At 60.3% G+C, this 56,004-nt stretch carries 51 protein-coding genes and 1 pseudogene; 24 read left to right on the forward strand and 28 right to left on the reverse strand.

Going from position 1 to position 56,004, the window contains the following annotated elements; all coding sequences use genetic code 11:
* Window positions 1–160: 160 nt before the first annotated feature.
* The 3 genes from hda to C4J89_RS18715 form a co-directional block, all read right to left on the reverse strand.
* Window positions 161–865, reverse strand: coding sequence for a DnaA regulatory inactivator Hda (hda, locus tag C4J89_RS18705; protein WP_124363828.1), 705 nt, complete (start codon window positions 863–865; stop codon window positions 161–163).
* 205 nt (window positions 866–1,070) lie between these two features.
* Window positions 1,071–2,144: an AI-2E family transporter gene (locus C4J89_RS18710; RefSeq protein WP_124363829.1), complete on the reverse strand. Its 1,074-nt coding sequence runs from the start codon at window positions 2,142–2,144 to the stop codon at window positions 1,071–1,073.
* Between the two features lie 52 nt (window positions 2,145–2,196).
* Window positions 2,197–3,237 carry a DUF2066 domain-containing protein gene (locus C4J89_RS18715; protein WP_124415264.1) on the reverse strand — a complete coding sequence of 347 codons (1,041 nt, stop codon included), beginning with the start codon at window positions 3,235–3,237 and terminating at the stop codon, window positions 2,197–2,199.
* A 340-nt stretch (window positions 3,238–3,577) separates the two neighbouring features.
* Here C4J89_RS18715 and purM point away from each other — a divergent pair, with 340 nt between their 5' ends.
* The 7 genes from purM to C4J89_RS18750 all read left to right on the forward strand — a co-directional run bounded on the left by purM (window position 3,578) and on the right by C4J89_RS18750 (window position 12,006).
* Window positions 3,578–4,636, forward strand: coding sequence for a phosphoribosylformylglycinamidine cyclo-ligase (purM, locus tag C4J89_RS18720; protein WP_124363831.1), 1,059 nt, complete (start codon window positions 3,578–3,580; stop codon window positions 4,634–4,636).
* Window positions 4,636–5,286: a phosphoribosylglycinamide formyltransferase gene (purN, locus tag C4J89_RS18725; protein ID WP_124363832.1), complete on the forward strand. Its 651-nt coding sequence runs from the start codon at window positions 4,636–4,638 to the stop codon at window positions 5,284–5,286. Before purM ends, purN begins: the two co-directional genes overlap by 1 nt.
* Window positions 5,287–5,294: 8 nt before the next feature.
* Window positions 5,295–6,008, forward strand: coding sequence for a DUF3108 domain-containing protein (locus tag C4J89_RS18730; protein WP_124363833.1), 714 nt, complete (start codon window positions 5,295–5,297; stop codon window positions 6,006–6,008).
* Between the two features lie 358 nt (window positions 6,009–6,366).
* The gene (locus tag C4J89_RS18735; RefSeq protein ID WP_124363834.1) at window positions 6,367–6,555 is read left to right on the forward strand and encodes a hypothetical protein; all 189 of its coding nucleotides are present in this window, start codon (window positions 6,367–6,369) and stop codon (window positions 6,553–6,555) included.
* Between the two features lie 198 nt (window positions 6,556–6,753).
* The gene (locus C4J89_RS18740; RefSeq protein WP_124415265.1) at window positions 6,754–8,679 is read left to right on the forward strand and encodes an IucA/IucC family siderophore biosynthesis protein; all 1,926 of its coding nucleotides are present in this window, start codon (window positions 6,754–6,756) and stop codon (window positions 8,677–8,679) included.
* Complete coding sequence (locus C4J89_RS18745) at window positions 8,669–9,895, forward strand: MFS transporter (protein WP_124415266.1); 1,227 nt, start codon at window positions 8,669–8,671, stop codon at window positions 9,893–9,895. Before C4J89_RS18740 ends, C4J89_RS18745 begins: the two co-directional genes overlap by 11 nt.
* Window positions 9,892–12,006: a TonB-dependent receptor gene (locus tag C4J89_RS18750; protein WP_124415267.1), complete on the forward strand. Its 2,115-nt coding sequence runs from the start codon at window positions 9,892–9,894 to the stop codon at window positions 12,004–12,006. Before C4J89_RS18745 ends, C4J89_RS18750 begins: the two co-directional genes overlap by 4 nt.
* Before the next feature lie 66 nt (window positions 12,007–12,072).
* Here C4J89_RS18750 and C4J89_RS18755 read toward each other — a convergent pair whose 3' ends face one another.
* The 7 genes from C4J89_RS18755 to C4J89_RS18785 all read right to left on the reverse strand — a co-directional run bounded on the left by C4J89_RS18755 (window position 12,073) and on the right by C4J89_RS18785 (window position 19,984).
* The gene (locus tag C4J89_RS18755; protein WP_014719402.1) at window positions 12,073–12,618 is read right to left on the reverse strand and encodes a DUF2058 domain-containing protein; all 546 of its coding nucleotides are present in this window, start codon (window positions 12,616–12,618) and stop codon (window positions 12,073–12,075) included.
* Window positions 12,619–12,643: 25 nt separating this feature from the next.
* Window positions 12,644–13,477 carry a nucleoside triphosphate pyrophosphohydrolase gene (gene mazG / locus C4J89_RS18760; RefSeq protein ID WP_124365193.1) on the reverse strand — a complete coding sequence of 278 codons (834 nt, stop codon included), beginning with the start codon at window positions 13,475–13,477 and terminating at the stop codon, window positions 12,644–12,646.
* 154 nt (window positions 13,478–13,631) lie between these two features.
* A complete protein-coding gene (gene relA, locus C4J89_RS18765; protein WP_124363838.1) occupies window positions 13,632–15,875 on the reverse strand; it encodes a GTP diphosphokinase in 2,244 nt (747 codons plus the stop codon).
* Between the two features lie 119 nt (window positions 15,876–15,994).
* Window positions 15,995–17,347 carry a 23S rRNA (uracil(1939)-C(5))-methyltransferase RlmD gene (rlmD, locus tag C4J89_RS18770; RefSeq protein WP_124415268.1) on the reverse strand — a complete coding sequence of 451 codons (1,353 nt, stop codon included), beginning with the start codon at window positions 17,345–17,347 and terminating at the stop codon, window positions 15,995–15,997.
* The gene (gene cysM / locus C4J89_RS18775; RefSeq protein WP_124371454.1) at window positions 17,347–18,249 is read right to left on the reverse strand and encodes a cysteine synthase CysM; all 903 of its coding nucleotides are present in this window, start codon (window positions 18,247–18,249) and stop codon (window positions 17,347–17,349) included. Before cysM ends, rlmD begins: the two co-directional genes overlap by 1 nt.
* A 236-nt stretch (window positions 18,250–18,485) precedes the next feature.
* Window positions 18,486–19,085, reverse strand: a complete 600-nt coding sequence (locus C4J89_RS18780; RefSeq protein WP_124415269.1) for a tRNA-uridine aminocarboxypropyltransferase — start codon at window positions 19,083–19,085, stop codon at window positions 18,486–18,488.
* Between the two features lie 5 nt (window positions 19,086–19,090).
* Window positions 19,091–19,984: a LysR family transcriptional regulator gene (locus C4J89_RS18785; RefSeq protein WP_124371456.1), complete on the reverse strand. Its 894-nt coding sequence runs from the start codon at window positions 19,982–19,984 to the stop codon at window positions 19,091–19,093.
* A gap of 152 nt (window positions 19,985–20,136) precedes the next feature.
* Here C4J89_RS18785 and speB point away from each other — a divergent pair, with 152 nt between their 5' ends.
* Genes speB through C4J89_RS18805 form a run of 4 tightly spaced genes read left to right on the forward strand, consistent with a single transcriptional unit; the run spans window position 20,137 to window position 24,508 of the window.
* Window positions 20,137–21,087, forward strand: a complete 951-nt coding sequence (gene speB / locus C4J89_RS18790) for an agmatinase (protein WP_124363842.1) — start codon at window positions 20,137–20,139, stop codon at window positions 21,085–21,087.
* Window positions 21,087–21,509, forward strand: a complete 423-nt coding sequence (locus tag C4J89_RS18795; protein ID WP_124415270.1) for a nuclear transport factor 2 family protein — start codon at window positions 21,087–21,089, stop codon at window positions 21,507–21,509. Before speB ends, C4J89_RS18795 begins: the two co-directional genes overlap by 1 nt.
* A gap of 21 nt (window positions 21,510–21,530) precedes the next feature.
* The gene (locus C4J89_RS18800; RefSeq protein ID WP_124415271.1) at window positions 21,531–23,102 is read left to right on the forward strand and encodes a cytosine permease; all 1,572 of its coding nucleotides are present in this window, start codon (window positions 21,531–21,533) and stop codon (window positions 23,100–23,102) included.
* Window positions 23,103–23,125: 23 nt separating this feature from the next.
* Complete coding sequence (locus C4J89_RS18805) at window positions 23,126–24,508, forward strand: sodium:solute symporter (RefSeq protein WP_124415272.1); 1,383 nt, start codon at window positions 23,126–23,128, stop codon at window positions 24,506–24,508.
* Between the two features lie 53 nt (window positions 24,509–24,561).
* Here C4J89_RS18805 and C4J89_RS18810 read toward each other — a convergent pair whose 3' ends face one another.
* The 3 genes from C4J89_RS18810 to C4J89_RS18815 form a co-directional block, all read right to left on the reverse strand.
* Window positions 24,562–26,640, reverse strand: a complete 2,079-nt coding sequence (locus tag C4J89_RS18810) for an FAD-dependent oxidoreductase (protein WP_124415273.1) — start codon at window positions 26,638–26,640, stop codon at window positions 24,562–24,564.
* A gap of 397 nt (window positions 26,641–27,037) precedes the next feature.
* On the reverse strand, window positions 27,038–27,160 hold the full coding sequence (locus C4J89_RS27225; RefSeq protein WP_017737772.1) for a PA1414 family protein: 123 nt from the start codon (window positions 27,158–27,160) through the stop codon (window positions 27,038–27,040).
* A 143-nt stretch (window positions 27,161–27,303) separates the two neighbouring features.
* Window positions 27,304–28,197 carry a LysR family transcriptional regulator gene (locus tag C4J89_RS18815; RefSeq protein ID WP_124415274.1) on the reverse strand — a complete coding sequence of 298 codons (894 nt, stop codon included), beginning with the start codon at window positions 28,195–28,197 and terminating at the stop codon, window positions 27,304–27,306.
* A 103-nt stretch (window positions 28,198–28,300) separates the two neighbouring features.
* On the opposite strand from C4J89_RS18815, the gene C4J89_RS18820 reads away from it, so the two are divergent.
* Window positions 28,301–29,500, forward strand: a complete 1,200-nt coding sequence (locus C4J89_RS18820) for an MFS transporter (RefSeq protein ID WP_124415275.1) — start codon at window positions 28,301–28,303, stop codon at window positions 29,498–29,500.
* Here C4J89_RS18820 and C4J89_RS18825 read toward each other — a convergent pair.
* The 3 genes from C4J89_RS18825 to C4J89_RS18835 form a co-directional block, all read right to left on the reverse strand.
* Window positions 29,412–30,854 carry an NCS1 family nucleobase:cation symporter-1 gene (locus C4J89_RS18825; RefSeq protein ID WP_124415276.1) on the reverse strand — a complete coding sequence of 481 codons (1,443 nt, stop codon included), beginning with the start codon at window positions 30,852–30,854 and terminating at the stop codon, window positions 29,412–29,414. The two genes, C4J89_RS18820 and C4J89_RS18825, sit on opposite strands and share 89 nt — an antisense overlap.
* A 197-nt stretch (window positions 30,855–31,051) precedes the next feature.
* Window positions 31,052–31,450: a DUF2177 family protein gene (locus C4J89_RS18830; RefSeq protein WP_124363849.1), complete on the reverse strand. Its 399-nt coding sequence runs from the start codon at window positions 31,448–31,450 to the stop codon at window positions 31,052–31,054.
* A gap of 53 nt (window positions 31,451–31,503) precedes the next feature.
* Window positions 31,504–32,340 carry a S1 RNA-binding domain-containing protein gene (locus C4J89_RS18835; RefSeq protein ID WP_057721276.1) on the reverse strand — a complete coding sequence of 279 codons (837 nt, stop codon included), beginning with the start codon at window positions 32,338–32,340 and terminating at the stop codon, window positions 31,504–31,506.
* A 324-nt stretch (window positions 32,341–32,664) separates the two neighbouring features.
* Here C4J89_RS18835 and C4J89_RS18840 point away from each other — a divergent pair, with 324 nt between their 5' ends.
* The 3 genes from C4J89_RS18840 to C4J89_RS18850 all read left to right on the forward strand — a co-directional run bounded on the left by C4J89_RS18840 (window position 32,665) and on the right by C4J89_RS18850 (window position 34,709).
* Window positions 32,665–32,844, forward strand: a complete 180-nt coding sequence (locus C4J89_RS18840) for a hypothetical protein (protein WP_003193095.1) — start codon at window positions 32,665–32,667, stop codon at window positions 32,842–32,844.
* Window positions 32,845–33,049: 205 nt separating this feature from the next.
* Window positions 33,050–33,772: a TorF family putative porin gene (locus C4J89_RS18845; protein ID WP_124363851.1), complete on the forward strand. Its 723-nt coding sequence runs from the start codon at window positions 33,050–33,052 to the stop codon at window positions 33,770–33,772.
* Between the two features lie 67 nt (window positions 33,773–33,839).
* Window positions 33,840–34,709 (forward strand): DUF6279 family lipoprotein, encoded by an 870-nt coding sequence (locus C4J89_RS18850; protein ID WP_124415277.1) that lies wholly within the window; start codon window positions 33,840–33,842, stop codon window positions 34,707–34,709.
* A 41-nt stretch (window positions 34,710–34,750) separates the two neighbouring features.
* On the opposite strand, the gene C4J89_RS18855 is transcribed toward C4J89_RS18850, so the two are convergent.
* Entirely contained in the window at window positions 34,751–35,152 is a 402-nt protein-coding gene (locus C4J89_RS18855; protein WP_124363853.1) for a transcriptional regulator, read from the reverse strand.
* A 156-nt stretch (window positions 35,153–35,308) separates the two neighbouring features.
* Between C4J89_RS18855 and C4J89_RS18860 the strand changes: the two genes are divergently transcribed.
* Window positions 35,309–35,581 (forward strand): hypothetical protein, encoded by a 273-nt coding sequence (locus C4J89_RS18860; RefSeq protein ID WP_124371465.1) that lies wholly within the window; start codon window positions 35,309–35,311, stop codon window positions 35,579–35,581.
* A gap of 114 nt (window positions 35,582–35,695) precedes the next feature.
* Here C4J89_RS18860 and C4J89_RS18865 read toward each other — a convergent pair whose 3' ends face one another.
* Window positions 35,696–37,042: a DEAD/DEAH box helicase gene (locus C4J89_RS18865; RefSeq protein WP_124363855.1), complete on the reverse strand. Its 1,347-nt coding sequence runs from the start codon at window positions 37,040–37,042 to the stop codon at window positions 35,696–35,698.
* 140 nt (window positions 37,043–37,182) lie between these two features.
* Window positions 37,183–37,944 carry a methyltransferase domain-containing protein gene (locus C4J89_RS18870; protein ID WP_124415278.1) on the reverse strand — a complete coding sequence of 254 codons (762 nt, stop codon included), beginning with the start codon at window positions 37,942–37,944 and terminating at the stop codon, window positions 37,183–37,185.
* Window positions 37,945–38,051: 107 nt separating this feature from the next.
* Here C4J89_RS18870 and C4J89_RS18875 point away from each other — a divergent pair, with 107 nt between their 5' ends.
* The gene (locus C4J89_RS18875) at window positions 38,052–38,864 is read left to right on the forward strand and encodes a DUF1206 domain-containing protein (RefSeq protein ID WP_124415279.1); all 813 of its coding nucleotides are present in this window, start codon (window positions 38,052–38,054) and stop codon (window positions 38,862–38,864) included.
* A gap of 138 nt (window positions 38,865–39,002) precedes the next feature.
* Window positions 39,003–40,064: an SDR family oxidoreductase gene (locus tag C4J89_RS18880; protein ID WP_124415280.1), complete on the forward strand. Its 1,062-nt coding sequence runs from the start codon at window positions 39,003–39,005 to the stop codon at window positions 40,062–40,064.
* A gap of 4 nt (window positions 40,065–40,068) precedes the next feature.
* Here C4J89_RS18880 and C4J89_RS18885 read toward each other — a convergent pair whose 3' ends face one another.
* Entirely contained in the window at window positions 40,069–40,434 is a 366-nt protein-coding gene (locus tag C4J89_RS18885) for a histone-like nucleoid-structuring protein, MvaT/MvaU family (protein ID WP_124363859.1), read from the reverse strand.
* A gap of 148 nt (window positions 40,435–40,582) precedes the next feature.
* Here C4J89_RS18885 and C4J89_RS18890 point away from each other — a divergent pair, with 148 nt between their 5' ends.
* Window positions 40,583–40,900: a hypothetical protein gene (locus tag C4J89_RS18890; protein ID WP_124415281.1), complete on the forward strand. Its 318-nt coding sequence runs from the start codon at window positions 40,583–40,585 to the stop codon at window positions 40,898–40,900.
* Here C4J89_RS18890 and C4J89_RS18895 read toward each other — a convergent pair.
* The 3 genes from C4J89_RS18895 to C4J89_RS18905 all read right to left on the reverse strand — a co-directional run bounded on the left by C4J89_RS18895 (window position 40,893) and on the right by C4J89_RS18905 (window position 43,023).
* Complete coding sequence (locus C4J89_RS18895) at window positions 40,893–41,756, reverse strand: carboxylate/amino acid/amine transporter (RefSeq protein WP_124415282.1); 864 nt, start codon at window positions 41,754–41,756, stop codon at window positions 40,893–40,895. The genes C4J89_RS18890 and C4J89_RS18895 overlap by 8 nt on opposite strands.
* A gap of 201 nt (window positions 41,757–41,957) precedes the next feature.
* Entirely contained in the window at window positions 41,958–42,557 is a 600-nt protein-coding gene (locus C4J89_RS18900) for an FMN-dependent NADH-azoreductase (RefSeq protein WP_124415283.1), read from the reverse strand.
* 151 nt (window positions 42,558–42,708) lie between these two features.
* The gene (locus C4J89_RS18905) at window positions 42,709–43,023 is read right to left on the reverse strand and encodes a 3-phosphoglycerate kinase (RefSeq protein ID WP_124363863.1); all 315 of its coding nucleotides are present in this window, start codon (window positions 43,021–43,023) and stop codon (window positions 42,709–42,711) included.
* A gap of 49 nt (window positions 43,024–43,072) precedes the next feature.
* On the opposite strand from C4J89_RS18905, the gene C4J89_RS18910 reads away from it, so the two are divergent.
* From C4J89_RS18910 to C4J89_RS18925, 4 genes and pseudogenes are all read left to right on the forward strand, one after another.
* Window positions 43,073–43,996 (forward strand): LysR family transcriptional regulator, encoded by a 924-nt coding sequence (locus C4J89_RS18910; RefSeq protein WP_124363864.1) that lies wholly within the window; start codon window positions 43,073–43,075, stop codon window positions 43,994–43,996.
* 29 nt (window positions 43,997–44,025) lie between these two features.
* Window positions 44,026–44,285: pseudogene (locus C4J89_RS18915) on the forward strand (alpha/beta fold hydrolase); the annotation flags it as partial.
* Window positions 44,286–44,288: 3 nt separating this feature from the next.
* A complete protein-coding gene (locus C4J89_RS18920) occupies window positions 44,289–44,852 on the forward strand; it encodes a peptidylprolyl isomerase (RefSeq protein WP_124415284.1) in 564 nt (187 codons plus the stop codon).
* Between the two features lie 94 nt (window positions 44,853–44,946).
* Complete coding sequence (locus C4J89_RS18925) at window positions 44,947–46,779, forward strand: ABC transporter ATP-binding protein (RefSeq protein WP_124415285.1); 1,833 nt, start codon at window positions 44,947–44,949, stop codon at window positions 46,777–46,779.
* Between the two features lie 205 nt (window positions 46,780–46,984).
* On the opposite strand, the gene C4J89_RS18930 is transcribed toward C4J89_RS18925, so the two are convergent.
* Entirely contained in the window at window positions 46,985–48,109 is a 1,125-nt protein-coding gene (locus C4J89_RS18930; RefSeq protein ID WP_124415286.1) for a GNAT family N-acetyltransferase, read from the reverse strand.
* A gap of 282 nt (window positions 48,110–48,391) precedes the next feature.
* On the opposite strand from C4J89_RS18930, the gene C4J89_RS18935 reads away from it, so the two are divergent.
* Window positions 48,392–49,714 (forward strand): putative porin, encoded by a 1,323-nt coding sequence (locus C4J89_RS18935; protein ID WP_124363868.1) that lies wholly within the window; start codon window positions 48,392–48,394, stop codon window positions 49,712–49,714.
* A gap of 31 nt (window positions 49,715–49,745) precedes the next feature.
* On the opposite strand, the gene C4J89_RS18940 is transcribed toward C4J89_RS18935, so the two are convergent.
* The 4 genes from C4J89_RS18940 to hrpA all read right to left on the reverse strand — a co-directional run bounded on the left by C4J89_RS18940 (window position 49,746) and on the right by hrpA (window position 55,942).
* Window positions 49,746–49,979, reverse strand: a complete 234-nt coding sequence (locus C4J89_RS18940) for an anti-sigma factor (RefSeq protein WP_124363869.1) — start codon at window positions 49,977–49,979, stop codon at window positions 49,746–49,748.
* Window positions 49,973–50,587, reverse strand: a complete 615-nt coding sequence (locus tag C4J89_RS18945; protein WP_124363870.1) for an RNA polymerase sigma factor — start codon at window positions 50,585–50,587, stop codon at window positions 49,973–49,975. The genes C4J89_RS18940 and C4J89_RS18945 overlap by 7 nt, the downstream gene beginning before the upstream one ends.
* A 24-nt stretch (window positions 50,588–50,611) precedes the next feature.
* Window positions 50,612–51,733: a beta-ketoacyl-ACP synthase III gene (locus C4J89_RS18950; protein ID WP_124363871.1), complete on the reverse strand. Its 1,122-nt coding sequence runs from the start codon at window positions 51,731–51,733 to the stop codon at window positions 50,612–50,614.
* A gap of 297 nt (window positions 51,734–52,030) precedes the next feature.
* Window positions 52,031–55,942, reverse strand: coding sequence for an ATP-dependent RNA helicase HrpA (gene hrpA / locus C4J89_RS18955; protein WP_124415287.1), 3,912 nt, complete (start codon window positions 55,940–55,942; stop codon window positions 52,031–52,033).
* Between the last annotated feature and the right edge of the window lie 62 nt (window positions 55,943–56,004).

Genomic DNA, 56,004 nt, shown 5'->3' on the forward strand with positions numbered 1-56,004 from the left:
TCGATTTGCAAATTCAATCGAACTCTTTGTGACTTCCTGTTTGGACCACGCCATCTAAGCCGTTAATCCCAGAGACCTGCCCTGTGCGTGGCCAAACCGGCCAAAACGCAGGTTTTCTGGCGCCTGGAATTTGCCGAAGGCCTGAAAACACAAGGCTTGGCTACCAGCCTAGGGTTTCCTTGAGGAAGGGAATGGTGAGCTTGCGCTGGGCCTGCAGCGAGGCCTGATCGAGCTGTTCGAGCAACTCGAACAACGCGCTCATGCTGCGCGTGCCACGGGTGAGGATGAAGTGCCCGACCTCGTCGGTCAGGTGCAGGCCGCGACGCGAGGCGCGCAGTTGCAGGGCACGGAGTTTGTCTTCGTCGGACAAGGGCCGCATCTGGAAGATCAACGCCAGCGTCAGCCGCGACTTGAGGTCGGCCAGCTTCACCGGCAGTTCACGCGGCGACGTGGACGCGGCGATCAACAGGCGGCGGCCACTGTCGCGCAAGCGGTTGAACAGATGAAACAGCGCCTCTTCCCAGTCCGCCTTGCCCGCAATCGCCTGCAAATCGTCCAGACACACCAGTTCGTACTGTTCGAGGTTGTCGAAGATCCCCACACCATGGTCCATCAGCTCAGCCAACGGCAGGTAAACCGCCGGCTCGCCCATCTGCTCGAAACGCAGGCACGCGGCCTGCAGCAAGTGGGTACGCCCGACGCCATGCTTGCCCCACAGATAGATCAGGCTTTCAGTCCACCCGGCGTCGGCTTCGCAGAGGCGCTCGACATAGCCGAGTGCAGCGGCATTGGCGCCTGGGTAGTAGTTGATAAAGGTAGCGTCGTCACGCAGACGCACACCTAGGGGCAGCTGAATCGGTTTCATGCTGACTGAACGGCTCCCATCGAACCGTGAGTGGCCTCTGTGTAAAGTTTGCAAAGTTTATACGCGTGGCGCCGGGCGCACAATGCAGCAGACCACAAGCAAAATCAAAGGTTTGCGTTAACCTGTTGGTTTTGCGCGAATTGTTTGACGCACCCGCCACATTAAACAACAAACCCGGCCATGAGCCGGGTTCGTGATAGCGCGATTACAGATCGGGATCTTCAACGCCCGTGTACACATCCGAATCCTTGTACACATCGTGAACATGCCGCACCAGCACCATGATCACCGCCGCCACCGGCAGCGCCAGCAGGATGCCGGTAAAGCCGAATAGCTCACCGCCCGCCAGGATCGCAAAGATCACCGCCACGGGATGCAGGCCGATGCGGTCCCCCACCAGCAGCGGGGTCAATACCATGCCTTCCAGCGCCTGGCCGACCATGAACACCGCGACGATGCCCAGCATCGGATACAGGTCGCCGCCAAACTGGAACAGCCCCGCCACCAGCGCCGCGCCGATCCCGATCACGAAGCCCATGTAGGGCACGATCGCGGCCAGGCCGGCGATCAGGCCGATCAACAGGCCCAGCTCAAGGCCGATCGCCATCAAGCCGGCGGCATAAATGATGCCCAGCGCCAGCATCACCAGCAGTTGCCCGCGCACGAACGCCCCCAGTACCTCATGGCACTCGCCCGCCAGGGACACGATGCGCTCCTCGCGGTCGCGCGGCAGCAGGCTGCGGATCTTGGCCATCATGATGTCCCAGTCCCGCAGCAGGTAAAACGCCACCACCGGGATCAGCACCAGGTTGGTCAGCCAGCCGATCAGCGCAAGGCTGGAAGCGGTTGCCTGGCTGAGCACCATACTGACGATATCGGTGGTCTTGTCCATGTGTTCACTGATTGCCGCCTTGACCTTGTCGAACTTCCAGAACCCGTCCGACAGCCCAAGCTTGGCCTGGGCCCATGGCATCGCCGTGTGCTGCAACCAGTCGAGCATCTGCGGCGCCAGTTCGTAAAGTCGATACAGTTGCTTGGCCAGCATCGGCACCAGCACCAGCACCAGTGCGGTGATGATCAGGGTAAACAAGGCAAACACCGCGATCACACCCCAGGTTCGCGACAGGCCGGCCTTCTCCAGGCGATCCACCACCGGATCGAACAGATAGGCGAGCAGCAACGCCACCAGAAATGGCGTCAGGATCGAATGCAGCAAGAACACAAAAACGCACAGCAGGACAATCCCGCCAAGCCACACCCAACGACGCGTATCCGCCATGAACCACTTCCTCTGTTATTTGCTTGCCGCTTCTATATAGAAGCCAGGCCACTTACCAACGAAAACGTAACTGCGCCTGGGGCTCAGGCGCGGCAGCCGGTTGTGCGCCATCGGCCGGCGGTTGCGGGGCGGGGGCTTCACCTGCCGGCACTTCCTGCAACTTGGCCAGGCTCAACTGGGTGCGCAACTGATCGGCGCTGCCATTGACGCGATACACAATACGAGTGCCGTCTACCCGCTGCGGCTGGCCACCAAAGGGCTCAAGCAAACGACCCAGGACGGCATAGCGCTCCAGGTTCATGCCCTGCACCTCCAGCAACTGTTCGGCGCTGACTCCCGGCTTGACCGCAAAACGCGGCGCGAGCTTCTGGCTGACTGCGAGCAACACGGCATCAGCCACCGCGCCAGTGTCAGCGCCCTGGACGCTGCCCTGTTCGGTCTTGTCGCCCAGCCATAGGCGCCATTTAGCCTGCCACTGGTTGCCTTCCTGGCGCGCATGCACCGCCAATAACGCATCGGCGCCATAGCGCTCGGAGGCGGCGCGCAGCGGCGTGGCGTCGGCACTTTCCAGGTTCGGCGCGGTGGCGACCACTTGTTCGTCCAGGTCACCCAGCGGCAGGCGCAACGGCAAGCCTCGGTGCTGGGCCGCCCGGCGCAGCGCTTGAGCCACCGCCTGGCCGTCGCCGACCAGGCTGCTGCCTTCGGTAGAGTCGTTCAGCCACCAGCCGAGGATCGAGGGCCGATTGCTGCCCCAGATCGCCAGGCCAGCATCACGCAGGGCGCGATCGGTGCTGACCGGGTCGAAATCCACCTGCAGGCTTTCCGGCGGGCCGGCGTCGTAGCCGTATTGGCTGATGATTTGTTGCGGATCTTTGCGGACCGCCGCCAGGCCCGGGCCCTCGGCGGCCTTGGCATCGCCGGTCAGGCGGATGACCAGGGTCTGCACGGCGCGCTGGGTGGCCTGGTCACGCTCCTGGGGTGACTGGCTGCTGACCGGTTCGAGGACTTGATAGAGGCCATTGAGGGTTTCGGCATGACTCGCCAGGCTGACCAACGAGAAACAGCCTACAAAAAAGAATTTACACAGACGCATGGAAGATTCCCGAACGACAAATTTAGCGGCTGGAACAGACCGCGTGATCTCGGTTTGGCAAGGCTGTGACACAGCGACCGGTAAAACATTCACGGGTCTCGGTAAGTTTTCATACTGTCATAACGATAGCGGATTCAAGGCTATACCTTAATACGGTGCATTACCGGGCCGATTCGGTTTTTTTTAGACTCATATGCCCTGCCCGTCGGCCCGAGGATGGCCGCTGCCCCTCAAGCCTGATAAAATCGCGCGCCTTCGCAGACCGTCAACGGCTGGGCCTTCGCCAAAAGTGCCTGCCCGCTCGGTCGTTACCCAGAAATCCCCCTTAAAGGCCTGGATCATGAGCAAGCAACCCTCCCTGAGCTACAAGGACGCCGGTGTAGACATCGACGCCGGTGAAGCATTGGTCGAACGCATCAAGAGCGTCGCCAAGCGCACTGCGCGCCCCGAAGTCATGGGTGGCCTGGGCGGTTTTGGCGCCCTCTGCGAAATCCCGGCCGGCTACAAGCAGCCTGTACTGGTTTCCGGCACCGACGGCGTGGGCACCAAGCTGCGCCTGGCGCTGAACCTGAACAAGCACGACAGCATCGGCATCGACCTGGTTGCCATGTGCGTCAACGACCTGGTGGTGTGCGGCGCCGAGCCGTTGTTCTTCCTCGACTACTACGCCACCGGCAAACTCAATGTCGAGACCGCGACCCAAGTGGTCACCGGCATCGGCGCCGGCTGCGAACTGTCGGGTTGCTCCCTGGTCGGCGGCGAAACCGCTGAAATGCCAGGCATGTACGAAGGCGAAGACTACGACCTGGCCGGTTTCTGCGTCGGCGTGGTGGAAAAATCCGAAATCATCGACGGCTCCAAAGTCGCTGCCGGCGATGCCTTGCTCGCTCTGCCATCGTCCGGCCCGCACTCCAACGGCTACTCGCTGATCCGCAAGATCATCGAAGTGTCCGGCGCCGATATCGAGAACATCCAGCTCGACGGCAAGCCACTGACCGACCTGCTGATGGCTCCGACGCGCATCTACGTCAAGCCACTGCTCAAGCTGATCAAGGACACCGGCGCCGTCAAGGCCATGGCCCACATCACCGGCGGCGGCCTGCTGGACAACATCCCGCGCGTGCTGCCAAAAGGCGCCCAGGCGATTGTCGACGTGGCCAGCTGGCAGCGCCCTGCGGTCTTCGACTGGCTGCAAGAGAAAGGCAACGTCAACGAAACCGAAATGCACCGCGTGCTGAACTGCGGCGTGGGCATGGTGATCTGCGTGGCGCAAGAGCACGTTGAAACCGCGCTGAATGTACTGCGTGAAGCCGGCGAGCAGCCTTGGGTCATCGGCCAGATCGCCAGCGCTGCCGAAGGCGCGGCCCAGGTTGAACTGAAGAACCTTAAGGCGCATTGATGCCTGTCACCTGTGATGTCGTGGTGCTGCTTTCCGGCACCGGCAGTAATTTGCAGGCCCTGATCGACAGCACGCACACCGGCGACAGCCCGGTGCGCATCGCTGCGGTGATTTCCAACCGCAGCGATGCCTACGGCCTGCAACGCGCCAGGGACGCGGGTATCGAGACCCGCTCGCTGGATCACAAGGCGTTCGACGGTCGCGAGGCCTTCGACCGCGCCTTGATCGAACTGATCGACACCTTCAACCCCAAGCTCGTCGTACTTGCCGGCTTCATGCGCATCCTCAGCGCTGATTTCGTGCGGCATTACGAAGGGCGCCTGCTCAATATCCACCCTTCCCTGCTGCCCAAGTACAAAGGCCTGCACACCCATCAACGCGCCCTCGATGCCGGCGACCGCGAGCATGGCTGCAGCGTGCACTTTGTCACCGAGGAACTCGATGGCGGGCCTCTGGTCGTACAGGCAGTGGTTCCGGTAGAGTCGGATGACTCGGCGCAGACGCTTGCGCAACGGGTTCATACCCAGGAACACAGGATTTACCCGTTGGCTGTTCGCTGGTTTGCCGAGGGTCGGTTGATTCTTGGTGAACAGGGTGCATTATTGGATGGTCAGTTACTCGCGGCCAGCGGCCACTTGATTCGAACCTAGGAGATTTTATGCGTCGCGCCCTGCTCTTCGCTTTTGCGCTGTTCGCTCTGCCTGCCGTGCAAGCGGCGGACCTTCACCCCTTCTCCGTCAGCTACACCGCCGACTGGAAACAACTGCCCATGAGTGGCTCGGCTGAACGCAGCCTGACCAAGAACGGCGACGGCACCTGGACCTTGAACTTCAAGGCCTCGATGATGATTGCCAGCCTGACCGAAACCAGCGTGATCCTGTTCGACAAGGACACCCTGCAACCCAAGAGCTACAGCTTCGAGCGCGGCGGTTTGGGCAAGGCGAAGAAGATCAACCTGGATTTCGATCAGGCGACCAAGAAGATCACCGGCTTTGAAAACAAGGACCCGGTTAACGTCACCCTCGAAAGCGGCATGCTCGACAAGTCCACCTATCAACTCGCCCTTCAGCGCGATGTGGCTGCCGGCAAGAAAAGCATGAGCTACCGAGTGGCCGAAGGTACGGATGTGGATACCTATGACTTCCGCGTCATGGGCCCGGAAAAAGTCCAGACCAAGGTAGGCTCCATCGACGCGATCAAGGTTGAACGCGTGCGTGATCCATCCCAGAGCAAGCGCATCACGCAGATGTGGTTTGCCAAGGACCAGGGCGGCATTCTGGTTGCCTTGCGCCAGGTTGAAACGGATGGCAAGGAATACAACATCATGCTGCAGGATGGCACCGTTGACGGTAAGGCTGTCAAAGGGAGCTGATTGCCCTGATGAGTTAAAAAGAGCCTTGCTGAATGCGGGGCTTTTTTTCGCCCGGATTTTTTGCGTTGAAAGCTCTACCGCTATCGGGAGCAAGCCCCCTCCCACACTTGGAATGCATTCCAAATGTGGGAGGGGGCTTGCTCCCGATGGCGTCAGTAGGTTGCCCCCAACATGAAACTTTTGTCATTTAAGTCATGCCACCAGCACCAAACGCCACGGTTTACGCGGCCTGCGGGAATGTTGCGTTTCCTGCAATGAATTGTTGCGCGCAAAATCGGTTTACTTAGCAAGCTAACAAACCATATAACAAAGGCCTGCGACGACTTGCCGCAGATCAACCAGAGATTGGAGCAAGCAGATGACTGTAAAAGTAACTGAACGCGACGATGAACATATGTCCCATGAAGCGGTAGGCCACGGGATTCACATCTGGGACGTACATCAACAAGATTTGCTGGTCGGCATGTTTCACAACGAGAGCGATGCCCACAATTATAAAAACGAACTTGAATCGCTTGAAATGAGACGCCAGGCAGAAGGCTCCTGAAACCCTGAAATCGCGTAGACGCCCCGGCCCACGCAGCCAGGGCCGCCTACAAACAGAAACCCCGCCTTTTGAGCGGGGTTTTTCGTTTTCTAAAGTGGCCGTTTTCCTAAAACGTAACAACAAATAGACAATTGGTAATGATTCTCGATAGTATCGCTCCGCTTTTCACTCGGCCCCACGAAAACGGAGTTTGACCTCATGCATGGACACCTCACCACACCGGAACAATCGCTGCTTGGCCGCTGGGGTGAAGCGCTGGCTACGCGTCAATTCCAGGCCAGGCACATCACCCTTCAGACACTGGTCGCCACCTTGGCGCCCGCCTGCGAACGTAGTTTTCAACGCCTGATCCAGGCCCTGTTTCGTGAAGGCCTGCTCGATCCCAACACCCTCAGTTATGACGAACACGACCACTGTTGGCTGGTGCTGCCCGACCAGAGCCGCCTGCGCTTTGAGCACCTGCGCCCCGGCCGCATGGCCAACTGGGATTTGCGAGGCAAGGTCAGCGTCCTGCGGGCTGGGCAGCCCGAACAGACCATCCAGTTCCCGTCGCAGTTGCTGACCTTACTGAACACCCGCCTCGAGTCGCCTGCCGCCCCAGAGGTCCTGGACCGCCTCAACACAGAGATCGACGACAGCTTCATCAACGACACCCTGTGCCTGGCCTTCCACGAGCAATGGACGCTCGAGCTGCACGCCTCGATGGACCCCGTACATCAGCACAACCTGCTCAGCTACCTCAAGCACGATCCAGAGGCTGGCAACCCGACGTCAGTGCTTGAGCAATGGGGCACGCTCGGCCATCCCTGGCACCCCAACTACAAGACCAAGCTGGGTTTGGCGACAGATCAGGTGATCGAATTCTCGCCTGAGTTCGAAGCGCGTTTCCCGGTATTGCTGTGTGCGCTGCACCGCCAGTACGCCCATGTCGAAAGCCTGGCCGGCACGGCAGATTACTGGCAGTGGTGGCAAGGGCAATTCCCGCAAGCTGCTCGCCAGTTGACGGCGCACCTGACCGCACAGGGCCTTGAGGCCCGCGATTATCTGCCGCTGCCTGCCCACCCTTGGCAAGCTCGCCAGGAGCTACCGCAGCTGTTCGCCAATGAAATCGGCGACCAGCTGTTGGTGCTCACCGATATCGTTGCATTCACGGCCCACCCAACCATGTCGTTCCGCACCGTTTTGCCTGAAGGCCGCAGCGACGCGCCCATGGTCAAGCTTCCGGTTTCGCTGCGCCTGACCAGCGTGCAGCGCACGGTGTCGCCACGCTCGGCGCGCATGGGGCCGCGGATCAGCCATCTGTTGCAGACCATCCTGGCGCGTGAGCCCGGGCTGCAGAACATCCTAAGCATCGTCCCCGAGCGCCTGGGCATGCATTTCAAGCCACAGCCGGTGAATGACGAGCACTCCCGCCACCTGGCGGTGCTTTATCGCGACAACCCGCAGAGCCTGCTCCAAACCGGCGAAATGGCCGTCCCGGTGGGCAGCCTGTTTGCCACCGACCAGCATGGGCAACCCTTGCTGAGGCAGTGGGTCCGCCTGAGCCAAGGCGCTGACGATGCGCAGGCCCTCTGTGCGTTTTTCAAGGACTACGCATCCATTGCCGTGCCGGCCCTGCTGGGCATGTACCTGCGCTATGGCGTGGCCTTCGAGGCTCATCAACAGAATTCCTTTATGGTCATGGGTGCGGACGGGCAAGTCAGCCGCCTGCTGTTGCGCGATTTCGGCGATATCCGGATCGACCGCAAAACCTTGCACGCCCAGGGTCTGGATATCGAACTGCATGATCCGAAAATGACCTTGTACGACGATGCAGGTTTCGTACGCGACAAGCTGCTGCACACGGTGTTCATGTGCCACTTGGGCGAGCTGGTATTGCTCGGCGCGCGCCACTTCGAGGTTCCCCAGGCGCTGTTGTGGGATGAACTGTCAGCGCAGGTCAGCCAGTGCTTCGATGATGTGCGCAGCGAGGTCGACCCTCAGCGCTGGCTGACCGAACGTGCCGCGCTGCTGGAACAGGACTGGCCGGCCAAGTCGTTCATGCGCATGCGACTGATGGAAAGCCATGCCGATATCGTCGGGCGCTTGCCCAACCCGCTGAGTAGCGCCGCCAATGTCGGCTAACAGCACGGCGCTGCGCTTGCTGGTGGTGATTCAGCTGGTGTCGATGGGCGCCATGGAAATGAGCGGTCCTTTCTGGCCATTGCAAATCCAGAAGCTGCTTGGCGCCGCCAACGCCCAGTACACCGGCCTGCTGTCTGCGCTGGTGTATGCCGGGCCGATGATGGCGGCGATGGTGCTCACGCCCATGTGGGGGCGCCTGGGTGATCGTACCGGGCACAAGCCGATGATTATCCGCGCGCTGCTGGCGCTGGCGGTATGCCAGGCGCTGGCCGCCATCACCTACGATCCCTGGCTGCTGGTGGCGATCCGGGTAGCGCAGGGTGCGCTGGCCGGCTTTATTGCGGCCGCGCAGGCCTATGCGCTGGCCTACTGCGGCGATGGCGGTCGCGGGCATATCCTGGCGCGGCTGCAATCCGCCACCGCCGTGGGCTCCCTGGCCGGGCCGGTGTTGGGCGGCTGGCTGATGGACATATCCGGTTTCGCATTGCTGTGCTACAGCGCCACCGCAGTCTGCCTGTTGTGCGCAATAATCAGCGCCTTCTTACCCAACGACTCACCACGATCGAGACCCGCGCGTACCTCGACGCCCGCCGCACTCCCCAAAGGCTGGCTCGGCGCGATGCTGGGGATCATCGTCTTGATCCAAGCAGCCAAGATGATGCCGCAACCGTTCTATGCCTTATATGTTGCCGATGTTTTGCATGCGCCCGCGTGGCTGATCGGCGCCAGCTATGCCGCCAGCGCATTAACCCTGGCGCTGTCCGCGCCGTTGTGGGGCCGCCTGTTTGATCGACATCAACCTGCACACACGCTACGCATCATTGAGTGGGTCACCTGGGCCTGCGCCTTCACGCTGGCCTTCACGGCATTGGCGAATGAATGGTTTGGCTTCCTCACCAGCCGGCTGCTGTGGGGGGTGTGGCAAGGCGCTTTGCTGCCGGTGGCCTACACGCTGATCGCCAACACCGTTGCACCCAGCCAGCAGGGGTTCGCCCTGGGCCTGGGCAACAGCGCCGCCAAGGCCGGCGCGTTGTGCGGCGCGCTGCTGGGTGGCATCGGCATGGCCATGGTGGGCCTGGCGCACAGCTTCTGGCTGGTCGCGCTGACATATGCCCTGGCTGCACTGGGCATCCGCGCCATTCGTTCGCTCACTCGCACACCTGAGACGTCCGTTTTTTCTGTCACTACTTCTAATAACTCAAAGGCAAGGTCATGAACACATCACAATGGGCCGTTCTGCTGCCCCTGCTCGGGTCGATCAGTGCGCCCGTCTGGGCCGATCAAACTGAAGAAACGCCGGCGACCAGCCTGCAACTACAGGCCACGGTGGTCTCGGCCACGCGCAGTGAAACCAGCATTGCGGCGATCCCGGGCTCGGTGCAGGTCATCAATGAAGAACAACTGCGCCAGCAGACCTCGGCAGGACGCCGGGTTGCCGATATTCTCGGGCAACTGGTCCCAGGCATCGCGCCCTCCAGCGGCGGCATGAGCAACTTCGGCCAGACGCTTCGCGGGCGCAATACGCTGATCCTGATCGACGGGGTTTCCCAGAACGCCACGCGTGACAACTTTCGGCAGCTCAACAGCGTGGCACCGGAAAGCATCGAGCGCATCGAAGTGATTTCCGGCGCCAGCAGCGTCTACGGCGCCGGCGCATCGGGCGGCATCATCAACATCATCACCAAGCGCAACAAAGGTGAAGACCTGGCTTTCAGCAGCAAGATCGGCATGACCGCCGGTGACAACCTCAGTCACAAAGGCTTTTCCTACCAGGCATTCCAGAGCGCAACAGGCCGCCAGGGCCCGCTGGACTGGTATGTGTCGGGCAACGCCGTGCAACGCAACGACCAGTTCGACGGTAACGGCAAGCGCATTCCCCAGGACACGTCCCAGGGCAGCAACATGGACACCGACACCTACGACCTGCAGGGTCGCTTCGGCTACGAGCTGGATGACGACAAAAAGCTCAGCCTGTCGCTGCAAGACTACAAAGACGAACAAGACACCCGCTACACCAAGAACCCACGCATCACCAGCGAGGCAGTCGCGGTGAAAGGCCTGGACCTGGACGACCAGCCGTCCACCCACAACCAGGCGGTCAACCTCAATTACGCAGACAAGGACTTCTACGGCCAGGGCTTGCAGGTCGAAAGTTACTGGCGCCGCGCCGATGCGCTGTTCTTCCCGGACCTGTCCCGGGGCCGAGCCGGGGTGTCGGACAACAACAGCGTGCAAGATGTGTATGGCCTGCGCGCCGCCATCGACACGCAAATGCCGGACATCGGCCCGGCGACCGGCAACCTGGTCTGGGGGGCCGACTATGATCATGAAACTTCGCGCCAACGCGGCGACCAGTACCGCGTCAACGGCCTGACGTACACCAAGACGGGTACCACCTTCGAGCTGGGCCCGGACATCCAGACCACCACCAAGGCGATCTTTGGCCAGCTGTCCTATGACATCGGCGATTGGACGTTGCGCGGTGGCGTGCGCCGTGAATGGATCGAGAGCAAGGTCGACGACAGCATCGCCTATGGCGAAATCGTTCAGACCGGCAACCGCGCGACACTGCCGGGCGGCACCCTCAAGTATGACGACACCCTCTACAACCTCGGCGCGGTGTACCACCTGAGTGAAAACCAGGATGTGTTCGCCAACTTCAGCCAGGGCTTTTCCCTGCCGGATATCCAGCGCTTCCTGCGTGACGTCAACAGCACGTACAACATTCAAGACCTCAACGCCCAGGCGTTGAAGGTCAACAGCTATGAACTGGGCTGGCGTGGCAACTGGGACAAGTGGCTGGCCAATGTCACGGCGTATGAAAACACTTCGGATGTGACGCAGTTCTATGATGCCAATGACCGCGTGCTACGCCTGATCAACCAGAAAGAGCGCGTGCGCGGTATCGAAACCAGCCTGACGTACAACGTCACCGACCAGTGGTCGGTCGGCGGCACGTACGCCTATTCCAAAGGCGAGACCCAGCAGAACGGCAAGTGGATCGACCTGCCCGCCACCCGCATCTCCCCGGCCAAGACCACCGCGTTCGTCGGCTATGACCGTGGCGACTACAGCCTGCGCTTGCAGGGCATGCGCCTGGCCAACTATGACGCCGCGTTCAAGGACAACAACGGGCGCGATATCCAGGGCTACACGCTGGTAGACCTGCTGGGCTCGGTAAGGCTGCCGGTAGGTCGCCTCGAAGGTGCGGTGTACAACCTCACCAACCGCAACTACCAGAACATGTTCGCCCAGGCCAACGCCCGTGCGCCGTACCCGAATGCCGAAGGTCGTACCTTCAGCCTGAGCTACGCGGTGGATTGGTAACAGGCTGGCGCGGCACGGTAAAAACACAAACCCCGCCTTTTGGCGGGGTTTGTTGTTTTCAGCGGTTTACCACATCAGGTCATCCGGGATCTGGTAGGCGGCGTACGGATCATCCTCATCCGGCACCTGGCTTTCCGTCAGGATATTGAGCTGCACGATACGCTCCGGCGCGCGCTCCTGGATCTTCAGCGCGGCTTCGCGCGGGATCACCTCGTAGCCGCCGCCGTGATGCACGATGGCCAGCGAGCCGTTGCTCAGCTTGTTACGCATCAGCGTGTTGACCGACAGGCGCTTGACCTTCTTGTCATCCACGAAGTTGTAGTAGTCCTCGGTGGTCAACTTGGGCAGGCGCGAGGTTTCGATCAATTGCTTGACCTGGGCCGTGCGGGCCTTGGCCTCGGCTTTTTCCTGCTGCTGACGGTTCAGCTCCTGGTCGCGCTTGACCTTCTCGGCGTGCGCCTCGGCTGCCAGGCGCGCCTGGGTGTCATCGACCTCGGCCTGACCCTTGTGGACCAGCCGCTGCTGTTTCTGCTTCTCTTTGCCGACCTGCTTGGCCTGCTTTTGGTTGACCAGACCTGCTTTGAGCAACTGGTCGCGAAGGGAAAGGCTCATGGTGCTTACTCACTTAGGCAACTGCTCAACCGCAGCTGGAAACATTCTTTTCCTGGCGTTTGGCTTCGCCCCACAGGGCGTCCAACGTTTCGAGGGTGCAATCTTCTATGGGTTGATGCGTCTCGCGCAATGCCTGTTCGATAAATCGGAAGCGTCGCTCGAACTTGGCATTGGCGCCACGCAACGCGGTTTCCGGGTCGACCTTGAGGTGACGGGCCAGATTGACCGCCGCAAACAGCAGGTCACCGACTTCATCGGCAATGGCTGCCGAATCGTTATCGGCCATGGCTTCGAGCACTTCATCCAGCTCTTCGCGCACGTTATCCACCACCGGCAACGCCGACGGCCAGTCGAAACCCACCTGGCTGGCGCGCTTCTGCAACTTGGCGGCACGGGACAGCGATGGCAAGGCAGTGGGCACGTCATCGAGCAGGGACAGTTGCTCGGGTGCGTCGGATTTTTCCGCGCGCTCCTCGGCCTTGATCTGCTCCCAACGCTGCTTGACCTGCTCTTCGCTCAGTTGAGGAATATCCAGCGGTGCATACAGGTCGCCGGTCGGGAACACATGGGGATGACGGCGGATCAGCTTGCGGGTGATGCTGTCGATCACCCCGGCAAATTCGAAGCGCCCTTCTTCCCGCGCCAGCTGGCTGTAATACACCACCTGGAACAACAGGTCGCCCAACTCGCCTTGCAGATGATCGAAGTCGCCACGCTCGATGGCGTCGGCCACTTCATAGGCCTCTTCCAGGGTATGCGGCACGATGGTGGCGTAGGTTTGCTTGATGTCCCATGGGCAGCCGTATTGCGGGTCGCGCAGGCGGCTCATGAGGTGCAGCAGGTCTTCAAGTGAATACATCATCGTATTTCCAATCAGGTATGAACACTGCCGATCCAATGTGGGAGGGGGCTTGCCCCCGATTGCAATGGGTCAGTCAATAAAGGTGCCAGCTGACCCTCCCTCATCGGGGGCAAGCCCCCTCCCACATTTTAATCCGCGTTCATCCAGCTGTTCATGGGGTGCGATTACGCCGCGTCTCAATGATGTTCGGCAACTGCGATATCCGTCCCAGCAACCGCCCCAGCGCGTCCAGCCCCGGAATCTCGATGGTCAGGGACATCAATGCGGTGTTGTCCTCTTTATTCGAGCGGGTGTTGACCGCCAGCACGTTGATCCGCTCATTGAGCAGCACCTGCGAGACGTCGCGCAGCAGACCGGAGCGGTCGTAGGCACGGATGATGATGTCCACCGGGTACGTGAGCACCGGCACCGGGCCCCAGCTGACCTGGATGATCCGCTCCGGTTCGCGCCCGCCCAACTGCAGCACCGAGGCGCAGTCCTGGCGGTGAATGCTCACCCCGCGTCCCTGGGTGATGTAGCCGACGATGGCGTCGCCCGGCAACGGCTGGCAGCAGCCGGCCATTTGCGTCATCAGGTTGCCCACGCCCTGGATCTGGATATCGCCACGTTTGCCGGGCTTGTAGCCGGTGGCCTTGCGCGGGATCAGTTCCAGCTGTTCGTTGCCGCGCTCCGGCTCCACCAGTTGCTGGGCCAGGTTGACCAGTTGGGCCAGACGCAGATCACCGGCACCGAGGGCGGCGAACATGTCTTCGGCGATCTTCATGTTGGCCTTTTCGGCCAGCTTGTCGAAGTCCACCTGGGGCAGGCCCAGGCGCGCCAGTTCGCGTTCGAGCAGGGTCTTGCCGGCGGCGACGTTCTGGTCGCGGGCCTGCAGTTTGAACCAGTGCACGATCTTCGCCCGCGCCCGCGAGGTGGTGATGTAACCCAGGTTCGGGTTCAGCCAGTCGCGGCTCGGCGTGCCGTGCTTGCTGGTGATGATCTCGACCTGCTCACCGGTTTGCAGGCTATAGTTGAGCGGCACGATGCGCCCATTGATCTTGGCGCCGCGGCAGTTGTGGCCGATTTCGGTGTGCACGCGGTAAGCGAAGTCCAGTGGCGTGGCGCCCTTGGGCAAATCGATGGCGTGGCCGTCGGGGGTGAAGATGTAGACCCGGTCCGGTTCGATATCCACGCGCAACTGTTCGGCCAGACCGCCGATGTCGCCGAGTTCTTCGTGCCATTCCAGCACCTGGCGCAACCAGGAGATTTTCTCTTCGTACTGGTTGGAACCGGCCTTGACGTCGGTGCCCTTGTAACGCCAGTGCGCGCAAACGCCCAACTCCGCCTCTTCGTGCATGGCGTGGGTGCGGATCTGCACTTCCAACACCTTGCCTTCAGGGCCGATCACCGCCGTGTGCAGCGAGCGGTAGCCGTTTTCCTTGGGGTTGGCGATGTAGTCGTCGAACTCTTTGGGAATATGCCGCCACAGGGTATGCACGATCCCCAGCGCGGTGTAGCAATCGCGCATTTCCGGCACCAGCACACGCACGGCGCGTACGTCGTAGATCTGGCTGAACGCCAGGCCCTTGCGCTGCATTTTGCGCCAGATCGAATAGATGTGCTTGGCGCGGCCGCTGATGTCGGCATCGACGCCGGTGGCCTGCAACTCGGCGCGCAACTGGCCCATCACGTCGCTGATAAAGCGCTCGCGGTCGAGCCGCCGCTCGTGCAGCAGCGTGGCGATCTGTTTGTATTGATCGGGTTCGAGGTAGCGGAAGGACAGGTCCTCCAGCTCCCATTTGATATGACCGATACCCAGGCGGTGCGCCAGCGGCGCGTAGATGTCGAAGACCTCGCGGGCGACGCGGTTGCGCTTCTCGTCATCGGCGGTTTTCACCGCACGGATCGCGCAGGTACGTTCGGCCAGCTTGATCAGCGCGACGCGCACGTCGTCGACCATCGCTACCAGCATCTTGCGCAGGTTTTCCACCTGGCCCTGGGTACCCAGCACCATCGATTGGCGCGGGCTGAGGCTGGCACTGATGGCCGCCATGCGCAGCACGCCGTCGATCAGCTTGGCTACCACGGCGCCGAAACGCTGGCCGACGGTCGGCAACGGGATATGCCCTTCACGCACACCGCGATAGAGCACGGCGGCGATCAGCGAATCCTGGTCCAGCTTGAGATCGGCAAGGATCTCGGCGATTTCCAACCCGGTACGAAAGCTCGACGTGCCTTCCGCCCACAGGTTCTTGGCCGCATTGTCCTGTTGTTCAGACTCACGAGCGAACTCGCAGGCTGCTTTCAAGGCTTCACGGTCCAGTGCCGGGTCGACACTGACGGCATGATCCAGCCATGCCTCGAGATTGATACTGCCGTCGGTGTTGATCGGCTGGTGTGCTCTCACCTGTACCATCTTGCTTACCTTCCCTACGACGCACCTTGGATGCGCCAAAAATCATCGCCGACCTTGCTGCAGGCTCCCTGGCATTCACGGCCCTGGAGACTGCAGGCCAGTCGGATTAAACGGGCATCCTAGCCCGCTTCAAATAACGCCATGGCCTCGACATGCGCTGTCTGCGGAAACATGTCGAGGATCCCGGCACGCTTTAGCCGGTAACCTTGCTTGACCAACTCAACCGTGTCCCGCGCCAGCGTAGCGGGGTTGCAGGACACATACACCAGGCGCCTGGCTCCCAGGGCGGCCAGTTTGCGCACAACCTCCTGGGCACCATCGCGGGGTGGGTCCAAGAGTACCGCAGAAAAGCCCTGTTTGGCCCATTCCGCGTCAGTCAGAGGCTGGGACAAATCGGCCTGAAAAAACTGCGCATTATGCAAATTGTTGCTGACGGCATTCTCTGCAGCGCGCTCCACCATAGCCTGAACGCCTTCCACCGCAACGACTTCGCGTACCTGCCTGGCCAGTGGCAGGGCAAAATTGCCCAGCCCGCAAAACAGGTCCAGCACTCGCTCATCGGGTTGCGGCGCCAACCATTGCAGGGCCTGGGCGACCATCGCCTCGTTGACCCCGGCGTTGACCTGCACAAAATCTCCCGGCCGGTAAGCCAACTCCAGATCCCACGCCTCAAGGCGGAAACCAAGCGCCCTGCCCGGCTCGACCGGTTGCGGCAACCCCTCGCCCTGCAGCCACAACTGGGCGTCATGGAAGCTGCAAAATTCCTGCAGTACCTGCATGTCCGCGTCAGACAGCGGTGCCATATGCCTAAGCAACACGGCGATGGACGAGCCGCTGAACAGCTCCACATGCCCCAACGCCTGAGGTTTGCTCAAGCGGCGCAGCATGTTCGGCAGACGCTGCATGATCGGTTGCAAGGCCTGTACCAGTACCGGGCAATCGTCGATGGCGACGATGTCCTGGCTGGCCACGGCACGGAAACCCACCTCGAGTTTTTTCGCCTTGGCATCCCAGCGCACGGCCACGCGGGCGCGGCGGCGGTAGCCGAATTCCGGCCCGCTCAAGGGCGCGGCCCACTCTTGCGGTTCGACACCGGCCACGCGCGACAATTGCTCGGCGAGCATGCGCTGTTTCAGGGCAAGCTGTTCGTCGTGAGGCAAGTGCTGCACGCTGCAGCCGCCACAGCGGCCAAAGTGGACGCAGGGAGCCGGGCGGCGCAGTTCGCTGGCCTTGAACACCCGCTCGGTGCGCGCCTCGACCACCTTGCCGTGGGCGCCGAGCACCCGCGCTTCCACCTCTTCGCCGGCCAGCGCGCCGTTGACGAACCAGGTGCGGCCTTCGAAGAACACGATGCCGCGACCGTCGTTGGCCAGGCGTTCGATGGTCAGGCGCTGCTTCTTGCCCACTGGAATCTGCGGAGCCCGGCTGCCGCCCGTCGGTTGGAAGCGCAGGCCTTTCTCGTGCTTGGCCATCAGTTGGGTTCGTCGAAGATGCCGGTCGACAGGTAGCGGTCGCCTCGGTCACAGATGATCGCGACGATCACCGCGTTTTCGACTTCCCTGGACAAGCGCAACATACCGGCCACGGCGCCGCCGGACGACACGCCGCAGAAGATGCCCTCTTCACGCGCCAGGCGACGGGTGGTGTCTTCGGCTTCGCGCTGGGCCATGTCGATGATGCGGTCCACGCGCGCGGCGTTGTAGATCTTCGGCAAGTACTCTTCGGGCCAGCGCCGGATACCGGGAATGGCCGCACCTTCCATCGGTTGCAGGCCGACGATCTGAATCGCCGGGTTCTGCTCCTTGAGGTAGCGCGAATTGCCCATGATGGTGCCGGTGGTGCCCATGGAGCTGACGAAATGGGTGATGGTGCCCTGGGTCTGGCGCCAGATTTCCGGGCCGGTGCTGGTGTAGTGCGCTTCGGGGTTATCCCCGTTGGCAAACTGGTCCAGCACCACGCCACGGCCTTCGGCGGCCATGCGTTCAGCGAGGTCGCGGGCGCCTTCCATGCCTTCTTCCTGGGTGACCAGCACCAGTTCGGCGCCATAGGCGGTCATCGCCGCCTTGCGCTCGGCGCTGCCGTTGTCGGGCATGATCAGCACCATCTTGTAACCCTTGATCGCAGCGGCCATGGCCAGGGCGATCCCGGTGTTACCCGAGGTGGCTTCGATCAGCGTGTCGCCCGGCTTGATCTGCCCGCGCAGTTCGGCGCGGGTGATCATCGACAACGCCGGGCGGTCCTTGACGGAACCGGCTGGGTTGTTGCCTTCAAGCTTGAGCAACAAGGTATTGCTGGTTTCACCCGCCATGCGTTGCAAGCGGACCAGGGGGGTATTGCCGACGCAATCGGCGATTGTAGGGTACTGCAAGGTCATGGCGTATTCGCAATCCAGACTGCGGGGCGCATATCATACCGGGAAAGGTCGGCGGGCCATATCACGCAAAGTGCGGTGCTTATGGCTTATAGGAATAAGGCAGAGGTGTGGTGCCTATGAGGGCGCAATCGGGGGCAAGCCCCCTCCCACAGTTGATCGCGTTCCAACATGAGAATGCGGTCGAATGTGGGAGGGGGCTTGCCCCCGATGGCTGCACCTCGATAACCGGCCGGGCTCTAATCCCTACCGCCATGATTTCTCTGAAAAACCTCTTCCCCCATCGCCACAATCTGCCCCTCGATCAATGCTTCAAAGGGTTTCAACAGCGGCTCAAAGGATGTCGGCGCTTCCAGTACCTGCAACGCTTGCACGATCGCTTCGACCGTCGACAAGGCTCCAGGCCCCGGTGCCTTGCGCAAGCGATACCGGGAGACGCCGCCGTTGGCCAGCGTCACCCGAGGCAACGCTGCCAGCAACGGGTTGAGGTGCAGCAACTTGCGCGCCTTGCGCCAGGTGCCATCGGGCACCACCAGCAGCAGCGGCTGATCACCAAGCGTATAGGCTTGCAAAGGCTGCGCATCATCGGCCGGGAACAGCAGACGCGCCTGATAACCGGGCGGGTTCAATAACGTCTCCAGATCATCGAACACCTCCCCCACCACCAATTGCGCATTGATGAGCCCCAACGCCGCCAGTCGCGCGGTATTGAGCGCATGGTTGACCTCGCTCGGGTGCTGCAACAGCAGCACGCGGGTGCGACTGTCGAGGCTGGGGATCAGCGAGCACAAACAGTGGCTGAGAGGTCTCAGGCAACGGGAACACTGGGGTCTGGACATGGTTTTCAGGCCTGGTTGAGCTGGGCTTTGAGTAAATCGCGGAAGGTCTGGATCAGCGGCTCGCGGCTGCGCCCCCGACGCATGATCATCGAAAACGGCGCCTGGTAGCCAAAGGTCGCCGGCAGCAGCACGCGCAGGTCGCCCTTGTCGGCCCAGGCTTGCGCGTAGTGCTCGGGTAAATAGCCGATGTAGGCGCCCGACAGCACCAGGATCAGTTGCGCCTCCATGCTTTCCACCGTCGCGGCGCTGTGCTTGAAGCCATGGCGCGCCAGTTCGGCCTGGCTCCAGTAGCCGCGCCCGACCATGCGTTGCTGGGTAATGACCTGCTCGGGGATGCGCCGCTCGTTGAACAACGGATGCCGGGTGCTGCAATACAGCCAGTGCTGCTCGCGGTACAACGGCATATAGATCAGCCCGCTCATGCGGTTGGAGAACGCGCCGATGGCCAGGTCCAGGCGATTGTCCTGCACCCCCAGTTGCAGTTCATAAGGGCTTAACACCGACAGATGCAAATGTACCGCCGGATGTTCGAGGCTGTATGCGCCAATCACCTCGGCGAACGGCAGGGCTTTATCGCTGACGGTGGAGTCGAGCACACCGAGCTTGAGGGTGCCGCGCAACTCGCCCTTCAACGCGGCGGCATATTGCTCGAAGCCTTCCAGCTCGGCCAATAAACGCAAGGTTTCCTGATGAAACAGCTCGCCCTTGCTGGTCAGGCTGAAGCCGCCCCGCCCGCGGTGGCACAGCACCAGGCCCAGCGCCGATTCCAGCTGGCTCATGTAGGTGCTGATGGCTGACGTCGACAGGTTGAGTTCGTGCTGGGCATTGGCGAACCCCTGGTGGCGCACGACGCTGACGAAGATGCGCAGGAGTTTCAGGTCGGGCAAGGCGTTGGCCATGGGTTCTCCGGATTCAGCTCAAGCGGCGCAGTCTACCCCAGGCTTTAGTTTAGAAAAATCTGAACTAAGTATTTGCCCGTGGCGATTCTTTCGTTTCCATGTATTTCGCAGAATCGGCCCCCAGATAACCACAACAACGATGAGGCAATCCCGTGGACAAGATTTTCCACCAACCACTGGGCGGCAACGAAATGCCGCGCTTCGCCGGCATCGCCACCATGATGCGCCTGCCCCACCTGCAAACGGCCAAGGGCTTGGACGCCGCGTTTGTCGGCGTGCCCCTGGACATTGGCACCTCGCTGCGCGCCGGTACCCGCTTCGGCCCGCGTGAAATCCGCGCCGAATCGGTGATGATCCGCCCGTACAACATGGCCACCGGTGCGGCGCCGTTCGATTCGCTGTCGGTTGCAGACATCGGCGATGTGGCGATCAACACCTTCAACCTGCTGGACGCGGTGCGCATCATCGAAGAGGCCTACGATGAAATCCTCGAGCACGACGTCATTCCCCTGACCCTGGGCGGCGACCACACCATCACCCTGCCGATCCTGCGGGCCATCCACAAGAAACACGGCAAGGTCGGGCTGGTGCACATCGACGCCCACGCCGACGTCAACGACCATATGTTCGGCGAGAAAATCGCCCACGGCACCACCTTCCGCCGTGCCGTGGAAGAGGGTTTGCTCGATTGCGACCGCGTGGTGCAGATCGGCCTGCGCGCCCAGGGCTACACCGCCGAAGACTTCAACTGGAGCCGCAAACAGGGCTTTCGTGTGGTTCAGGCCGAAGAATGCTGGCATCACTCCCTCGCGCCCTTGATGGCCGAAGTGCGCGAAAAAGTCGGCGACGGCCCGGTGTACCTGAGCTTTGACATCGACGGCATCGACCCGGCCTGGGCGCCCGGCACCGGCACCCCGGAAATCGGCGGGCTGACCACCATTCAGGCGATCGAGATTATCCGTGGCTGCCAGGGCCTGGACTTGATTGGTTGTGATTTGGTGGAAGTTTCACCGCCCTACGACACCACCGGCAATACCTCACTGCTCGGCGCCAACCTGCTGTACGAGATGCTCTGCGTACTGCCTGGCGTGGCACATCGCTGATGAGCGTGCCAGCGGTGTTAGAGGCGGCGGCCGCGCTGGTCTCGGCCTTCGCTCGCAACGACCGAGCCGCTTACTTCGGCGCGTTCACGGCCGATGCGAGTTTTGTGTTCCATACCCTCCCCCAGCCACTGCTCAGCCGCGATGCCTACCAGGCGTTGTGGGACTGCTGGCGCCGGGACGAGGGGTTCGAGGTGCTGTCGTGCACCTCAAGCAATGCCGTTGTCAGCCTGCACGGTGACGTGGCGATTTTCATGCATGACGTGGCCACCGAGCTGCGCATGAACGGGGAGCATCACTTCAGCCAGGAACGCGAGACCATCGTCTTCACACGGCAAGGGTCGCGCACAGAACAACAACAAGGCCTGTGGCTGGCCTGTCACGAACATTTGTCCGCTATGCCGGAAGGGCTGCCGCCCCCTTAGCCAATGTGATCGGAGCTGATCATGAATAATAAAAACAACCAAAACAGTATTCGCACCATAGAAACCAACGGGGTCGAACAGATCCCCGACCACGAACGCACCGCCGCCCCTAAGGATCTGTTCCGGCTGATCTTCGGCGGTGCAAATACCTTTGCCACCGCCGTGCTGGGCGCGTTCCCGGTGCTGTTCGGCCTGTCGTTCCAGGCCGGGGTCTGGGCGATTGTGCTGGGCGTGCTGGTGGGCGCAGTGATCCTGGCGCCCATGGGCCTGTTCGGGCCGATCAACGGTACCAACAACGCCGTGTCTTCCGGCGCGCATTTCGGCGTGCATGGGCGGATTGTCGGCTCGTTTCTGTCGTTGCTGACGGCGATTGCCTTCTTCTCACTGTCGGTGTGGAGTTCAGGCGATGCGCTGGTGGGTGGTGCGAAACGTCTGATCGGCCTGCCGGAATCCGACCTGACCCTGGGCCTGGCCTACGGCGTCTTCGCCCTTCTGGTGCTGACGGTGTGCATCTACGGGTTTCGCTTCATGCTGTGGGTCAACCGGATTGCGGTGTGGGCCGCGAGCCTCTTGTTCCTGCTGGGGATCTTCGCCTTTGCGCCGGCCTTCGACAGCCACTTCGCCGGCGGCGTCGCCCTCGGCCAGAGCGGCTTCTGGGCGGCATTTATCGGCGCCGCGCTGGTGGCGATGAGCAACCCGATTTCCTTCGGCGCGTTCCTCGGCGACTGGTCGCGCTACATCCCGCGCCACACCCCGAAGCGCCGGATCATGCTGGCGGTGGTCCTGGCCCAAGTTGCCACGTTGATTCCGTTCCTGTTCGGCCTGGCTACCGCGACCATCGTGGCCGTCAAGGCACCGGACTACATCGCCAGCAACAACTATGTGGGCGGCTTGCTCGCGGTGGCACCGAGCTGGTTCTTCCTGCCGGTGTGCCTGATTGCGGTAATCGGCGGCATGTCCACCGGCACCACCTCGCTGTATGGCACCGGGCTGGACATGTCCAGCGTGTTTCCACGCCTGCTGTCACGGGTCAAGGCCACGCTGCTGATCGGGGTAATGTCGATTGCCTTCATCTTTATCGGACGTTTCGCCGCCAACCTGGTGCAGAGCGTGTCGACCTTCGCCGTGCTGATCATCACCTGCACCACCCCATGGATGGTGATGATGATCATCGGCCTGATCGTACGCCGAGGCTTTTATTGCCCGGATGACCTGCAGGTGTTCACCCGTGGCGAAACCGGCGGCCGCTACTGGTTCAGCCATGGCTGGAACTGGCGCGGGCTGGGGGCCTGGATCCCGAGCGCGCTGGTGGGCCTGTGCTTCGTCAACCTGCCGGGGCAGTTCGTCGGGCCGCTGGGCAACCTGGCCGAGGGCATCGACATCAGCTTGCCGGTAACGCTGGGCCTGGCCTCGGTGGTGTACCTGAGCCTGCTGCGGCTGTTTCCGGAACCGGCTGCCGTCTATGGGCCGACGTTTGTGGCGAGGGAGCTTGCTCCCGCTGGACTGCGAAGCGGTCCTGAAAAAGCCGGCTCCAGCTTCGCTGTCGAACGGGAGCAAGCTCCCTCGCCACAGCAAGCGCCTTCTGCACAATAAAAAATAATCGGAGACTCGCCGTCATGGCTTTGGATTTATTCGTCGTACTCATCTACGCCGCCGGCATGCTCGTGCTCGGCTACTACGGCATGCGCCGCGCCAAGACCCACGAAGACTACCTGGTCGCCGGGCGCAACCTCGGCCCGTCGCTGTACATGGGCACCATGGCCGCCACGGTGCTGGGTGGTGCCTCCACCGTTGGCACCGTGCGCCTGGGATATGTGCACGGCATTTCCGGTTTTTGGCTGTGCGCCGCGCTGGGCACGGGGATCATTGCGCTGAACCTGTTCCTGGCCAAGCCGCTGTTGAAACTGAAAATCTTCACCGTCACCCAGGTCCTGGAAAAACGCTACAACCCCATGGCTCGCCAGGCTAGCGCGGTGATCATGCTGGCCTACGCGCTGATGGTCGTGGTGACCTCGATCCTGGCCATCGGCACCGTCCTGCAGGTGCTGTTCGACCTGCCGTTCTGGATCTCGGTGCTGCTGGGCGGTGGCGTGGTCGTGGTGTATTCGACGATTGGCGGCATGTGGTCGCTGACCCTGACCGATATCGTGCAGTTCGTGATCAAAACCGTCGGACTGATGTTCATCCTGCTGCCGATCTGCCTGTACCGTGTCGGCGGCTGGGACGAACTGGTGGCCAAGCTGCCGGCGTCGAGTTTCAGCTTCACTACGATCGGCTGGGACACGATCATCACCTACTTCATGATCTACTTTTTCGGCATCCTGATCGGCCAGGACATCTGGCAGCGCGTATTCACTGCCCGTGACGAAAAAGTCGCCCAGTACGCAGGCACGTTCGCCGGCTTCTATTGCATTCTTTACGGCCTGGCGTGCGCTTTGATCGGCATGGCCGCGCACGTGCTGATCCCGGACCTGGAGAACGTCAATAACGCGTTCGCCGCCATCGTCAAAGCCTCACTGCCGGACGGCATTCGTGGCTTGGTGATTGCCGCTGCCCTGGCGGCAATGATGTCAACCGCCAGCGCCGGGCTGCTCGCCGCCTCCACCGTACTAACCGAGGACTTACTGCCACGCTTGCGCGGTGGCAAACAGTCGAGCCTGGGCGTCAACCGCCTGTTCACCCTGCTGACCGGCATGGCCGTGCTGGGTATCGCGCTGGTGGTGAACGATGTGATCAGCGCCCTGACCCTGGCCTACAACCTGTTGGTAGGCGGCATGCTGATCCCGCTGATCGGCGCGATTTTCTGGAAGCGTGCAACCACCTGCGGGGCGATCACCTCGATGACGCTGGGTTTCGTGACCGCGTTGGTATTCATGTTCAAGGATGGGCTGGACGCAAACACCCCGATTTACTACAGCCTCGCGGTGGCGTTGGTGAGTTTTGTGCTGGTGAGTGTGGTGTCGCGTAAACCGGGGGCGGTGGTGGCGGGGGCGGTTTGAGAGCGGTTCCCTCAGCGGGTGCGACAGCGGATGTCGCACCGGTTTTTTATCATTCACCGTTCATGCGCTCTGGCCTGAATCGTTTCCTGAACCAAAGAGGCCCACACCAACCCCTGTGTGGTGCCCCCTGCATAGGTTCCCCCGGCCGCGATTTGATGGTGGGCGGACCAATGCACTATCGACAGTCCATCTGAGGTGCCCGGCCTGGCACATTCGATTATTTGCAGGTCGCCCTTTTCGACCGCATTGCGGTAGGACCGTGGAAAGTGCCGAGATACCGCGGCAAGGCACGCCTCGAGTACGTGTTCCTTGTGCTCCGACGTCGATCCAGGTGCAACCTGCCCGCCGGAGATCAGAATGTAATCCCCGTCCAGGCGGCAATTCATGACCCCGATAGGTAAATCGTACTGCAGCTTGAGTCCGCACATTTCAGCCCCTTCATTATCTTTGGCGCACAGTTTGAAAAACCAGCCAATGACCGGGATTACAGTGGGTTCCTCTACCCCCATGGCAGTGACAACGAAGTGATCTTTACTCAGCTCGCCAATTTGTACCGGGTTCAGATGATACGGCCGAAATTGAACCCCCGAACGCTGCAACAGACGCTCTAACTCCCGCGTCAGATCATTAAACGCTACCTCATAACCCGATACTTCCACGGCCCGACCGACGCCAGGGACGCCATAACTTGCCTGGAATTGCCGTTGGCTGATCTCTGCGACTTCACTTCCCGGTTTGCCGCTCGGCCAAGTCCTTCTTTGGATATCGCGTTGCTCGCGGATCGCGTCCTCTACGTCAGTGGCATCGTCCCTATAGGCTCTTACAATCCGCGCGCGTGCACAGGGGGCCAGCGACGGGTTGTCGGCCAAAAGCTTTTCAAACAGTTCAATGCCTGCCCGATTGCACTCAACGGCCAAAGGCTGGTTTCCTGACAGCAGGAACGGGTTATGCAGCGGTTTTGCCGTTGTCTCCGTCGCTGACAGATGACGCATGTTCACCTGCTTGTGACTGGCGCCGTCGCTCTGCCGGTTGCCGCCGTATACGTCGACCTGATAATTCGCCAGGCGAAACATCACGGCTTGGAACAGGCCGTTAATCCCTCTACCGATGATCGATACGCGTGGCGCCTGGGGGTCTATCTGTTGAGAGGGGATCGTCAATGGCTGCGCAAGTCTGCGCCTGACGAGGCCGTGCAAAGCCGTCAAGCTCAGTTGAATGGAGACCGCATAATCCAGATCGCACTGGCAGCCTTCGGTAGTTGCCGCCTGCGCAGTCAGCGTCGCCGGGTTGCGCCATGTAGAGACACTGCAACCGAGCTTTTGCGTGCGCACTCGAAACGCGTCCAGTGTTATCGGCCCATAGTCCAATACAAGCTGGATGCCCTCGGCTTGCGCCAGGGTCTGCAAAGCGTCATCGCTGAAGACGTCCGGTTTGGCGACGCAAACCAGGCGGGCCTGCGGGTGCATACAGCGAATAAGAGCGCGGTCAATGCGATGAGTAGAGTCATTCGTCAACGATAAGCAGAGGGCGACTGCACTGGCCCCTCCCACCGCATCCAACCAATCCACCACAAATGACACTCGACTGCCTTGTACTACGTTCCTGTCAGGCGCCAGACGGTATCGGCTCAATACCTTGATTTGAACTTCGGGATCTCGCTCAAGCAGTAACTTGACGAGTTCCTGACCGACATTGCCATATCCCAGTACGCAGATGTCACGGGGTAACGAGCCATCGGCAAGTGTCAGCCAGCGCACCATATAAGCCGCGACGTGCGGCGCGTTGACCCCAGGCGTGTTGACCACTTGAATGCCGCTGAATGCGCACAGATCCAGTTGCACCTTATCCAGACTCGTGCCTCTGCGTATCAGATGGAGGTTTCCGAATGGGTGGGCTGTACGCCACAGGTCTATAACGTCTGCATCCATGGCCTGGTCCCCAACAACGATCGTTGATGGACGCAAAAGCCCGATCTGTGTGAGCAATGCCTGTTTGTTTATTGTCGGGGGGAGAAACACGATGTTGTTGGGAGCGTTAGCCTTCCAGGCTCTGGACACCGGGGCGATATGTAAAATGCTTTCGAGTGTGGCGATCAGGGATGCGGCGACTGGCGGAACGGAAGAGCGCGTCATAGCGTTGTCTCCAATAACTCTGACTTAGTTACGCCTCGCAGAGAGGCTTTCTAAAGTTTGGAGTTACGGAAGCAGCCGCTTTTCTATTCCGATCGCTTTATGGGCCGTTCCATAAACGTTGCAACAGCCCATGAACCATGAGCATGGCTCCGTAACGGAATTCAACCTACGCTCATCCTAAAAAATGAGTAAGCCAGCCAATTCTGACGAACGAGTGGTCCAATTCCGACAGTTGAAAGTGAAGGAGCCAGGTGGCGTAACCGCTTTTCATACCTGCCACAAACAAATGTGGGAGCGGACTTGCTCGCGAATGCGGTAAACCAGTCAACTATCTATCGACTGACTCACCGCATCGCGAGCAAGCCCGCTCCCACACGAATCCTGGGTTGGCTTGGGATCAGCGCCGACGAGGGCGGCGTTGCTCATCATCGGTACGAATCGGTACCGGCTGAAGCGGCGGCTCGATCAAACCCAGCGCAACGCCAAGGTCATGGAGCCAGGTTTGAATTTTCTCTTTCATGATTTGCCCCCTTTGAGGGTAATGCGAGTAGGCGCCTGTTCTGTCGCCGTTTCCTACATTGATAGTAGCGCTAAGTCTTACGTATTGCTTGTGCGAAAGCACAACGAACTATTACTGAATGGATCTGAATCCTGTCGGATCGTTCAAGCAATTTCACGCCTGTCTTGCAAGCACTCTGCCCGGCCCGCCTGCTGCAGCTCGATCCATGCATTGAGGTTAGCGCCGAGCATACCCTTTCGCCACATCAACCAGGTGGTGGCAGTGGCAAAAGGCCCAGTCAGCGGATGAACGGACACGCTGTCCTTGCCTGGCAGGCTGTCGAGCATCGATTCAGACATCAACGCCACGCCGGAACCGGCGATGACACACGCGAGCATGCCTTGGTAAGACTCAATCTCGATGGCCCGGCCCATGGCCACGCGGTCGTGGGAAAACCAGGTTTCCAGGCGGGCACGATAGGCGCAGCTGCGGCGGAACGTGAATACCGAGCGGCCGGCGACGTCTTGGGGCCCGCGTACTGGCGGGTGGTCGGCTTCGCAAATGATCACCAGGCGCTCTTCGCACAGCGGCACGCCGTCCAGCGTGGCCAGGGCCAGCGGGCCATCCACCAGCGCCGCATCCAGCCGTCCGGTGATCAAGCCTTCGAGCAGCTCGCCGCTCGGCGCAGATTGCACCTGCAGGTTCACCCTCGGGTAGGCCTTGTGATAACGCGCCAACAGTTTCGGCAAGTGAATCGCTGCCGTGCTGTACATGCTGCCGAGTACAAAATCACCGGCCGGTTGCCCGCCCTGCACGGCGCCGTGGGCTTCGTCGTGCAGCGCCAGTAGACGGCTGCTGTAGTCCAACAGCACTTTACCCGCAGGAGACAGCTGCAAACGCTGGCGTTCACGCACAAACAGTTCAACGCCGAGCTGTTCTTCCATCTGCTTGAGCCGGGTCGACAGGTTCGACGGCACGCGGTGCAGGCGCTCAGCGGCGCGGGTAATGGAGCCCTCCTCCGCCACCGCCTGGAAGATGCGCAGTTGACTGAACTCCATACCTTTCTCCAAAACTGAACAAGTTCATCACTATTATTCATTTTTACAGAAAGTCAATCCGCTTTAGCCTGACGGTCTTCGCTTTATTGCAGGACACCTGAACATGTCACCTCTGATTCGCTTAACCGCCAGCTTTGTCGCCCTGATGATGGCCATGGGCATCGGCCGCTTTGCCCTCACCCCTCAGATGCCGCATCTGCTCAGCGAAGGCCAGATCGACCTGACCGGCGCCGGACTGATCGCGGCCGCCAATTACCTGGGGTATTTCGTGGGTGCTGTGGACTCGATATTCGCTCGCAGTCATCATCATATTAAGGGCCGCTTGTACGGTGGCCTGTGGCTCTGCGTGCTGCTGACCCTGGCGTCATACTGGGCCCACGGGTTCTGGCCGCACCTGTTGCTGCGTTTCGGCACCGGTGTCGCCAGCGCCTGGACCCTGGTGATGATCACCAGCCTGAGCCAGCCACTGGCGATTGCCGCTGGCAGGCCGCGCCTGGGAGCGCTGGTATTTGCGGGGCCGGGGGTGGGAATTTTGCTGACGGGTTTGCTGGCGTTGGGCTCCAACCTGCTGGGGCAAAGCTCCGCGACGCTGTGGTTGGTGTATGGCGCAGTGGCACTGGTGATGCTACTGGCCATCCTGCCCTTCTTGCCGAAACCGAGCGCGTCGGTTGCACCCGCCCCCAGCACCGGCAATAACAGCAGCATTGCGCACTTAGGCTGGATCTACTTCCTGTACGGCCTGGGCTACATCATTCCGGCCACCTTCCTGTCGCAGATGGCCAGCGCGCAGTTCAAAGGCGCCTGGCAGGCCGACTTGTTCTGGCCTTGTTTCGGCCTGGCCGCCGCAACGGGCGTGGTGATTGCCAGCCTGCGCCGCAAGGACCCGAACACCACCCGGCGCTGGCTGATGACCACGCTATGGCTGCAAGCCGCTGGCGTGTTCACTTGCCTGCTGGGCAATGGCTGGGGGCTGGCGCTGGGGGTGTTACTGTGCGGTGCGCCGTTTCTGGCCTGTATGCAATTGGTCATGGCACGCTTGCGCGAGGTAGCGCCCAATGGCTATCAACGCAACACCGGACTCTTGACCGCCAGCTTTGCGATCGGCCAATTGAGCGGCCCGCTGCTGGCTTCCGTGAGCAGCCACTGGAGCGGCAGCCTGCAACCGGCGTTGGTGATTGCCGGTTGCGGCCTGTTGGTGGCGGGCAGCGTATTGATCAGCCGGCGACCACAGGGGTCGGTACGCGAACCTTCTCGCGCCGCGTCAGCACCAGAAAAAACAGCCCGCCCAGCAAGCATCCGGTAAACCAGGCGAAATTGGCCATGCCCTGCAACGCCGGCGTGAAGGTGATCGCCACGCCCATCAACGTCGCCGGCACCAAAGCCTTGACCGCCGTCCAGTTCACACCGCCATCGAAGTAATAGCGCCCGCTCGGGCTGTCATCGAACAGCGCATCCACGTCGATGCGCTGCTTTTTGACCAGGTAGAAATCCACCAGCAGGATGCCAAACAGTGGTCCGATAAATGCGGCGAGGATATCCAGGGTGTAATGGATCATCAGCGGGTTATTGAACAGGTTCCATGGCGTGATAAAGATCGATGCCACCGCCGCGATCATCCCCCCTGCGCGCCAACTGATTTTGCTTGGCGCAATGTTGGCGAAGTCGAACGCGGGCGAGACAAAGTTGGCGACGATATTGATACCGATGGTGGCGGTGACAAACGCAAAGGCACCCAACAGGACGGCCATGCTGTTGTCGATACGCGACACGGTGGCAATCGGGTCATGCAGCATTTCGCCAAACACCGGCAGGGTGCCCGAGACGATCACCACGGTAACCAGGGAGAACGCCAGGAAATTCACCGGCAGCCCCCAGAAATTGCCACGGCGCACGTCCTGCATGCTGCGGCAGTAGCGGCTGAAATCACCAAAATTCAAGGTCGGCCCGGAGAAGTACGACACCACCAGCGCCGTCGCCACGATCACCTGGCCGAACGCCTGCCAGCCCGACAGTGATTTTTCCGCCAGGGTAAAGCTGATATTCGCCCAGCCGGCCTTCCAGACAATCCAGCCGGCCAGGGCAAACATCACCGCGTACACCACCGGGCCGGCCCAGTCGATAAAGCGGCGGATGGACTCCATGCCCGCCCAGAACACAGCGGCCTGCAATACCCACAGGCTGAGAAAGCCGAACCAGCCCAAGTAGGACAAACCCGCAAAATGCGGCTCGGCATATATGGCCATCGACGGGAAGAAGCGCAGCACCACGATGATCAAGGCACTCGACGCCAGGTACGTCTGAATCCCGTACCACGCTACCGCGATCAGGCCTCGGATCACCGCAGGAATATTCGCGCCAAACACGCCAAATGCCAGCCGGCAGATCACGGGGTAAGGCACCGCCGCTTGCTGACTCGGTTTGGCCACTAGGTTGGCGATCAGTTGCACAATGCAGATACCCGCAAGCAAGGCGATCAACACCTGCCAACTCGCCAGCCCCAGGGCGAACAGGCTGGCGGCGAAGACGTAGCCGCCGACGATGTGCACATCGCTCATCCAGAAGGCGAAGATGTTGTACCAGGTCCACTTTTGCGGCAGTGGGCCCAGATCCTGGTTGTACAGCCGTGGGCTGTAGCCTTTGGGCAATTGTTCAGTCATCGCTGGACTCCTCGAAATATCGCCCTGCGCTGACGTAGCGGTATGCATACGGTCGGCTACATGGGTTGTATACGAGGCATTCAGCAGGATGCGTGCCAATGGCACACAATCCACGTTGAACGGCGCTCCAAAGGGATTATCAAGGTTTAGCTATCAGGGATATGCGCAGCAACGGTGCACGACAATCCTGTACACAATCACTGGCGCACCCGTTGTGCACACAGGTAGCCGACGGTGCAACAGATCGCTGTCAGAACCGTGCCCCACGCCATGTCCATCACCGCCAGGCCCGCAGACCAGCCTTGCAGCGTGGCCCAATTGCTCAGGTCGTAAGTGCCATAGGCGACCAACCCGAGCAAGGCGCCCAAACGCGCAGCGCGTTGCCAGCTGGCGCTGGGCAAGACCACGAACACCACGCAACCGAGGACGTACAGCAGATAAAACACGACCGCAGGTAACAGGCGCGGCTGGTCGAGCATCAGCGAGCCGAGCAGGCTTTTATAGGTGGGCCCCATGAGGACGCCGAGCCAAAGGCCGTCGAGCACCAGGAAGGCGAACAGGGTGCCAAGATAGGCAAACAGCGTTTTTTTCGACATTGGACCGGTCCACTGCAGGAGCGAGTTTGCTCCTACAGAAGAGCAAACCGCACTCAGCTTAGTTCAATGCGGTCCGCATGAATCACAATCTGCCCCTGCTTGTAGAGCGCACCAATGGCCTTTTTAAAGTTGCCTTTGCTCACGCCAAACAAGTTGCTGATGACAGCAGGATCGCTTTTATCACTGACCGGCAAAGTGCCGTTGTTGTCACGCAACTTGGCAAGAATCTTCGAGTTGAGGCTGGACGCCGCTTCCTGGCCAACCGGCTGCAGGCTCAGGCTGATGTTGCCATCGGCGCGGATCTCCTTGATAAAGCCTTTCTCTTCCTTGCCTGGGCGCAGGAACTTGAACACCTCGTTCTTGTGGATCAGGCCCCAGTGCTTGTTGTTGATGATCGCCTTGAAGCCCATGTCCGTGGCTTCGGCCACCAGCAGGTCGACTTCCTGGCCCACCTGGTAATTGGCCGGCGTTTTGTCGAGGTAGCGGTCAAGCCGCGCGGTGGCGGTGATGCGTTTGGTGTGCTTGTCGAGGTAGACATGCACCACGCAATACTCACCGGCGCTCAACTGACGTTTTTCTTCTGAGTAGGGCAGCAACAGGTCTTTTGGCAGCCCCCAATCGAGGAAAACGCCGATACTGTTGACTTCCACCACTTTTAAACTGGCAAACTCGCCCACTTGAACTTTGGGTTTTTCAGTGGTGGCGATAAGTTTGTCATCGCTGTCCAGATAAATGAAAACGTTAAGCCAGTCTTCATCTTCACTGGGAATATCTTTGGGGATATACCGATTAGGCAAGAGGATTTCACCGTCCTGCGCACCATCCAGGTACAAACCAAAGTTAGTGTGTTTAACCACTTGCAAGCTGTTGTAGCGCCCGACTAAAGCCATTTCCAGATACCCTCATTGCGTGGGCGGTATTCTACCCGGTTTGTGTCAGGCACGCCCGCGCGCCTGAAAAATCCGCAGGCTGACGTGGCGCTACAGTGGCACCGCCCCGCTCGTCTGATCATTCCTACAAATTTTACCGGTCGCCAACGCCCCGTCATCACAAGCTTTCGAGTTAAAACAGTAAGTTAGCTGATTAAATCATCGATCAAGTTCGGCGCGTATCCAGACGCTACGTTAATGTTTGAGGGATATTTGCCAAGCAATTGTCAAGTATTTCCTGTACGATGCCTGGCCAAGTTAATTTTCTACAGGTTAGTGGCCGCCATGCGTGTAAAAGCATCCAACAGCAAAGCAAAGCCAGCTCCCGCCGTTGAAACCAGCGAATCGATCAACAGCCAGATTGCTGCGTTTCTCAAGTCCGGTGGCGAAATACAGCAAATTGCCAAGGGCGTAAGCGGCCAGACTTTCGGCCCGTCCAAGCAGATCAGCCTGGGCAAGAAGTAACACCTGCGCAACGCACCTGGTCCCTAAGCGTCTTGCCTTCAAGGCGCTAGGACTAGAGCTCGAAACACCCTCTGCTTCACCCTTTATTGCGCAAAAACGACGAACGGGCCTCACCTGCGCGCATTCGCCGGTATCCTTGCACACGTCTAGCACGGGCATCCGCCTGATTTTTCGTTACTGCTCCTCGCTTTTCATGGAGTGAAGCATGTTCAAACCCTGCACGTTTCTGATCGTCGCGCTAATCGCCAGTCCGCTTGCCCAAGCACAGATATTCCAGCGCGAATTGGGCGACTTCGACCTTAAATTGGGCACCACGCCCAGCCGCAGCATGGCCCAGGGTCTGGTCAAGCCCACCGCGCCCGGCAGCGACTCGTTCCACGGCGGCCTGGACTTGAGCCACGACAGCGGCGTGTATTTCGGGCAGTTCTCGCCGAATATGGACCTGTCCTCCAAGAGCACGCTCGAAATCGATTCCTACATGGGTTTCAAACACCCTTTCGACCAGACCCTGGGCTACGAAGTCGGCCTGATCCACTACAGCTATCCCAAGCTCAGCCCCCTGGACAGCCAGGAGTTCTACGGTGGCCTGAACCTGCTGGGCAACCGCTTTGGCGCCTCCTTCAGCAACGACCCCGACCGCCAGGACAGCACGCTGTTTGCCGACCTCGGCGGTACCCAGCCATTCGGCATCGGGGTCAGCATGAAGTACACCACCCATCAGTTGGGCACCCCGGTTTCGGTGGAAAACGGCTCCATCCGCACGTTCAGCGACTGGTCGGTACAGTTCTCCCGGGAATGGAAAGGCATTGACCTGGACTTGATCTACAGCGACTCCAGCCTCAGTGGTGGGGACTGTTCGGCCTACTCCGGACACAATTCGCAATGTGATGGGCTGTTGACCTTGAAGGCCGTGCGATCGTTTTATTGATGGGCTGAACTGTCGCCCCCGCCGCAGGTTCACATGCATTAACCTCCATCCGTGCAAGGATCCGCCCATGTTGCGTCGGCTCAAATTTCTGGCGTTATTGCTGACCCTGAGCCTGGCGCTCGCCGGCTGCAACCGCGTAGGCCTGGCCTACCGCAATCTCGATGTGATCATCCCCTGGACCCTCAACGACTACCTGGACATGAACGCCGGGCAAAAGAGCTGGCTCAACGACAGCCTCAAGCAGCACCTGGCATGGCACTGCACCACGCAATTGCCGGGTTACCTGGATTGGCTGGACCGCTTGCAAACGATGGTCGACAGCAATCAGGTCACGGACGCGGCCTTACAAACCCGTACCGTCGAAGCCAAGCAGGCCATCGGCGAGATTGCGCGTGAAATCACCCCGACTGCGGTGCAATTGCTGCAAGGTCTGGATGACCAACAGGTCAAGGAGATGAACGACGCCCTGGCCAAAGACCTGCGCAAACGCCAGGACGAATACCTCAAGCCGCCACTGCCCCAGCAGATCAAGGAACGCGCCGAACGCATGAGCAAGCGCCTGGACGCCTGGATCGGCCCGCTCAGTCCCCGCCAGCAGAATCGAGTGATGGCATGGTCCGCCGCGTTGGGCGACCAGAACACCAAGTGGATCGGCAACCGCGCGCGCTGGCAGGCTCAATTCATCGACGCCGTGCAGCAACGCCAAAGCGCCGATTTCCCGCGCAAGATGCAGCAACTGCTGGTCGACCGTGAAAGCCTGTGGACCCCGGAGTACCGCAGCGCCTACGCACAGACGGAGGCCGCCGCGCGCAGCCTGATCGTCGACCTGATGGCTGAAAGCACCGCGCAGCAACGCCTGAAGCTGACTCAGAAAATCGACGCTGTGCGCAATGACTTCAAGGCGCTGAAGTGCCTGAAGGCCACACCTTCCCAATAAACGTGCGAGCGAGCACACCCGCTACCACTCGCGCGTGAACGCTAAATCGCACCACCAGCGATAGCCGCCTCGGACGCGACACGATCAAAGGTTTGTTCATCCAGCGCGTCGTCCTGCTGGTCCAGCACATGACGCGGGTGATTCTCCCCCGGGATTGAGCTATCAATCAGCGAGAGCAGGCTTGCACCTCGCGGGGTCAGAATGAAATTCTCACCATTGCCACCCTCTTCCTCGGGGCGCGACTCGATAAACCCGCGCTTGAACAACAGCGCTTCATAATCGGCGGCGGTCTTCTTCAACGCATCCAGATTTCCGGTGGGCTCACCCGCCGTGGCCTTCTCGGCGGCTTCCTGCTCAGCGTATTTGCGGGGAGCAAAGCTGCCCTCGCCGTTTTGCACTTCATGCAACAGCCGCTCGATCAGATCCCAGTTGTAAGTCGTCATCCTGATTCCTCCTGCAGGCGTAGAAAAATTAGCCCGTCAGAACTAGTGACCCGCCCGCGCGCTGGCCGTTCAGCTGGATGGACGGGGCGTCATTTCCCTGAACTTTCCAGACGTTTGCCCCCTCAACCGAACATCATCGCCAAGGAGGTCCGAACCATGAAAACCCTGATGAACCTGGCCATTGCCGCCACGCTGCTGGGCGCCCTGCCCGCCTGGGCTTGCACGCCCGAAGAGGCCACGGCCAAGCGTGAGGCGCTGGCCAAGGAAGTGAGCCGGCTCACTGAGCAGAACCCTGCCAAAGCCAAGGAGATGAATGACCAGTTGCAGAAGATGGATCTGGACACCGAAAGCGCGCAATTTCCCGACAAATGCCAGTTGATCGATGCCCGGCTCAAAGAGTTGAAGGAAGCTGCTGCCAAGACTGAATGAATGAAGAGCGGCGCGGAGCGCCACTGGCTGCGCTCCCACGCGGAGCATGGGAGCGATCAAACTGAGCGCATAAAAAAACCGGACGATGTCCGGTTTTTTCGTATAGCACAGGCCTTACTCGGCAGCGGGTGCTTCCGGCTTGCGGCGCTTGAGCGGGGCCATGCCGTCCTTGCTGACGAGCGACAGGTTGTCGGTCTTCGGCCGGTTGGCGATCTTGCGCTTGGTCGGCGACTTGGCACCGGCTTTCTTCTTGTCGCCCTTGGCGTCAGTCTTTTTCTTCTTCACGCCGACGGCCTTGCCCGACGCCTTGACCTTCTTCGGCCCGGTGTAGGTGCCTTTGACTTCCTTGATAGTGCGGCGCTCGAACGATTGCTTCAGATAGCGCTCGATGCTCGACATCAGGTTCCAGTCGCCGTGGCAGATCAGCGAGATGGCCAGGCCATCGTTGCCGGCACGCCCGGTACGGCCAATACGGTGAACGTATTCGTCGCCGCTGCGCGGCATGTCGAAGTTGATCACCAGGTCCAGGCCATCTACGTCAAGGCCGCGCGCGGCGACGTCGGTGGCGACCAGGATCTTCACGCCACCGGCCTTGAGGCGGTCGATGGCCAGCTTGCGGTCCTTCTGGTCCTTTTCGCCGTGCAGCACGAACGCCTTGTATTCCTGCGCCACTAGGCGGCCGTAGATGCGGTCGGCAGCGGCCCGGGTATTGGTGAACACGATCGCCTTCTGGTAGGTCTCGTTGGCCAGCAGCCAGTTGAGGATCTGTTCCTTGTGCACGTTGTGGTCAGCGGTGACGATCTGCTGACGTGTGGTCGCGTTCAGATCGCTGACGTTGTTGACCTGCAGGTGCTCGGGATCGTTCAGGACCTTGGCGACCATCTCGCGCAGGGTCGAGCCGCCGGTGGTGGCGGAGAACAACATGGTCTGCTGGCGGTTGACGCACTCGGCCACCAGGCGTTGCACGTCATCAGCAAACCCCATGTCGAGCATGCGGTCGGCTTCGTCAAGCACCAGCACTTCGACTTCCTTGAGGTCGAGATTGCCAGCATTGAGTTGCTCGATCATGCGCCCCGGGGTGCCGATCAGGATGTCCGGCACCTTGCGCAGCATGGCGGCCTGGACCTTGAAGTCTTCTCCGCCGGTGATCAGGCCGGACTTGATGAAGGTGAACTGCGAAAAGCGCTCCACTTCTTTCAAGGTCTGCTGGGCCAGCTCGCGGGTCGGCAGCAGGATCAGGGTCTTGATGCTGACGCGGACTTTGGCCGGGCCGATCAGGCGGTTGAGAATCGGCAGGACGAACGCAGCGGTCTTGCCGCTACCGGTTTGCGCCGTCACCCGCAGGTCACGCCCTTGGAGCGCGAGCGGGATGGCCGCTGCTTGCACAGGCGTAGGCTCGACAAATTTAAGCTCGGCCACGGCTTTGAGCAGGCGTTCGTGCAGGGCGAATTGGGAAAACACGGGTGCTACCTCGAAGAAATACAAAATATCAGCTGCATAGGGTACCGGTTTCGGGCGTCCAAACCGAGTTTCTTTACGCGAACAGGGCCAATCAGCTGTTTTTTATCAGCATTTTTCTCCCCGTACCGGGGTGTCTGGGATCAAGACTGCCCCGGCTTATAGGCCCACGCCCCGAACATTACGTCCCCGACGTATATCCCGCCTGACTGCTTTCGCTCATCAATCAGACGTTGTTCCAGCGTTTCAATGTTGACCTCGTCTGGTGTAGCAACCCCCAGCGCGACGATGCGTGGCAAGCAGGCACGTACGATGTAGCCCAGGCCGTAAGGTGTATCAGGGGTTTGTACGACGCATTCGGCACGCACATCCGCGACACGCAATCCGGCAGTGGTGAAGATACCGTGCAGGTTAAAGCCGATATGCAAGTCGGCGCCTTCGCGCGCGATCATCTGCTGTATCCAGCCTTGAGCCGTTCTGTGCAGGGTGAAGGCGTCAATACTGGCTGGGGCCATCGTCGTATCATGCTCCTGGAAAACCATCACCCCGCCTGGATGAAGATGCTTGGCCAGTGCACTGACGGTGGCCACGGTATCTGCCTGGTACATGAGCACTCGTCTGCCCACGATGGCGTCGAACATGCCGATAGATTCACTAAGGTCGAGTAACCCGCTTTGAATGAAAGTGGGCGCAGGGTACTTATCGGATACCTCGCGTTTGCGCGCTGTAGCAAGCGCATTATCATCGTGATCAACCCCGACGACTTCGCCCGTCTTGCCGACCAGAGTGCTTAGCAGGAAGGAAACGTCCCCCGTTCCGCAGCCGACATCCAGAACACGCATGCCATCACGTATTCCTGCATCAATAAGAAGTTGTTTGGTGAAGTCACGCTTGGCAAGGTTCATGTCTTGGCTCCGAAATTCAGCCCGGAGTCTGACGGACGCTTGCTGTTAATAGAACCCCACCCAGCGAGAGAGGTCTGCTTTTGTATCAAAGCTCGGGAATACATCGAATGTCCGCACAACAAGGCCTGGTAATACTCGCTCGGGGAGGCTACGCCGCTCGGGGCGTGCTGTATTTGATCATCGGCATCTTCGCACTGCTGGCAGCACAAGATTCGACAAAGCCGAAAGACAGCCACAAGAGCCTGGAAGCACTGCTTAGCCAACCCTTCGGCTATTTTCTCGTTGGGCTTGTGGTGGCGGGCCTACTCGCATTTGCGGCTTGGCGCGTTCTGCAAGCTACGCGTGATGTGGACCATCATGGCAAAGAACTTAAAGGCTTGGTAATTCGCGCGGGTCTGTTAGCGGGAGGTATGGTTAACGGCGCTCTCGCGCTCTTTGCATTGGGCCTGCTTATTAGCGGCATTAAAAGCTCGGGTAATTCCAGCGGGCAGACCAAAGACTGGCTGGCGCATCTCTTGTCATGGGATCATTCGAATGTGTTGGTGTACCTGATCGCACCCGTTCCGCTGGGTGTGGGTATTGCTCATATCATCAAGGGGTGGAAAGCCTCGTTCGAGAAATATTTTGAGGCCGATGAAGACGTCATGCAGTACGTCCGACCAGTGTCGCGGTTCGGTCTGATTGCCCGTGGAGTAGTTTTTATAGAGATCGCGTTGCTGCTGGCAATCAGCGGTTCCACTTATCAAGCCATGAATCCACCGGGTATGAAAGAAGCCCTGGACGCGCTGCAGAATCTTCCAGCGGGATGGCTGATGTTGATGGTGATGGCCTTGGGGCTGATTGCTTTTTCGGCGTACAGCTTTTCTGAAGCCTTCTGGCGCAAGATCAATATGGATGTGCCGGGGGTGCCGAGGCCGTAGTTCCATGCCGGCTCAGCGAAGGGTTGGGCCAGTTCTACCTTGTGCCGTGCAGCTCAATGCGGATCCGGTTCAGGTTCAGGTTCAGGTTGAACCTCTGTTGCTCAGGCGCACTCCCAAACCTAAATCCAGGAGAAACGTATGAGCCAGACAGCTTTAGTCGTGGGCGCCAGCGGAATCGTCGGCAGCGCCATCACTCAGTTACTGATCGACAACAAATGGCAGGTCGCCGCGCTGTCGAGGCATCCGTCGCAAGCGCAAGGTGTTATCCCGGTCGCGGCAGACCTTCAGGATCCAGCTTCGCTGCAACATGCGCTGGCGGATTTGAAACCCACGCATGTGTTCATTACTACATGGTCACGGCAAGCCACAGAGGCCGAGAACATTCGCGTTAATGCCGCCATGGTACGCAATGTGCTCACCGCCATTCGCCCAGCCAAGAGCGTTGAGCACGTGGCCCTGGTTACTGGCCTGAAACATTACCTCGGCCCGTTCGAAGCGTATGGTAAGGGCAGCCTTCCGCAAACACCGTTTCGCGAAGAACAGGGTCGTCTGGATATCGAAAATTTCTACTACGCCCAGGAAGACGAACTATTCGCCGCCGCTGAAAAGGACGGCTTCACATGGAGCGTTCATCGCCCGCATACCGTCACTGGGGTTGCGGTAGGCAACGCGATGAATATGGCAACCACCCTCGCCGTCTATGCCTCGATTTGCAAACAAACCCATCGCCCTTTTGTGTTTCCCGGCTCAAGAGTGCAGTGGGACAGCCTCACCGATATGACGGACGCACGGCAGTTGGCGAAACAACAACTGTGGGCGGCCACCACGCCGGCTGCGGCCAATCAGGCATTCAACGTCACCAATGGCGATGTATTCCGTTGGAAATGGATGTGGGGGCGAATTGCCGACTATTTCGCCTTGCCTGCTGCCGATTATCCCGCGTCACTCTCACCCCTTGAAAAGCAGATGGCTAACGACCAGGCCGTATGGGCGCAAATGGTCGCGGAACACGGCCTGAAAGAACCCGATATAGGTCGCCTGGTGTCCCCATGGCACACGGATGCAGACCTTGGTCGCCCCATTGAAGTTGTCACGGATATGTCAAAAAGCCGTGCCATGGGCTTTACCGCCTACCAGGCGAGCGATCAAGCATTTTTCGACGTGTTCGACAAACTACGCGATATGCACTTGATACCTTAGGTCGTCACTTCGCCAGCCAGGACTCAACAGTCGCGGAGCCATGTTCTGCTTTCCAAGCCTTTAATGTTTTGTGATTGCCGCCCTTGGTTTCGACGACTTCACCGGTATGAGGGTTTTTATAAACTTTCAACTGGCGTGGCTTGCGGCTGCCGGCTTTGAATTCGACGGCTGGAGCGCGACGTCCTGCTTGTGGATCAAGCAAGTTGATAACGTCCTTCAGGCTGTAGCTGTATTTTGCGAGTAAATCGCGCAGCTTCGTTTCGAATTCAATTTCTTTCTTGAGGCCGGCATCACCCTTCAAAGCTTCGAGGGCCTGGAGCTGTTCGGCGAGGTGTTTTTCGAGCTGGCGGAATTCTGCGAGTTTAGACATTGGAAACCTCTTCTAGATGTGTTGTTACGTTACACCAAAAAAGCCCCGAGCATGAGCTGATAGAACTGTAAGCGTACGCCTTATTAATAAATTGAATCCCAGGTAACGGAACAAGGTCATTGAGTATAAGAGTAGGAGACGCCCATTGATGTATCCAACAACGCCCGATGGCCGCTATTTCCTAGTCAATAGCAAACTCTGGCGATGCAGTAATCCTTTACTACCCTCAGACGTTCGGCAGCGTTTGGTTAACGAACTGATGGACGCGCGTCGTGAAGTAAAAACCGCGAAAGCGTCAGGTGATGAGGGCCAGCTGAAAAGCGCGAGGGCGAAGGTTCAAAAGGCCAAGGTTGATCTGGGTGAGCGCGGGCCCGTCTGGTGGGATGACGGTTCACCCGACTTCAATCAATGTCAGGTGAAAAACACGCCCTATTCGGCCTGGCACAAGTCTCTCGCTGCTATGTAAGCGACGCCCGCTTGATCCCCAACCGACTGACCCACACCGCCGCCAGAATCACCAGGCCGCCGAGGGCCAGTCGTCCCAGAGGCTCATGCTGGTTCCAGATCAGGAGGTTCAGCAGCAGCCCCACCGGCACATGCAGGTTGTTCACCACCGCGAGGGTGCCGCCATTGACCAGGCAGGCCCCCTTGTTCCACCAATACATGCCCAGCGCAGTGCTGACCAGTCCCAGAAACACCAGCACGCCCCATTGCAGCGGCGCCTGGGGCAGGAAGTCCGCCTTGCCGAACAGCAGGAACGCAGGTAACACCACCACCAAGGCGCCCAGGTAGAAATAGCCGAAACGCCGGTAGTGCGGTTGATCACTTGGATAGCGCGCCACCAGGTGCTTGTACATGACTTGCCCGGCGGCGTAGGTGAAGTTGGCCAGTTGCAGCAGCAGGAAGCCCATCAAGAAGTGCGGCGTGATCTGGTCGAAGCGGATTACTACCGCGCCCGCCACCGCCACCAGCGCGGCGACCAGTGCCCAGGGATTGAAGCGCCGGTTGAGCGCGTCTTCGATCAGGGTGACGTGCAACGGTGTCAGGACAGTGAACAGCAACACCTCCGGCACCGTGAGTACGCGAAAGCTCAGGTAGAGGCACACGTAGGTCACGCCGAACTGCAGCGCACCGATGATCAGCATGCTGCGCATGAATGCCGGTTCCACCGCGCGCCAGCGGGTCAATGGAATGAAGATCAGCCCGGCCAGGACCACGCGCACCAGTACCGCGAAGTAGCTGTCGACGTGACCGGCGAGGTATTCGCCGATCAAGCTGAAGGAAAATGCCTGAATCAGGGTAACAACCAGTAAATAGCCCATGTGCGCCTCGTTTCGAATGGCGCGACATTAAAGCTTTTCGATGTTTGAAGAAACTCGAGGCAAAAAAAACCCGACCTCGCTAAAGCGGCAGTCGGGCAGGAGCACTCAGGAGCACAAGTGCAAAGGGAGGTTCGGTACGCGTACTTGAAGGGATTGCGTGGCGCTAGATAAACACCGGGGGATTATCTGGCGATTAAAGGATCAAGCCACTTGGGCAAGCAGTGCCTTTGCATGGTTGAGGCCTTTTTCCTGGAAGTCACCGCTCAGGTTCACGCCTTCGGCATGGATGAAGGTGACGTCGTGAATCCCGATAAACGCCATGACCTGGCGCAGGTACGGTTCCTGGTGGTCCGATGCAGCGCCGGTGTGAATGCCGCCACGGGCGGTCAGCACGATGGCGCGCTTGCCGGTCAGCAAGCCTTGCGGCCCGGTGGACGTGTACTTGAAGGTCACCCCGGCGCGCAGCACATGGTCCAGCCAGGCCTTGAGGGTGCTGGGGATGGCAAAGTTGTACATCGGCGCCGCCATTACCAGGACGTCTGCAGCGAGCAATTCGTCGGTCAATGCGTTGGAGCGGTCCAGGGACGCCTGTTCGATAGCGTTGCGTTGTTCGGCGGGTTTCATCCAGCCGCCCAGCAGGTTGGCGTCCAGATGGGGCACGGGGTTGAGCGCCACGTCGCGCACGGTGATCCGGTCGCCTGGATGAGTGGCCTGCCATTGACTGATGAACTGCTGGGTCAGTTGGCGGGAAATCGAATCCTGCTGGCGAGCGCTGCTTTCGATGATCAGAACGTTGGACATGGCCATGTAGGCTCCATCGGTAAATGCTGTAAGTCGATGGAGAAAAGATTAACCAGGGCCCATTCGATTAAAAAGCACAAAAAACTGCTATAACCCATCTATAAATTTGTTTATAAGCGGAGTAATTCCTTGGGCATGCTCCGCTTTTGCTTTATTTCGGCCCGCACGTCAGGGCGATGCGCATCTTGATGATCGCGCGGTTGAACTTGACCGTGGTGTTAGTGCTTTTGCCCGCAGGTACGGTGACAGTACGACGACGCGGCGCTTCAGGGCCGTTGGTAAAGACCACCGAACACACCGCCGCTGCCGTGCCGTAGTTGTTGAGCTGAATCGAACTGATATCGCCGTCCACATCGGACGCGGTGTAATCGATGCTTACACCCTCTATCTTTTTCGTCACGTCGATGGGATAGGCGAACGCGCTCATCGGCAGCAGCGCCAGCAACACACAACAGAATTTTCTCATTCGGCAGTCTCCAATAAGGACCGCCAGCTTAGGACAAGAGGAGCTCATCTTGAAAGCGCCCCGCGTTACCCTCGATCAATGGCGCACGTTGCAAGCCGTGGTCGACCATGGCGGCTTCGCCCAGGCGGCCGAAGCGCTGCACCGTTCGCAGTCATCGGTGAGCTACACCGTGGCGCGCATGCAGGACCAGCTCGGCGTGCCGCTGCTGCGCATCGACGGGCGCAAGGCGGTGCTCACCGATGCCGGTGAAGTGCTGCTGCGCCGCTCGCGGCAACTGGTGAAAAACGCCAGCCAACTGGAAGACCTCGCCCATCACATGGAACAAGGCTGGGAAGCCGAGGTGCGGCTGGTTGTGGATGCGGCCTACCCCAATGCGCGCCTGGTGCGCGCCCTGACCGCATTCATGCCGCAGAGCAGAGGGTGCCGGGTGCGCTTGCGTGAGGAGGTGCTCTCCGGCGTCGAAGAGCTGCTGATAGAAGGCGTGGCCGACCTGGCGATTTGCGGGTTCAGCATCGCCGGTTACCTGGGCACGGAAATGAGCGATGTGGAATTCGTCGCCGTGGCCCACCCCGAGCATGCATTGCACCGCATGAATCGTGAACTGAGCTTCCAGGACCTGGAAAGCCAGATGCAGGTGGTCATCCGTGACTCCGGCCGCCAGCAACCGCGCGATGTGGGTTGGCTCGGCGCCGAACAGCGCTGGACCGTCGGCAGCCTGGCCACCGCCGCCGCGTTTGTGGGCAGCGGCCTGGGTTTTGCCTGGTTGCCCCGGCACATGATCGAGCGCGAACTTGCCGAAGGCGTGCTCAAGCAACTCCCGCTGGAACAGGGCGGCAGCCGCCATCCGACGTTCTATTTGTATTCGAACAAGGACAAACCCTTGGGCCCGGCGACGCAGATCCTCGTGGAATTGTTGCGCACCTTCGATACCGCCCCGCTGGACGCGCCCTTCGCGGCCCCCCGGCAAGCCTGAAACGGAGTTCACCCATGGCCTGCGTTCAATTGTGCAAGCTCGACGCGATAGTGCACTGTGGCGGCAGGAACAACGCTCCAGAATCACCTGTCCTACCCAGGTCATCAACGCCGACCACGATTACACCCCCGTGGCGCAGAAAGAAATCTATGTAAAACTGCTGCCCAACGCGCGACTGGTGGTGATTGAAGATTCCCGCCATGCCACGCCCCAGAACCAACCCGAAGTCTTTAACGCTACCCTGCTCGACTTTCTAAACTCCGTCGACGCCACTACCCAGGATCACTGACCCATGCTGAAAAAAATCGCCTTCTTTGCCGGTTCCGTTCTGTTCGCTGCCAACCTGATGGCAGCCGAGCCCGTCAAGACGCCCCACGTCTTGATCTCCACCACCAATGGCGACATTGAAATCGAACTGGACCCGGTCAAGGCGCCGATCAGTACCAAGAATTTTCTCGCCTATGTCGATAAAGGCTTCTACACCAACACGATTTTTCACCGTGTGATCCCAGGCTTCATGGTCCAGGGCGGCGGGTTCACCCAGCAGATGTCGCAGAAGCCGACCGAAGCACCGATCAAGAACGAAGCCAGCAACGGCCTGCATAACGTTCGCGGTACGCTGTCCATGGCTCGTACCAATGACCCGAACTCGGCCACCAGCCAATTTTTCATCAACGTGGCAGACAATGCCTTCCTCGATCCGGGCCGCGATGCCGGTTACGCCGTATTCGCCAAAGTGGTCAAGGGCATGGACGTGGTCGATGTCATCGTCAACTCCCAGACCACCACCAAGCAAGGCATGCAGAACGTGCCAATCGATCCCGTCCTGATCAAGTCGGCCAAGCGCATCGACTGAGGTCTGCGGGTAGACCTGCAAGTAGCTCCGCACGTTGCCCACAAGGCGGCGTGCGCATTTGAAAGGAGAGCCCGCACGGCGGGCGTCAAGCCTAATGCTCTATCGTCGCTTTGAACAACTGATCGACATCTTCCGCGATGCACCCAGCGCGGCCCCTCCCGAAAAAGTCCTGCCCTTCTACCTCTATTACCTGCGCCAGGTGTGGCCCTGCTTCGCCGCATTGCTGGTGGTAGGACTGGTCGGTGCGCTCATCGAAGTCGCGCTGTTCAGCTACCTGAGTCGCATCATCGACCTGGCCCAGGGCACACCGCCGGCGAATTTCTTCCAGGTCCACAGCGCGGAGCTGATCTGGATGGCCGTGGTCGCGCTGCTGTTGCGCCCGATCTTCAACGGCCTGCACGATTTGCTGGTGCACCAGACCATCAACCCCGGCATGACCAGCCTGATTCGCTGGCAGAACCACAGCTACGTGCTCAAGCAGAGCCTGAACTTCTTCCAGAACGATTTCGCCGGGCGCATCGCCCAGCGCATCATGCAAACCGGCAACTCCCTGCGCGATTCGGCCGTGGCGACGGCGGAGGCCATCTGGCATGTGTCGATCTATGCGATCAGTTCCCTGGTGTTATTTGCCGAGGCAGACTGGCGGCTGATGGTGCCGCTGATCACCTGGATCATCTGCTACAGCCTGGCACTGCGCTACTTCGTACCACGGGTCAAAGAGCGCTCGGTGATTTCCTCCGAGGCGCGTTCCAAGTTGATGGGCCGCATCGTTGATGGCTACACCAATATCACCACGTTGAAGCTGTTCGCCCATACGCAGAATGAGCAGGAATACGCCAAGGAAGCGATCATCGAGCAAACCGAAAAAGCCCAGCTGGCCGCCCGCGTGTTGACCGGCATGGACACGGTGATCACCCTCCTGAACGGCCTGTTGATCGTCACCACCACCGGCCTGGCTTTGTGGTTGTGGACCCAGTCGCTGATTTCCGTGGGCGCGATTGCCCTGGCCACCGGCCTGGTGATTCGTATCGTCAACATGTCCGGCTGGATCATGTGGGTGGTCAATGGCATTTTCGAAAATATCGGCATGGTACAGGACGGCCTGAAAACCATCGCCCAGCCGCTGGCGGTGACAGACCGCGACAACGCCCCGCGCCTGAGCGTGCCCCATGGTCAAGTGCGCTTCGAGCAGGTGGATTTTCACTATGGCAAGCAGAGCGGGATCATTGGCGGCCTCAACCTTGAAATCAAGGCAGGGGAAAAGATCGGCCTGATCGGCCCGTCCGGCGCGGGCAAGTCGACCCTGGTCAACCTGCTGCTGCGCCTGTACGACCTGCAAGGCGGACGCATCCTGATCGACGGCCAGGACATCGCCGAAGTCGCCCAGGAAAGCCTGCGCGCACAGATCGGCATGATCACCCAGGACACTTCGCTGCTGCACCGCTCGATCCGCGACAACCTGCTGTATGGCAAGCCGGATGCAACCGACGAAGAGCTCTGGGCCGTCGTGCACAAGGCCCGCGCCGACGAGTTTATCCCGCTGCTGTCAGACGCCGAAGGGCGCACCGGCCTGGATGCCCACGTGGGCGAACGCGGCGTGAAACTCTCCGGCGGGCAACGCCAACGCATCGCCATTGCCCGTGTGCTGCTCAAGGACGCGCCGATCCTGATCATGGACGAAGCCACCTCAGCGCTGGACTCGGAAGTGGAAGCGGCGATCCAGGAAAGCCTGGAAACCCTGATGCAGGGCAAGACCGTGATTGCGATTGCGCACCGCCTGTCGACCATCGCGCGAATGGACCGCCTGGTGGTGCTGGAGAAAGGCCAGATCGCCGAAAGCGGCAGCCATGCCCAATTGCTGGCACACGGCGGGCTGTATGCGCGGTTGTGGCAGCATCAGACGGGTGGGTTTGTCGGGATCGATTGAAGGCATCGAAACCCAGGGCAAGGGGTAATGCCAGTCAGTTAAGGAGGATCACTGTACCTGTGGCGAGGGAGCTTGCTCCCGCTGGGCCGCGAAGCGGCCCCAAAAATGGGACTGCTGCGCAGTCCAGCGGGAGCAAGCTCCCTCGCCACAGGTTACTTTTTACCCTTTCTACTTCTTAACTGGCTGGCATTAGGGCAAGGGGCCGTCAGCCCTGCCGGTAAGGCAGGGCCTCCCGCGCCTCTTCGGCATACGCCAGAACCCCCACTCGCTCGCGTTCGAGGAAATCCTCCACGGCGTTTTTCAACCCCGGATGGCGCAGGTAATGCCACGAACGGGTAATCACCGGTTCAAAGCCGCGAATCAATTTGTGCTCACCCTGGGCGCCCGCGTCGAAGCGTTGCAGGCCGTGGGCGATGGCGTAGTCCATGCCCTGGTAGAAACAGGTTTCGAAATGCAACCGGTCGAATTCGGCCAGGCAGCCCCAGTAGCGGCCGTAAAAGCTGTCGCCACCGATCAGGCTGAACGCCATGGCTACCGGGCGTGAGCCCTGTTTGGCCAGTACTACGCGGATCGCCTCGGGCATGCGCTCGGCCAGCAGGCTGAAAAACGCCCGGGTCAGGTAGGGCGACTGGCGACGTACCGCGTAGGTGTTGGCGTAGCAGGCGTAGACGAAATCCCACTGGGCTTCGCTCAGCTCGTGCCCCTGCAGCCACTCGAACTCAATGCCCTGCCCCGCCACCTGCTCGCGCTCTTTGCGCATCTGTTTGCGCTTGCGTGAACTCAGTGCGTCGAGAAAGTCCTGGAAGTCGCGGTAGCCACGGTTCTGCCAGTGGAATTGGCAGCCCAGGCGCTGCAGCCAGCCGGGTTGCCGGGCCAGTGCGTCGTCGGCCAACGTGTCGGTGAAGTTGATATGGGCGCCGGAGAGCCCTTCGATTTCCAGGTAACCGGGCAGGCTGTTCAACAACTCGAAGCCGTCTTCGACATTGGCGGCCAACAGTCGCGGGCCGCTGACCGGACTGAACGGCACAGCCGTCAGCAGCTTGGGGTAGTAGTCGATGCCGGCGCGCGCGCAGGCGTCAGCCCAACCGTGATCGAACACGTACTCGCCGTAGGAATGCCACTTGCGATAGCCGGGCAATGCGGCCACCAGCCGGTCACCTTCCCAATGCAGCAAATGCTCCGGCTGCCAGCCCGACTGGGGCCCCAGGCTGGCACTGTCTTCCAGCGCGCTCAGGAAGGCATGCCGCACGAACGGCTGGGCCTGCGGCACCAGGGCATCCCAGGCCTGCGGGGTGATTTCGGACAGGCTGTGCAGGCGTTGCAACGGCATCGGCATCCTCTCTGTTTCTGACGTGAAAGCCTGGCGAGTATCGCCTATCACAGCCCTATGCACATCACCAAAAATGGCCGGACACAGCTCTAAACCGATAGTTCCATCGGCAAACAAGTTGTCATGCAGATGAAATCACTTAGCCACTACTCCGTCATAAACCGCCGCGATACTGACGCCTGTTTTCAGAGCACCCGGGTTGCCGGGTGGCATTTTTTCCGTCCGTCATCGGTCGGTTGTGTCCTGGAGGGGTTGTATCCCTCCTCACTTTCGGAGATTGATATGCGTCTTGCTTCCACTAAAACTGCGGCGGCCCTGTGTGGCGGCCTGATGCTGGCCCTCAGCGTTCCGGCCAGCGCTGCAGTCGACGCTAAGTTGCTCGACATGCTCAAGGCCAACGGCCAGATCACCGCTTCGCAGTACACCGAATTGCAAAACGAGTTGGCCAAAGACCAGAAAGAACAGCAGATCGCCCGGCAAGCTCAACAAGAAACCAACGAACAGATCGCCGCCACCGCGAAAAAAACCAACGAGCTGAGCAGCTTCGACCAGAAGCTGGCCTGGGCCGCCAAGACTCAGTTCAAGGGCGATGTGCGCTTTCGCCAGGAAACCATCAAGATCGATGGCGAGCCCAACAACGGTGGGCGTGACAAGGACCGTCAACGTATCCGGGCCCGCCTCGGCGCCTACACCGAAATCAACCCGCAAGTGGACACCGGTATCCGTATCGCCACGGGCGGCGGTGACGATGCGCGCTCCACCAACCAGGACCAGGATGGTTACTTCGATAAAAAATCGATCTGGCTGGACCTCGGCTACATCGACTACCACCCGGACCAGATCAAGAACCTGCACGTGATCGGCGGCAAGATGCTGCAACCGTGGGTGAGCATGGGCGATGTGATCTGGGACAGCGACATCAACCCCGAAGGCCTGGCAGTCACTTACAAATATCCATTGGGCGCCAGTGCCGAACTGTTCGGCAGCCTGGGTAACTACAACCTCAAGGACAACGTCGACGGCGACGGCGTGCAATTTCGCCACGACCTGCGCCTGACCTCCGGCCAGTTGGGCACGCGCTTCTCACTCACCGACAACCTGAAAATGACCCTGGGCGGCAGCGTCTACGCTTACCAGAACGACAAGGACAGCCGCTGCACGACCACCACCACGCCTTGCGCACTGGCGGTCAACGGCAACTCGGCCAATAATGAATTCCGCCTGTATGAAGGTTTTGCCCAGGCGGACATCGGCGGCCTGGCAGTGCCGTTGGCCTTCTACGGCCAGTACGTGAAAAACAACGATGCAGTGACCGATCAGGACACCGCCTGGTTGGTGGGTGCCAAGTCCAAGGTGTTCGGTTTCAACCTCGACTATAACTACCGCGATACGCAACGCGACGCGGTCGTGGGCGCCTTCACCGATTCGGACTTCGCCAACGGCACCACCGGTTCGCGCGGTCACAAGATGAAGGTCAGCTACGACATCGACAAGAACTTCGCCCTGGGCGCCACGTACTTCCTGACCAAGGCTGACTACGCCAGCCGTACCCAGCGTGACGCCAACACCAACACGCTGCAACTGGATGCTGAAGCCAAGTTCTAACTTCACCCTGTAGGCGCGAGCGTGCTCGCGCCTACACGTCTTTACGTCGTTCGGCGGCGAGCCGTTCGGCCAGTGCGTCCGCATCTTTCACTGGCTCCTGCGGCATGATCCGCAACGTCGCCTGCATCAGGCGCATCTGGCGAATGAAACGCCGGCAGTTCGGGCAGAACATCAAGTGATGACGCACCAGCAGACGCTCACGAAAGGTCAATTGCCCATCGAGGTAGTCACTGGAACGTGCCACTTGTTCTTTACACGTCAACATTCGCCCGTTTCCTCAAAATGCTCCACGGTTGCGAAGACTTTAAGCCGTGCTCGATGCAACAGCACGCGCACATTGGAGAGTGAGAGCGTCAGAAGATTACAGATTTCTTCCAGCTCCAGGCCCTGGCGCTCGCGCAGCACCAGCACGCTGCCCTGCAACTCGGACAAGCTCAGAATCGTATGCTCCAGGCATTTACGCAATTCCTCCTCGGTCAGCAAGGCTTCCGGCGTGTCCTGGTGCCAGGCATAAGGGGCGACAGCCCAGTGGCCATCGTCCGGGGTGAAGCGGTCATCACCGATGGTGCCATGGGGGGAAGGCAGGTCGTCGAGTAGCACCTCGCGACGATTTTGCTTGTAGCGGCCCTTGGCGGCGTTCGCCGTGATGGTCAGCAGCCAGGTCTTCAGGCTGGAACGCCCTTCGAACCGGGCGAGGTTGCGGACCACCGACAACCAGGCATCCTGCACCACCTCGTCGGCATGCCGCTGCCCGACGATGGCATAGGCCACCGCCCGCATCGCACTCTGGTAAGTGGTGACCAGTTCCTTGTAGGCCCGCTGTTCGCCCTTGAGCAAGCGTTCAAGCAGGTGCGCGTCGTCCGCTGCGGCCATTCAACACCTCGATGTAAACGCGCGTCAGCGTTTGCGCAGGATCACACTGCCGATGGAATAGCCCGCACCGAACGAGCTGAGCACCGCCACGGAGCCCTTGGGCAAGTCGTCCTGATAGGTGTGAAACGCAATCACCGAACCCGCCGAGCTGGTATTGGCGTAAGTATCGAGGATCACCGGTGCTTCTTCCACCGAGGCCTCGCGGCCGAGCAGTTTTTTCACGATCAGGTGGTTCATGCTCAGGTTGGCCTGGTGCAGCCAGAAGCGCTTCACATCGTTGACGCCCAGCTGGTTTTCCGCCAGGTGCGTAGCGATCAGCTCGGCCACCATCGGGCACACATCGCGGAACACCTTGCGGCCTTCCTGCACGAACAATTTGTCCGGCGCGCCGATGCCCTCTTCCGCCGTGCGGTTGAGAAAGCCAAAGTTATTGCGGATGTTGTTGGAGAACTGGGTCAGCAGCTTGGTGCTCACCACATCGAACTGATGCTCGGACGTCGCCAGGTCAGCCCGCTCGAGGATTACCGCCGTGGCGGCATCACCAAAGATGAAGTGGCTGTCACGATCACGGAAATTCAGGTGGCCGGTGCAGACTTCCGGATTGACCATCAGGATCGCCCGGGCCTGGCCCAGCTGGATGCTGTTGGCGGCATTCTGGATACCAAACGTGGCCGACGAACACGCCACGTTCATATCGAAACCGAAGCCCTGGATACCCAAGGCTTCCTGCACCTCGATGGCGATGGCCGGGTAGGCGCGCTGCAGGTTGGAACAGGCGACGATCACGCCGTCGATATCAGCGGCGGTCTTACCTGCGCGCTGCAGGGCCTGTTCGGCGGCGCCGACGGCCATCTGGCAGAGCACCGACCATTCGTCGTTACTGCGCTCGGGCAGGCGTGGGGCCATGCGCTGAGGGTCGAGGATGCCGTCCTTGTCCATCACGAAACGGCTCTTGATGCCCGAGGCTTTTTCGATGAACGCCGCACTGGACTCAGTCAGCGCCTGCACGTCACCGCGCTCGATGGCAGCGGCGTTTTCGCGGTTGAACTGCTGCACATAGGCATTGAAAGACTGCACCAGCTCTTCGTTGGAGATGCTGTTGGCCGGGGTGTACAGGCCAGTGCCGCTGATGACGACGTTATGCACGGTCGTTCCTCTAAATCTGTCAGGCAGAAGATATTGGTACCGTCGTACCAAACTGTGAGTCGTTCGATTCCGTCCAGCGGGCATCGAACTGGCAACGCTTTATTCATCTTGTAACCGCGAAGTTTGCCACAACGCCGGTGATTTGGCGCCATATGCCAGACAAACATCTCATTGTGGGAGGGGGCTTGCCCCCGATGCCGGTGTGTCAGAGCCAGACTCTGCAACTGATACACAGCCATCGGGGGCAAGCCCCCTCCCGCCATTTGACCCTGTTCAATTCAGGAAACCGGGAATGCTTCAGGGCTCTACCTGGCTCCATTGTTTGCTCAAGCGCTTATCGGAAATCGGCACCTTGGTTCCCAGTTGCTGGGCAAACAACGACACCCGGTATTCTTCCAGCCACCAGCGATAGAGCTCCAGCTGCGGATCACGCTTGCCTTCCTTGGCGTGTTTATTCAGGCGATTCTGGTACTGCGCCCACAAGCCACTCAACTCGGCGCTCCACACACGATCCTTCTGCACCTGGCTCGGCAGTTTTTCCAGGCGCAGCTCGATAGCCTTGAGGAAACGCGGCAACTCCTTGAACCATTGGGCCGGGATCTCGCGCACAAACCCTGGGTACACCAAGTTGCTCAACTGCTGCTTGATATCGTTCAAGGCCACCGCCTGGGCGAGGTCGATCTTGCCTTTGAAGCGTTTTTGCAGGCCGTGCCAGAGTTTCAGTACTTCCAGGGTCAGACGCGCCAGACGCTCAGCCTGTTCGGTCCAACCGCCACGTTTGCGCTCGGCCAACGCGGCCAGCCCAGCGCCATCGCGCGGCAACGCGGCTTCGCCTTCCAATACGCAGGTATCGAGGCTGGCCAGCAGGATATCTTCCACCAGCGCCTCGACACGCCCCAGTTCGCGGTACAGCAGGCCCAACTCGGTCAGGCCCGGCAATTTGCCGCGCAGGAATTTCGCCGGTTCCGCCAGTTGCTGCATCAACAGGCGCTGCAAGGCACGCCGATGCTGGAACTCGGCCTCGGCGGCCGTGGAGAAACGCCCTTCCTTGACCGTGCCGTTTTCTTCCACCAGCGCGGGGTACACCGTCATCGACAGGCCGGCGATGTTTTGCTGGGTTTTTTCGGCCACCGGTGCAAACACCTTGGCGTGCACCGGCTGCTGGCTTTTCGCGGTTTGCGGCACCGCCAGGGCGGCCTGGCTGGCTTGGGCGAAACGCGCGGTCAGCTGTGCCAGGTCACGGCCTTCGCCGAGGAATTTGCCCTCGCCATCAACCACTTCCAGGTTCATCTTCAAATGGTTTTCCACCTGCTGCGCGGCCTCCGCCCAGGCTTCATCGCTGACCCGCGCACCGGTCATGCGCAACAGTTCGCGACCCAATGCCTGGGGCAGCGAACCCTGGCCAAACTCGATGCGCTGCAGCGCCGCCTTGACGAAATCCGGCACCGGCACGAAGTTTTTGCGCAGCGCCTTGGGCAGGTTACGCACCAGGGCGATGCACTTGGCTTCGATGACTCCCGGCACCAGCCATTCCAGGCGCTCGGCGGGCAACGCCGGCAACAGCGGCGCCGGCACGCGCAGGGTTACGCCATCGCGCGGGTGGTTGGGTTCGAAGTGGTAACTCAAGGCCAGCGCCAGGTCGCCCAGGTGCAAGGTGTCCGGGTAATGCGCGGCGGTGACTTCACTGGCTTCGCGGGCCAGCACGTCTTCTTCGCGCATGATCAGCAGTTGCGGGTCTTTCTGGCTGTTGACCTTGTACCAGCTGTCGAAGGTGGCGGTCTGGTGGATCTCTGCCGGCAAACGCGCATCGTAGAAGGCGTAGAGGGTTTCCTCGTCGGCCAGGATGTCGCGACGGCGCGCCTTGGCTTCCAGTTCGTCGAGCTGCTCCAGCAGTTGCTGGTTGGCCGTGAGGCACTTGGCTCGGGACTGGATCTCTCCACGCACCAGGCCTTCGCGAATGAACAGCTCGCGGGACACCACCGGGTCGATCGGCCCGTAATGCACCGGCCGGCGTCCAACCACGATCAGCCCGAACAGCGTGATCTGTTCAAACGCCACCACCTGGCCGCGCTTTTTCTCCCAATGGGGTTCGAAGTGGTTTTTCTTGATCAGGTGCCCGGCCAGCGGTTCGATCCAGTCGGCGTCGATCTTGGCCACCATGCGCGCATACAGCTTGGTGGTTTCCACCAATTCAGCGGTCATCAGCCATTGCGGGCGCTTCTTGCCAATGCCCGAAGAAGGATGAATCCAGAAACGCCGCTGCCGGGCACCGAGGTAGTCGCCGTCCTCGGTCTTCTGGCCGATCTGGCTGAGCAAGCCGGACAGCACCGCCTTGTGCAATTTCGGGAAGTCGGCCGGTTCCTTGTTGATCGTCAGCTGCATGTCGCGACAGATCAGGCTCAACTGGCGATGGGAATCGCGCCACTCGCGCAGGCGCAGGTAGTTGAGGAAGTTTTTGCGACACCAATTACGCAGCGGGCTGGCGGTCAGTGCCTGGCGCTGTTCTTCAAAGCCGCGCCACAGGTTGACCAGACCGGCGAAGTCCGAATCCGGGTCTTTCCACTGCGCATGGGCCTGGTCGGCGGCCTGCTGGCGTTCCGGCGGGCGCTCGCGCGGGTCCTGGATCGACATGGCGCTGGCCACGATCAGCACTTCCTGCAGGCTGCCGAGCTTGGCGGCTTCGAGCAGCATGCGGCCCATGCGCGGGTCCACGGGCAAGCGCGCCAGTTGGCGGCCGAGCGGCGTGAGCTGGCTGTTACGGTCCACCGCCGACAGCTCTTGCAGCAGGTTGAAACCGTCGCTGATGGCCTTGCCATCCGGCGGTTCGATAAACGGGAAGTCGGTGATTTCACCCAGGCGCAGGTGCAGCATCTGCAGGATCACGGCGGCGAGGTTGGTGCGCAGGATCTCAGGGTCGGTAAATTCCGGGCGCCCGATAAAGTCCTCTTCGCTGTACAAGCGAATGCAGATGCCCGGCTCGACCCGGCCGCAACGGCCTTTGCGCTGGTTGGCGCTGGCCTGGGAAATCGCCTCGATCGGCAGGCGTTGCACCTTGGCGCGGTAGCTGTAGCGGCTGATGCGTGCGGTGCCGCTGTCGATCACATAACGAATGCCCGGCACGGTCAGCGAGGTTTCCGCGACGTTGGTCGCCAGTACCACGCGCCGGCCTGGGTGTGATTGGAAAATGCGCTGTTGCTCGGCGGGTGACAGGCGCGCATACAGCGGCAGGATTTCAGTGTGCTTGAGCTGCGCCTTGCGCAGCATCTCGGCGGCGTCGCGAATTTCGCGTTCGCCGGGCAGGAACACCAGCACATCACCGGGGCTGCGGCGTTCGCTGCGCTCGTAGGCGGCGATTTCGTCGAGGGTGGCGAGGATTGCCTGGTCGACGGTCAAGTCATCCTCGACACGGTTGCCCTCCTCGTCCTGCTCCAGGGTCAGCGGGCGGTACCAGGTGTCCACCGGGAAGGTACGGCCTGACACCTCCACGATGGGCGCATCGTCGAAATGCTTGGAGAAACGCTCCAGGTCGATAGTTGCCGAAGTAATGATGACTTTCAGGTCCGGGCGACGCGGCAGCAGGGTCTTGAGGTAACCCAGCAGGAAGTCGATGTTCAGGCTGCGCTCATGGGCTTCGTCGACGATGATCGTGTCGTAGCGCTCCAGGTAGCGGTCGTTCTGGGTTTCCGCCAGTAGAATACCGTCGGTCATCAGTTTGATCAGCGTATTGGAGTCGCTCTGGTCCTCGAAGCGCACCTGATAGCCGACCAACGCGCCGAGCGGCGTGGCCAGCTCTTCGGCAACCCGGCTGGCAACGCTGCGCGCAGCAATCCGGCGCGGCTGGGTGTGGCCGATCAGGCCGAACTGGCCGCGGCCGATCTCCAGGCAAATCTTCGGCAACTGGGTAGTTTTACCCGAACCGGTCTCACCGGCGATGATCAGCACCTGGTGCTTGTTCAGCGCGGCCTTGATTTCATCTCGCTTGGCGGCAATCGGCAGGCTGTCGTCGTAACGAATCACCGGCAGGCTGTCCCGCCGCGCCGTGACCTGGGCGCAGGACGCCTGCATACGCGATACCCACTGCGCCAGCTTCTGCTCATCGGGCTTCTTGCGCAGCTCAAGCAACTGGCGCCGCAAGCGGTTGCGGTCGGCAAGCATGGCGTGATCGAGGGTTTTAAGCAGTTGGTCGATGGTGGGCGCTTGGTCGGTCATCAGGTACGCAAAGGTCTTTTAATGAGGCAGGTAAGCCTGCGGTGACATGATCGTAGACGGCA

It is taken from the genome of Pseudomonas sp. R4-35-07, assembly GCF_003852235.1.
Taxonomy (GTDB): domain Bacteria; phylum Pseudomonadota; class Gammaproteobacteria; order Pseudomonadales; family Pseudomonadaceae; genus Aquipseudomonas.

Excerpts from the sequence above, each read along its gene's own strand:
- C4J89_RS18935 (WP_124363868.1), top strand. The coding sequence starts at position 48,392 with ATGCGTCTTGCTTCCACTAAAACTGCGGCGGCCCTGTGTGGCGGCCTG.
- C4J89_RS18930 (WP_124415286.1), bottom strand. The coding sequence starts at position 48,109 with ATGCCGTTGCAACGCCTGCACAGCCTGTCCGAAATCACCCCGCAGGCC.
- C4J89_RS18730 (WP_124363833.1), top strand. The coding sequence starts at position 5,295 with ATGCGTCGCGCCCTGCTCTTCGCTTTTGCGCTGTTCGCTCTGCCTGCC.
- hda (WP_124363828.1), bottom strand. The coding sequence starts at position 865 with ATGAAACCGATTCAGCTGCCCCTAGGTGTGCGTCTGCGTGACGACGCT.
- C4J89_RS18740 (WP_124415265.1), top strand. The coding sequence starts at position 6,754 with ATGCATGGACACCTCACCACACCGGAACAATCGCTGCTTGGCCGCTGG.
- purM (WP_124363831.1), top strand. The coding sequence starts at position 3,578 with ATGAGCAAGCAACCCTCCCTGAGCTACAAGGACGCCGGTGTAGACATC.
- C4J89_RS18755 (WP_014719402.1), bottom strand. The coding sequence starts at position 12,618 with ATGAGCCTTTCCCTTCGCGACCAGTTGCTCAAAGCAGGTCTGGTCAAC.
- C4J89_RS18780 (WP_124415269.1), bottom strand. The coding sequence starts at position 19,085 with ATGTCCAGACCCCAGTGTTCCCGTTGCCTGAGACCTCTCAGCCACTGT.
- hrpA (WP_124415287.1), bottom strand. The coding sequence starts at position 55,942 with ATGACCGACCAAGCGCCCACCATCGACCAACTGCTTAAAACCCTCGAT.
- C4J89_RS18880 (WP_124415280.1), top strand. The coding sequence starts at position 39,003 with ATGAGCCAGACAGCTTTAGTCGTGGGCGCCAGCGGAATCGTCGGCAGC.
- C4J89_RS18885 (WP_124363859.1), bottom strand. The coding sequence starts at position 40,434 with ATGTCTAAACTCGCAGAATTCCGCCAGCTCGAAAAACACCTCGCCGAA.
- C4J89_RS18850 (WP_124415277.1), top strand. The coding sequence starts at position 33,840 with ATGTTGCGTCGGCTCAAATTTCTGGCGTTATTGCTGACCCTGAGCCTG.
- C4J89_RS18875 (WP_124415279.1), top strand. The coding sequence starts at position 38,052 with ATGTCCGCACAACAAGGCCTGGTAATACTCGCTCGGGGAGGCTACGCC.
- C4J89_RS18870 (WP_124415278.1), bottom strand. The coding sequence starts at position 37,944 with ATGAACCTTGCCAAGCGTGACTTCACCAAACAACTTCTTATTGATGCA.
- C4J89_RS18830 (WP_124363849.1), bottom strand. The coding sequence starts at position 31,450 with ATGTCGAAAAAAACGCTGTTTGCCTATCTTGGCACCCTGTTCGCCTTC.
- C4J89_RS18800 (WP_124415271.1), top strand. The coding sequence starts at position 21,531 with ATGAATAATAAAAACAACCAAAACAGTATTCGCACCATAGAAACCAAC.
- C4J89_RS18845 (WP_124363851.1), top strand. The coding sequence starts at position 33,050 with ATGTTCAAACCCTGCACGTTTCTGATCGTCGCGCTAATCGCCAGTCCG.
- C4J89_RS18900 (WP_124415283.1), bottom strand. The coding sequence starts at position 42,557 with ATGTCCAACGTTCTGATCATCGAAAGCAGCGCTCGCCAGCAGGATTCG.
- C4J89_RS18825 (WP_124415276.1), bottom strand. The coding sequence starts at position 30,854 with ATGACTGAACAATTGCCCAAAGGCTACAGCCCACGGCTGTACAACCAG.
- C4J89_RS18940 (WP_124363869.1), bottom strand. The coding sequence starts at position 49,979 with ATGTTGACGTGTAAAGAACAAGTGGCACGTTCCAGTGACTACCTCGAT.
- C4J89_RS18795 (WP_124415270.1), top strand. The coding sequence starts at position 21,087 with ATGAGCGTGCCAGCGGTGTTAGAGGCGGCGGCCGCGCTGGTCTCGGCC.
- C4J89_RS18840 (WP_003193095.1), top strand. The coding sequence starts at position 32,665 with ATGCGTGTAAAAGCATCCAACAGCAAAGCAAAGCCAGCTCCCGCCGTT.
- C4J89_RS18735 (WP_124363834.1), top strand. The coding sequence starts at position 6,367 with ATGACTGTAAAAGTAACTGAACGCGACGATGAACATATGTCCCATGAA.
- C4J89_RS18925 (WP_124415285.1), top strand. The coding sequence starts at position 44,947 with ATGCTCTATCGTCGCTTTGAACAACTGATCGACATCTTCCGCGATGCA.
- rlmD (WP_124415268.1), bottom strand. The coding sequence starts at position 17,347 with ATGGCCAAGCACGAGAAAGGCCTGCGCTTCCAACCGACGGGCGGCAGC.
- C4J89_RS18805 (WP_124415272.1), top strand. The coding sequence starts at position 23,126 with ATGGCTTTGGATTTATTCGTCGTACTCATCTACGCCGCCGGCATGCTC.
- C4J89_RS18835 (WP_057721276.1), bottom strand. The coding sequence starts at position 32,340 with ATGGCTTTAGTCGGGCGCTACAACAGCTTGCAAGTGGTTAAACACACT.
- C4J89_RS18860 (WP_124371465.1), top strand. The coding sequence starts at position 35,309 with ATGAAAACCCTGATGAACCTGGCCATTGCCGCCACGCTGCTGGGCGCC.
- relA (WP_124363838.1), bottom strand. The coding sequence starts at position 15,875 with ATGGTACAGGTGAGAGCACACCAGCCGATCAACACCGACGGCAGTATC.
- purN (WP_124363832.1), top strand. The coding sequence starts at position 4,636 with ATGCCTGTCACCTGTGATGTCGTGGTGCTGCTTTCCGGCACCGGCAGT.
- C4J89_RS27225 (WP_017737772.1), bottom strand. The coding sequence starts at position 27,160 with ATGAAAGAGAAAATTCAAACCTGGCTCCATGACCTTGGCGTTGCGCTG.
- C4J89_RS18715 (WP_124415264.1), bottom strand. The coding sequence starts at position 3,237 with ATGCGTCTGTGTAAATTCTTTTTTGTAGGCTGTTTCTCGTTGGTCAGC.
- C4J89_RS18745 (WP_124415266.1), top strand. The coding sequence starts at position 8,669 with ATGTCGGCTAACAGCACGGCGCTGCGCTTGCTGGTGGTGATTCAGCTG.
- C4J89_RS18905 (WP_124363863.1), bottom strand. The coding sequence starts at position 43,023 with ATGAGAAAATTCTGTTGTGTGTTGCTGGCGCTGCTGCCGATGAGCGCG.
- C4J89_RS18945 (WP_124363870.1), bottom strand. The coding sequence starts at position 50,587 with ATGGCCGCAGCGGACGACGCGCACCTGCTTGAACGCTTGCTCAAGGGC.
- C4J89_RS18810 (WP_124415273.1), bottom strand. The coding sequence starts at position 26,640 with ATGACGCGCTCTTCCGTTCCGCCAGTCGCCGCATCCCTGATCGCCACA.
- C4J89_RS18895 (WP_124415282.1), bottom strand. The coding sequence starts at position 41,756 with ATGGGCTATTTACTGGTTGTTACCCTGATTCAGGCATTTTCCTTCAGC.
- C4J89_RS18785 (WP_124371456.1), bottom strand. The coding sequence starts at position 19,984 with ATGGCCAACGCCTTGCCCGACCTGAAACTCCTGCGCATCTTCGTCAGC.
- C4J89_RS18815 (WP_124415274.1), bottom strand. The coding sequence starts at position 28,197 with ATGGAGTTCAGTCAACTGCGCATCTTCCAGGCGGTGGCGGAGGAGGGC.
- C4J89_RS18855 (WP_124363853.1), bottom strand. The coding sequence starts at position 35,152 with ATGACGACTTACAACTGGGATCTGATCGAGCGGCTGTTGCATGAAGTG.
- mazG (WP_124365193.1), bottom strand. The coding sequence starts at position 13,477 with ATGTATTCACTTGAAGACCTGCTGCACCTCATGAGCCGCCTGCGCGAC.
- C4J89_RS18890 (WP_124415281.1), top strand. The coding sequence starts at position 40,583 with ATGTATCCAACAACGCCCGATGGCCGCTATTTCCTAGTCAATAGCAAA.
- C4J89_RS18820 (WP_124415275.1), top strand. The coding sequence starts at position 28,301 with ATGTCACCTCTGATTCGCTTAACCGCCAGCTTTGTCGCCCTGATGATG.
- C4J89_RS18710 (WP_124363829.1), bottom strand. The coding sequence starts at position 2,144 with ATGGCGGATACGCGTCGTTGGGTGTGGCTTGGCGGGATTGTCCTGCTG.
- C4J89_RS18750 (WP_124415267.1), top strand. The coding sequence starts at position 9,892 with ATGAACACATCACAATGGGCCGTTCTGCTGCCCCTGCTCGGGTCGATC.
- C4J89_RS18920 (WP_124415284.1), top strand. The coding sequence starts at position 44,289 with ATGCTGAAAAAAATCGCCTTCTTTGCCGGTTCCGTTCTGTTCGCTGCC.
- cysM (WP_124371454.1), bottom strand. The coding sequence starts at position 18,249 with ATGACCTTGCAGTACCCTACAATCGCCGATTGCGTCGGCAATACCCCC.